At 33.1% G+C, this 57,671-nt stretch carries 47 protein-coding genes and 1 other RNA gene (2 of these 48 cut by a window edge); 26 read left to right on the forward strand and 22 right to left on the reverse strand.

Annotated features, from left to right (window positions below; genetic code table 11):
- Both ACODSB_RS08490 and ACODSB_RS08495 read left to right on the forward strand, forming a co-directional pair.
- Positions 1–874, forward strand: partial view of a fatty acid desaturase family protein gene (locus tag ACODSB_RS08490; RefSeq protein ID WP_488936728.1) — the 3' portion only. Its footprint begins 230 nt before the window's first position; the window shows 874 of its 1,104 coding nt (coding positions 231–1,104); the start codon falls outside the window, past its left edge; it ends in the stop codon at positions 872–874.
- Between the two features lie 315 nt (positions 875–1,189).
- Positions 1,190–3,466, forward strand: coding sequence for a lipocalin-like domain-containing protein (locus tag ACODSB_RS08495; protein WP_488936729.1), 2,277 nt, complete (start codon positions 1,190–1,192; stop codon positions 3,464–3,466).
- Positions 3,467–3,475: 9 nt separating this feature from the next.
- Here the strand turns inward: ACODSB_RS08495 and ACODSB_RS08500 are convergent, their stop codons facing one another.
- Entirely contained in the window at positions 3,476–5,227 is a 1,752-nt protein-coding gene (locus ACODSB_RS08500) for a CocE/NonD family hydrolase (protein WP_488936730.1), read from the reverse strand.
- A gap of 76 nt (positions 5,228–5,303) precedes the next feature.
- On the opposite strand from ACODSB_RS08500, the gene ACODSB_RS08505 reads away from it, so the two are divergent.
- Entirely contained in the window at positions 5,304–5,957 is a 654-nt protein-coding gene (locus ACODSB_RS08505) for a M15 family metallopeptidase (RefSeq protein ID WP_488936731.1), read from the forward strand.
- Here ACODSB_RS08505 and ACODSB_RS08510 read toward each other — a convergent pair whose 3' ends face one another.
- From ACODSB_RS08510 to tsaD, 8 genes are all read right to left on the reverse strand, one after another.
- Positions 5,958–6,524 carry a hypothetical protein gene (locus tag ACODSB_RS08510; protein WP_053470195.1) on the reverse strand — a complete coding sequence of 189 codons (567 nt, stop codon included), beginning with the start codon at positions 6,522–6,524 and terminating at the stop codon, positions 5,958–5,960. It lies immediately after the preceding gene.
- 7 nt (positions 6,525–6,531) lie between these two features.
- On the reverse strand, positions 6,532–7,713 hold the full coding sequence (locus ACODSB_RS08515; protein WP_488936732.1) for a THUMP-like domain-containing protein: 1,182 nt from the start codon (positions 7,711–7,713) through the stop codon (positions 6,532–6,534).
- A gap of 2 nt (positions 7,714–7,715) precedes the next feature.
- Positions 7,716–8,807, reverse strand: a complete 1,092-nt coding sequence (locus ACODSB_RS08520; RefSeq protein WP_180858689.1) for an AI-2E family transporter — start codon at positions 8,805–8,807, stop codon at positions 7,716–7,718.
- Positions 8,808–8,919: 112 nt separating this feature from the next.
- A complete protein-coding gene (locus tag ACODSB_RS08525; protein WP_488936733.1) occupies positions 8,920–9,882 on the reverse strand; it encodes a zinc metalloprotease in 963 nt (320 codons plus the stop codon).
- A 300-nt stretch (positions 9,883–10,182) separates the two neighbouring features.
- Positions 10,183–10,689, reverse strand: coding sequence for a TrmH family RNA methyltransferase (locus ACODSB_RS08530; protein WP_488936734.1), 507 nt, complete (start codon positions 10,687–10,689; stop codon positions 10,183–10,185).
- Between the two features lie 12 nt (positions 10,690–10,701).
- Complete coding sequence (locus ACODSB_RS08535) at positions 10,702–11,340, reverse strand: DUF4159 domain-containing protein (RefSeq protein ID WP_488936735.1); 639 nt, start codon at positions 11,338–11,340, stop codon at positions 10,702–10,704.
- 197 nt (positions 11,341–11,537) lie between these two features.
- Complete coding sequence (locus ACODSB_RS08540) at positions 11,538–12,251, reverse strand: 16S rRNA (uracil(1498)-N(3))-methyltransferase (protein WP_488936736.1); 714 nt, start codon at positions 12,249–12,251, stop codon at positions 11,538–11,540.
- Positions 12,252–12,253: 2 nt separating this feature from the next.
- Complete coding sequence (gene tsaD / locus ACODSB_RS08545) at positions 12,254–13,276, reverse strand: tRNA (adenosine(37)-N6)-threonylcarbamoyltransferase complex transferase subunit TsaD (RefSeq protein WP_053470189.1); 1,023 nt, start codon at positions 13,274–13,276, stop codon at positions 12,254–12,256.
- Between the two features lie 206 nt (positions 13,277–13,482).
- Here tsaD and ACODSB_RS08550 point away from each other — a divergent pair, with 206 nt between their 5' ends.
- From ACODSB_RS08550 to ACODSB_RS08570, 5 genes are all read left to right on the forward strand, one after another.
- The gene (locus ACODSB_RS08550) at positions 13,483–17,973 is read left to right on the forward strand and encodes a translocation/assembly module TamB domain-containing protein (protein ID WP_488936737.1); all 4,491 of its coding nucleotides are present in this window, start codon (positions 13,483–13,485) and stop codon (positions 17,971–17,973) included.
- A gap of 310 nt (positions 17,974–18,283) precedes the next feature.
- On the forward strand, positions 18,284–19,270 hold the full coding sequence (pfkA, locus tag ACODSB_RS08555) for a 6-phosphofructokinase (RefSeq protein WP_053470187.1): 987 nt from the start codon (positions 18,284–18,286) through the stop codon (positions 19,268–19,270).
- Positions 19,271–19,364: 94 nt separating this feature from the next.
- Positions 19,365–20,369 (forward strand): type I glyceraldehyde-3-phosphate dehydrogenase, encoded by a 1,005-nt coding sequence (gap, locus tag ACODSB_RS08560; protein WP_053470186.1) that lies wholly within the window; start codon positions 19,365–19,367, stop codon positions 20,367–20,369.
- A gap of 123 nt (positions 20,370–20,492) precedes the next feature.
- Positions 20,493–21,344: an N-acetylglucosamine kinase gene (locus ACODSB_RS08565; RefSeq protein WP_053470185.1), complete on the forward strand. Its 852-nt coding sequence runs from the start codon at positions 20,493–20,495 to the stop codon at positions 21,342–21,344.
- Positions 21,345–21,354: 10 nt separating this feature from the next.
- Positions 21,355–21,729 (forward strand): methylglyoxal synthase, encoded by a 375-nt coding sequence (locus ACODSB_RS08570; protein WP_053470300.1) that lies wholly within the window; start codon positions 21,355–21,357, stop codon positions 21,727–21,729.
- Here ACODSB_RS08570 and ACODSB_RS08575 read toward each other — a convergent pair.
- Positions 21,710–22,090, reverse strand: a complete 381-nt coding sequence (locus tag ACODSB_RS08575) for a RidA family protein (protein WP_056202992.1) — start codon at positions 22,088–22,090, stop codon at positions 21,710–21,712. The two genes, ACODSB_RS08570 and ACODSB_RS08575, sit on opposite strands and share 20 nt — an antisense overlap.
- 25 nt (positions 22,091–22,115) lie before the next feature.
- Positions 22,116–24,818: a putative LPS assembly protein LptD gene (locus ACODSB_RS08580; RefSeq protein ID WP_053470299.1), complete on the reverse strand. Its 2,703-nt coding sequence runs from the start codon at positions 24,816–24,818 to the stop codon at positions 22,116–22,118.
- 82 nt (positions 24,819–24,900) lie between these two features.
- Here ACODSB_RS08580 and ACODSB_RS08585 point away from each other — a divergent pair, with 82 nt between their 5' ends.
- The 7 genes from ACODSB_RS08585 to ACODSB_RS08615 all read left to right on the forward strand — a co-directional run bounded on the left by ACODSB_RS08585 (position 24,901) and on the right by ACODSB_RS08615 (position 32,470).
- A complete protein-coding gene (locus ACODSB_RS08585; protein WP_053470298.1) occupies positions 24,901–26,016 on the forward strand; it encodes an N-acetylmuramoyl-L-alanine amidase family protein in 1,116 nt (371 codons plus the stop codon).
- Positions 26,017–26,068: 52 nt separating this feature from the next.
- A complete protein-coding gene (locus ACODSB_RS08590; protein ID WP_053470183.1) occupies positions 26,069–27,031 on the forward strand; it encodes an MlaD family protein in 963 nt (320 codons plus the stop codon).
- Between the two features lie 5 nt (positions 27,032–27,036).
- Positions 27,037–28,368, forward strand: coding sequence for a 4Fe-4S dicluster domain-containing protein (locus ACODSB_RS08595; protein WP_488936738.1), 1,332 nt, complete (start codon positions 27,037–27,039; stop codon positions 28,366–28,368).
- 123 nt (positions 28,369–28,491) lie between these two features.
- A complete protein-coding gene (locus ACODSB_RS08600) occupies positions 28,492–29,283 on the forward strand; it encodes a (Fe-S)-binding protein (protein WP_053470181.1) in 792 nt (263 codons plus the stop codon).
- 117 nt (positions 29,284–29,400) lie between these two features.
- Entirely contained in the window at positions 29,401–29,883 is a 483-nt protein-coding gene (locus tag ACODSB_RS08605; RefSeq protein WP_035646965.1) for a hypothetical protein, read from the forward strand.
- A 999-nt stretch (positions 29,884–30,882) separates the two neighbouring features.
- Complete coding sequence (bshA, locus tag ACODSB_RS08610; protein WP_488936739.1) at positions 30,883–32,019, forward strand: N-acetyl-alpha-D-glucosaminyl L-malate synthase BshA; 1,137 nt, start codon at positions 30,883–30,885, stop codon at positions 32,017–32,019.
- A 28-nt stretch (positions 32,020–32,047) separates the two neighbouring features.
- Positions 32,048–32,470 (forward strand): protease complex subunit PrcB family protein, encoded by a 423-nt coding sequence (locus ACODSB_RS08615; protein WP_488936740.1) that lies wholly within the window; start codon positions 32,048–32,050, stop codon positions 32,468–32,470.
- Positions 32,471–32,750: 280 nt separating this feature from the next.
- Here the strand turns inward: ACODSB_RS08615 and ACODSB_RS08620 are convergent, their stop codons facing one another.
- Positions 32,751–33,248: a hypothetical protein gene (locus ACODSB_RS08620; RefSeq protein WP_053470177.1), complete on the reverse strand. Its 498-nt coding sequence runs from the start codon at positions 33,246–33,248 to the stop codon at positions 32,751–32,753.
- 157 nt (positions 33,249–33,405) lie between these two features.
- Positions 33,406–34,230 (reverse strand): UDP-2,3-diacylglucosamine diphosphatase, encoded by an 825-nt coding sequence (locus tag ACODSB_RS08625; RefSeq protein ID WP_053470176.1) that lies wholly within the window; start codon positions 34,228–34,230, stop codon positions 33,406–33,408.
- 188 nt (positions 34,231–34,418) lie between these two features.
- On the opposite strand from ACODSB_RS08625, the gene aroC reads away from it, so the two are divergent.
- Positions 34,419–35,477, forward strand: coding sequence for a chorismate synthase (aroC, locus tag ACODSB_RS08630; protein ID WP_488936741.1), 1,059 nt, complete (start codon positions 34,419–34,421; stop codon positions 35,475–35,477).
- A gap of 51 nt (positions 35,478–35,528) precedes the next feature.
- Positions 35,529–36,815, forward strand: a complete 1,287-nt coding sequence (locus ACODSB_RS08635) for a dicarboxylate/amino acid:cation symporter (RefSeq protein ID WP_488936742.1) — start codon at positions 35,529–35,531, stop codon at positions 36,813–36,815.
- A gap of 101 nt (positions 36,816–36,916) precedes the next feature.
- Here the strand turns inward: ACODSB_RS08635 and ACODSB_RS08640 are convergent, their stop codons facing one another.
- Both ACODSB_RS08640 and ACODSB_RS08645 read right to left on the reverse strand, forming a co-directional pair.
- Positions 36,917–37,042, reverse strand: coding sequence for a hypothetical protein (locus ACODSB_RS08640; protein WP_262890998.1), 126 nt, complete (start codon positions 37,040–37,042; stop codon positions 36,917–36,919).
- Positions 37,043–37,130: 88 nt separating this feature from the next.
- A complete protein-coding gene (locus ACODSB_RS08645; RefSeq protein ID WP_488936743.1) occupies positions 37,131–37,262 on the reverse strand; it encodes a hypothetical protein in 132 nt (43 codons plus the stop codon).
- A gap of 364 nt (positions 37,263–37,626) precedes the next feature.
- Between ACODSB_RS08645 and ACODSB_RS08650 the strand changes: the two genes are divergently transcribed.
- Entirely contained in the window at positions 37,627–39,813 is a 2,187-nt protein-coding gene (locus ACODSB_RS08650) for a response regulator (RefSeq protein WP_488936744.1), read from the forward strand.
- Here the strand turns inward: ACODSB_RS08650 and ACODSB_RS08655 are convergent.
- On the reverse strand, positions 39,810–41,057 hold the full coding sequence (locus tag ACODSB_RS08655; protein WP_180858655.1) for a DEAD/DEAH box helicase: 1,248 nt from the start codon (positions 41,055–41,057) through the stop codon (positions 39,810–39,812). The two genes, ACODSB_RS08650 and ACODSB_RS08655, sit on opposite strands and share 4 nt — an antisense overlap.
- A 124-nt stretch (positions 41,058–41,181) precedes the next feature.
- The gene (locus ACODSB_RS08660; RefSeq protein WP_180858653.1) at positions 41,182–42,228 is read right to left on the reverse strand and encodes a formimidoylglutamase; all 1,047 of its coding nucleotides are present in this window, start codon (positions 42,226–42,228) and stop codon (positions 41,182–41,184) included.
- Between the two features lie 97 nt (positions 42,229–42,325).
- Here ACODSB_RS08660 and ACODSB_RS08665 point away from each other — a divergent pair, with 97 nt between their 5' ends.
- Positions 42,326–43,207 carry a hypothetical protein gene (locus ACODSB_RS08665; RefSeq protein WP_053470170.1) on the forward strand — a complete coding sequence of 294 codons (882 nt, stop codon included), beginning with the start codon at positions 42,326–42,328 and terminating at the stop codon, positions 43,205–43,207.
- A 164-nt stretch (positions 43,208–43,371) separates the two neighbouring features.
- Here the strand turns inward: ACODSB_RS08665 and hutI are convergent, their stop codons facing one another.
- Together hutI and ACODSB_RS08675 are read right to left on the reverse strand one after the other, a co-directional pair.
- Positions 43,372–44,607: an imidazolonepropionase gene (hutI, locus tag ACODSB_RS08670; protein WP_488936745.1), complete on the reverse strand. Its 1,236-nt coding sequence runs from the start codon at positions 44,605–44,607 to the stop codon at positions 43,372–43,374.
- Between the two features lie 135 nt (positions 44,608–44,742).
- Positions 44,743–45,792 carry a glutaminyl-peptide cyclotransferase gene (locus ACODSB_RS08675; RefSeq protein ID WP_488936746.1) on the reverse strand — a complete coding sequence of 350 codons (1,050 nt, stop codon included), beginning with the start codon at positions 45,790–45,792 and terminating at the stop codon, positions 44,743–44,745.
- Between the two features lie 88 nt (positions 45,793–45,880).
- On the opposite strand from ACODSB_RS08675, the gene ffs reads away from it, so the two are divergent.
- From ffs to ACODSB_RS08695, 4 genes are all read left to right on the forward strand, one after another.
- Positions 45,881–45,978: signal recognition particle sRNA small type (gene ffs / locus ACODSB_RS08680), an RNA gene on the forward strand.
- A gap of 172 nt (positions 45,979–46,150) precedes the next feature.
- The gene (locus tag ACODSB_RS08685) at positions 46,151–46,954 is read left to right on the forward strand and encodes an SDR family oxidoreductase (RefSeq protein ID WP_488936747.1); all 804 of its coding nucleotides are present in this window, start codon (positions 46,151–46,153) and stop codon (positions 46,952–46,954) included.
- 172 nt (positions 46,955–47,126) lie between these two features.
- Positions 47,127–47,783, forward strand: a complete 657-nt coding sequence (fsa, locus tag ACODSB_RS08690) for a fructose-6-phosphate aldolase (protein WP_488936748.1) — start codon at positions 47,127–47,129, stop codon at positions 47,781–47,783.
- A 90-nt stretch (positions 47,784–47,873) separates the two neighbouring features.
- Entirely contained in the window at positions 47,874–48,371 is a 498-nt protein-coding gene (locus tag ACODSB_RS08695; protein ID WP_488936749.1) for a hypothetical protein, read from the forward strand.
- 119 nt (positions 48,372–48,490) lie between these two features.
- Here ACODSB_RS08695 and ACODSB_RS08700 read toward each other — a convergent pair whose 3' ends face one another.
- From ACODSB_RS08700 to ACODSB_RS08710, 3 genes are all read right to left on the reverse strand, one after another.
- Positions 48,491–49,927, reverse strand: coding sequence for an MFS transporter (locus ACODSB_RS08700; protein ID WP_488936750.1), 1,437 nt, complete (start codon positions 49,925–49,927; stop codon positions 48,491–48,493).
- Positions 49,928–50,096: 169 nt separating this feature from the next.
- Positions 50,097–50,798, reverse strand: coding sequence for a LytR/AlgR family response regulator transcription factor (locus ACODSB_RS08705; protein WP_053470164.1), 702 nt, complete (start codon positions 50,796–50,798; stop codon positions 50,097–50,099).
- Positions 50,788–51,840 carry a sensor histidine kinase gene (locus ACODSB_RS08710; protein WP_180858637.1) on the reverse strand — a complete coding sequence of 351 codons (1,053 nt, stop codon included), beginning with the start codon at positions 51,838–51,840 and terminating at the stop codon, positions 50,788–50,790. The genes ACODSB_RS08705 and ACODSB_RS08710 overlap by 11 nt, the downstream gene beginning before the upstream one ends.
- A gap of 270 nt (positions 51,841–52,110) precedes the next feature.
- Between ACODSB_RS08710 and ACODSB_RS08715 the strand changes: the two genes are divergently transcribed.
- The 3 genes from ACODSB_RS08715 to ACODSB_RS08725 all read left to right on the forward strand — a co-directional run.
- Positions 52,111–55,308, forward strand: coding sequence for a SusC/RagA family TonB-linked outer membrane protein (locus ACODSB_RS08715; protein ID WP_488936751.1), 3,198 nt, complete (start codon positions 52,111–52,113; stop codon positions 55,306–55,308).
- 11 nt (positions 55,309–55,319) lie between these two features.
- Positions 55,320–56,843 (forward strand): SusD/RagB family nutrient-binding outer membrane lipoprotein, encoded by a 1,524-nt coding sequence (locus ACODSB_RS08720; RefSeq protein ID WP_488936752.1) that lies wholly within the window; start codon positions 55,320–55,322, stop codon positions 56,841–56,843.
- Positions 56,844–56,914: 71 nt separating this feature from the next.
- Positions 56,915–57,671: the 5' portion of a glycosyl hydrolase family 18 protein gene (locus ACODSB_RS08725; RefSeq protein ID WP_488936753.1), read on the forward strand. The gene runs 269 nt beyond the window's last position; 757 of the gene's 1,026 nt are visible here — the first part of the coding sequence; it begins with the start codon at positions 56,915–56,917; its stop codon lies beyond the right edge, outside the window.

Consider the following 57,671-nt stretch of genomic DNA (forward strand, 5'->3'; position numbering starts at 1 on the left):
CATGATTGTGCTTTTTATAAATGCCTTTCATGATGCTGCACACGGAGCTTTATTTAAAAGAGCAAAACACAACGAATGGTTCTTGTATGTTTTAGAACTTTTTGGCAGTAATCACTGGCTCTGGATGCGCCGCCACATCAATCTGCATCATGCTTATCCAAACGTTCCCGATTGGGATATTGATATCAAACAAAGCGATATTATCAGGATTTTTCCAAACAGTCCTGTTCTTAAATATCATAAATACCAGCACATTTATATGTGGTTTATTTATCCGTTTTACAGTTTAAACTGGATTTATATTAGGGATTTTAAAGATTTTTTTGGAAAGAAAAACAATTACGTCAAAAAGATTGTAGACAACATTCCGCGAAAGCAGGTATTTATATTATTTGCGGCAAAAATTTTAAACTTGTTTTATATTCTTTTTATTCCGATGATTTTGCTCAATCAGCCTTGGTATTTAGTTTTGGCTGGTTGGTTTTCCATGCATTTATTCGGAAGCGTTTTGGGAGTTGTAGCACTAGTTTCTACACATGTTGATGAAGACGCCAATTTTCCCGGAACAGACGAAGATGGAAATCTCTCTGCAACCTGGGCCTTACATCAAATGATTGTAACCAAAGATTTTAGTACTAACAGCAAACTGGCTAATTTTTTATACGGAGGTTTTACGCATCATGTAGCACATCATCTTTTTCCGGGTGTCGGCCATACTTATTATCCCTACATTACGCCAATAATAATAAAATATGCTCAGGAATATGATCTTCCATATACTTCCTATCCTTTTTATCATGCCGTGCGCTCGCACTTCAGAATGCTGAAAAATAAAGGTGTTAAAGAGAATATTTTAATGACAGGAGAGATTTAAAATTTCGATTACTTCTTACTTACAGAAATCAATAATCAATTGATTTATATTTGTTTATTATTAATTTTCTGTTATTCAGTAAAATACACGTAAATCTACGGGTATAAAATCAATTTAAATACATTAACTTTATTCTTACAAAATCACACTTTAATAAAATAGCGTTGGTTTTTTATTGCAGCTTAGTAAAAGTAAGTAGCGTTGCCTGTTTTGAGTTGTGGTACAGCATTCAATTTTTAATACTGTTTTCGTTATCGATGAAAATTCGAAAAGCGGGATAGAATATTGTTTTTAATAACTAATATGTCCAGCATTATGAAAAAAGAAACCTATGCACAACAAACAAACCTCGAAGAAATTTCATCTCATTATCCTTCAACCTGGCCGGCTGATGGCCCAATCGATTTAAATATTCATGATCTTCCGCACCATGGATCTGTAATTGAATGGTGGTATCAAAATTGTCATCTTACTTCTAAAGAGGGTAGGAAAATGTCTTTATTCGCTTCTTTTTTTAGAGTGGGAGTAAAAGATGATATAACAGGAAATTTGAACTATGCACATTCTGTAATCTGGTCTTTATCAGATAAAACTGCTGGAAAATATTATATGGATTCTCTTTTAGATCCTGTTACTCCAACAGAAATATTGAAACTTATCAAAAAAAGTGACGAAAGAAATGAGGGAAACAAATCTATTCGTAATGCTTTAAAAGAAGTGTATGAAAAGGGAAACATAGCCTTGCCGGACAAACTTTTAAAACAACCTGCAAAAATTGGTCTAGAAAGTCTTTCACTTCAATATGATGAGAATTTTTTTAAAAAAGAAAAAGAAGGACTCTATCACTTAAAACTTGAAAATCAAATAAATGTTGTGAGCTGTAAACTTGATTTTATTCCATTAACAAAACCCATACGGCACGGAAACAATGGATTTGTAAGTGGTATAAGGAAGGAAAAGATGTTTTACTATTTTATTCCAAAATGCGAAGTAACCGGAGAAGTTCAAATTGGTAATACGGTTTATAAAGTAGAAGGCAGCGGCTGGTATGATCATGAATTTAGTAAACCGGCAGATGAGGCTTCCACATTTGGCGACAAACATGAAATGGACTGGAATTGGATAGCCTTACAGCTAGACAATGGATATCAGTTATCAGGATATGATCTTTTTGATAACACAAAAAATGGCGAGCATACAGATGGTACTATAATTATTATTGATCCTGATGGAAATAGAATAAATACACAGGATTATTCATTTATACCAGAACAATACTGGACAAGTTCAAGGACTTTTATATCTTATCCTGTTTCGTGGAGAATTGAAATACCAAAACTGAATATTTTTCTTTCTATTTCGGCAGATTTCCCGGAGCAGGAATTTATTACGATTCTTTCTGCACCGGCATTTTGGGAAGGCTGCGTAAATGCTGCAGGTAACTTTATGGGAAATGAGGTTTCCGGATCTGGTTACATTGAAAGGAATGGATTTGGAACCAAAACAAACATCGAAAGTTTTTTAAAAGCGGTAGGTGATACCACCCAGAAAACGGTAGAATCTTTGCTTCCTTTAAACCCTACAGATGAACAGTTTTACAGGTTGGTTAATAGTGCATTAGGTATTGATTTTTTTAGTACGGCAGATAAAGAGCAATTTGTTTCTTCTGTTATTAAACCCATTAGGGAAATTACGGATCGTAGTAAAAAAGCCTGGAGATCTTATGTGTTTCTTGCCTGCATAGATAGTGTAGGAGGAAACTCGCAGCCGTTTATCGACTGGATGGCAATGCCGGAATTGATACATTCCGGATCTTTAATTGTAGATGATATCCAAGACAAATCAGATACTCGTAGAGGAGGTACGGCCCTGCATCTTCTTTATGGTGAACCACTTGCTATAAATGCGGGCAGTATTTGTTATTTTATAGGGGAATTATTTACGCGCTACCCTCGACTTACAGATGATATTAGGCTTAAATCATATGAACTGTATTTTGAAATGATGCGTGTGGCACATGCAGGTCAGGCAATGGATATTAGCGGACTTCATTTTTTAATGCCTGATTCAGTAACTAGCGGAGACAGCTCTGTGCTTGAAAAAAGGATTTACACCATACACCGATTAAAAACAGCAGCACCCGCTTGTACATTGGCCAAAATGGGAGGATTAATAGGAGGTGGAAAACCAGAAGAAATAGAAGCACTCAGCAGTTTTTTAGAAGCAATTGGTGTTGCTTACCAAATAATGGATGATGTACTGAATCTGGAAGGATATGAAAATAATCTTAAAGATAAAGGAGAAGATATTACAGCAGGAAAAATAACCATGCCAGTGGCAAAAGCAATGGGATTAATGCCATTAAATCAACGCGAATATGTATGGGAAACCATTCAGACACTGCCAACGGATAGGGCGGTAATTGCATCTGTAATTCATTTATTGCAAGATTGTGGAGCCATTGAAGCGTGCAGGCAAGAAGCAGATGAACTTGTAGAAACTGCATGGAAAAAGCTTGATCAAATCCTGCCGGATTCCTTTTTTAAAGTAAGATTACGGGCTTTTGGCTGGTATGCCTTAAAAAAGGAATGATTTTTAAATTCATTTCAAGACCGGAATTTTCACAAAACTATCATTATACCATTTTATCTGCAAAGGCACTTTTGCATCCAGAATAGTTTCATCGCTTACTTCTTTTCCGGTTCCGTAATTTAACTGCGAAAAGGGATTTTTATTTACGTTAACAGAAACCAATAGACGGCTTCCTTTCCTTAGTTGTTTACTGACGAAATGAGTGTTGGTAAAGGAAATTGTTTCTATTTTATCAGGTTCTAAAAGCTGTCTTTTTTCAATATCTTTTGCATAACTCGCGCGGCCTATGTAATACGATAAATGAAAATATTCACCATTTGGAGTAACTTCATAAAGTGTTACGCCCAGATCCATATCTTTTTTGTTGATGCTGCATTTGATTTCTCCCAAAAATGATCCGTTTACAATTAAAGGTTCTTTTAACGGTTCACTTATAAAAAAATAGCCGTCATATTTGCTGACTTCTTTTTGAATAATTGGACTTGGATAATAATTGTTATTACTCGTTTGTCGGTCTGCAAAATCTACTTCCTGCGATAGAAATTCTTTTTTCTTAGGTTTTTGAGAATCCGCTAAATGGAAATCTCCGGATTTATTTGCTGTTAAATAAAAAGTCAGGAAATTATTGTGCATTTTTTCGAATGACGGAGCACTTTTCCATTCATTCGTTCCCATAACTTCGTAGTTGATTTTATCTTTTAGAATTTCAGGTTTAGTGCCATTCTTCAAAATAAAATCAAACCATTGATACGTAATTTTTTTAATATCGATTAAAGCATTGGAGTCGACTTTGTAATCATTTAAAATAGCTTCGCCACCTATTTGAGTTCCAAAATGCCCATAAGGGCCAATTACAAGATAAAAAGGCGTTTTCGGACTATACTTTTGAAGTTCTTTTAAATAATATAAACTCGAGTTTTGAGAATCATTATAATAACCATCAAAAGCTAAAACAGGAATATTAATCTGCGAAAAATCATTTTTATAAGGTGCCATTTTCTGCCAGTAATCATCAAATGATGGATGTTTTATCCATTTTTGAAACCATCTGTTAGGCTCGCCGTCAATACTGTCTAATGTTTTATATGCTGTTCCGGCTTCCCACCATCTAAATTTTAATCCTCTAAAACGAGGCCTGTTATTATTGGTAACCGTATCAAGATATTTATTGTTCCCAACATAAAAAGCCCATTCGTAATTGGGGTTAACAAAAACATTATTTTCCATTGGCAATCCCATTCCGGGTCTGTTGGCAACATAAGGAACAATTGTTTTAAGCGCCGGATGCATTTTTTTACAAGCCGCCCATTGCGTAAAACCGTTATAACTTCCGCCATACATTCCAACGCTTCCGTTACACCATTTTTGTTTGCTGATCCAGTCAATTGCGTCATAAGCATCGTTAGCTTCATTTTCATACGGATCAATTTCGTTAGGGCTGAAACGCTTTCCACGAGAATAAACAATTACACCTGTATAACCGTTATCCACAGATTCTTTTATGGTTTTAAGATCTCTGCCTTTATCACGAACATAAATCGTGTATTGAAGAATTACAGGTTTTGGATCGGTATCATTCTTTTTCCGGGCAACCATTGCAGATAATATGGCACCGTCTCGTGTTGTAATCGAAACACTGTCCTGAATATCGTAATCACTTTCGTTACCTGCTAATTTTGTAGCTTTTGTCTGTTGGGCAGAAAGCCCGCAGATTGTAAAAAATAAACTCAGAAATAAAAACAATGCTTTATTATTCATCATTTGTAAGTTTTTTAGTTAAACGAATTTAATTATAAATTTATATATTTACTTTAATAATGACTCAAATTATAACTTCATGTTACATTTTATCAAATCTTCATTTTTTTTAATATGTTTTTGCTGTGGAATTTCTGCGAAAGCACAAAATGAATCGTATGCAGAACCAGTGCAGCATACCATTGAAGATACAAGTTTTGTAAACCTAAAAGATTACAGCAAAGACTTTATTTATGACATGAAATATGCCACAAAAGATAATTTCCTGAAGGCAAAAGTATATGATTGTGCAGAATGTTTCCTGCGATTAAAAACCGTAAAAGCTTTAGTCGCGGCCAATAAAGATTTTATCAAAAAAGGGTATAAAATAAAGCTGTACGATTGTTACAGACCTTTATCGATTCAGCAGAAAATGTGGGCGATTGTTTCGAATCCGGAGTATGTGGCAGATCCAAAAAAAGGCTCCATCCACAATAGAGGAGGAGCCGTAGATATTTCGTTAGTCGATGCAAACGGAAAGGAAATTGAAATGGGAACTGTTTTTGACTTTTTTGGTCCCGAAGCCGGTCACAACTACACTAAATTTTCTAAAAAAGTTTTATCAAATCGAAAATTTCTTAAAAAAATAATGATCCAGAACGGTTTCAATTCGTTTGATTCAGAATGGTGGCATTATAATTTAAAAACCGGATTAAAAGACCCGGTTGCGAATCAAAAATGGAATTGCGAATAATTACTCAACGCATCTGATATTCTGCATGAAATACGTATTTGGCTGATACGTTTTGTTATTCATTTCAGAAACTAATTCTCTTTTTACAATATAATCTTCTGTATCTGTAAGATATTTAATTCGCATAATCAAAACTGGCGAAGTTTTTAAATCTTCATAATTATCTTTCATAAACATAAAGATTCCGGTATTTACACGATTGTCAAAACCTTTGTCGTCGCGAATTAAAGTTCCGCAATTTTCCTGATTAATATGCAGCAGCGTAACAATTTTTCCGTTTTCTAATTGCAAATAAACTTTAGAATTTTTATCAAAACAATTCGCTTTTATAAAGTCTTTGCTTTTTTGAATAAGCTGTAAATTTAAAGTTGGTAAACCGTCTGTCTGCGCAAGCGAAAAGAAAACATAACTAAAAGTACCGCCAAAGTTTTTCTCACTTATCAAATATTCATTAGTTACTTTATAAGTTCCAATCGAGTCCGTTACATTGGCACTGTATTCACAAGGTTTTTGGGCAAATGCAGTAAAGGTTAATAAAAAAAGAGTTAGAGTAATTAGTTGTTTCATTTTAGATTTAGATTATTTTTCTGCAAATTAAAACTATTTTGCTTTCATTTTTATCTGTTGTAAAAAAACAATAAATATTTCCTCCATTTTTTATTTTCCATTTCTTCCTAATGTTTTCTACAGTTTCAGGAAAGTTGCGGGTTGTAACGTTTGCCTGCTGATTTAAAAGCTCCGTTTTCATCTCATTTTTGCTGTATGAAATTACTTTCTCAATCTCAAAACGGCGTCCCGGAAAATCAATTAAATCATCAGAAGTATATAAATGGGAATGTTTATGCAGTTTATTGATTTGGAATATTGTGCTTACTTCATCAAATCCGCCTGATTTCATTATTGCGGAATTAGCTTCGTAAAGATATTTTTGTGGAAGATGATAAGTTGGAAATGGAATATCATCACCTAAAACAAATTCAAACGTTTCTATTTTATCTTTTAAAATATTGGCTGTTTTTAAAGTTATATTGCCTGAATAATTTTTATGAATTTCAAAAAGCAATTCCTTAACTTCATTTTCGAGTGCGATGATATGAATGTTTTTTACAAATTTCAATTCAGATAAACCTGCGGAAATATCCAATAAAGGTGCGGTTTTAATTAAAATAGAATCAGCCTTTTCAAAATAAAAATCTAAAGATTCGGGAACATTTGGCAGACAGGCCTTCAGCATAAAAACTTTGCCTTTTGCATCATTTCTTCTGGAAGGATCAATATAAATCCAATCGAATTTCTGATTTGAATTATTTAAAACATTGGCAGAATCCTCGGCATAAAAACTGCAGTTTTCAACACCTAATTGTTGGAAATTATGTTTTACAATTGCAGATAAATCTTCATTTATTTCACAATGTGTAATAGTTTTAAACTGTTTGGAAAAATAATAATCATCAACACCAAAACCTCCTGTAAGATCAATTAAACTTTCTCCCGAAATCAAAGAAGCTTTATAAGCCGCCGTTTTTTCAGAAGAAGTCTGTTCTACAGAAATTTTACTGGGATAAATAATATTTTCTGTAGCGAACCAGGTTGGTAATTTGTCTTTAGCTTTTGACTTCGCTTCAATTTGGTTTAAAATTAAAATCCATTCTACCTCAGGAAAAGGATTTTTTTGAAGCGCTAATTTTGTAATGGATTCACTGCTATTCAGCGTTATAAAATCTTGAATATTTTTACTTAAAATAGAAGTGTTCAAAGCTAAATTCTTTCGGTTAAAACAGATATAATTTTGTTATCCGGAAAAAATTCTTTTAAAATTACTTTTATCATGGTAAAAAGCGGAACTGCGATAATCATTCCCACAATTCCAAAGGTAATGCCGCTAATTAAAGTAATCAGGAATATTTCCAGCGGGTGCGAATTTACACTTTTTGATGAAATTATAGGCTGACTGATATTATTATCGATTGCCTGAACTACTAAAAATCCAATTACAACATAAATAGTAGTTGGTAAAATTTCCGATCTAAAATCCTGACCAATTAAGCTGATCATAGTTAAAAGCGCAGCTAAAATAGTTCCAATAATAGGCCCGATATATGGAATGATATTTAAAACAGCACATAAAAACGCAATTACAAAAGCGTTTTTGTTTCCAAAAATGACTAAAACAATCAGATAAAGAATAAATACAACCGTTAATTGAAGCAAAAGTCCAATAAAATAACGTGTTAACATATGGTTTATCTTGGTGATAGAATTTATGATTTTGTCTTCATTTGAATCTGGGAGTAATTTTCTAGCTGTAGATTTAAAATCATCCTGATCTTTAATAAAGAAAAAAGTAATGAAGAATACCGAAACTAATCCCATTCCCATATCAGCCATAAAGTTCAAAATTGAATTAATAAAACCGGTAAAATAACTGAAATTCAACATCGAAGTAACTTTTGAATCTCTCAATACTTTATTTAAATCAAAATGCTGAATATTAAAGTAGGTTTCAATACTTTGCTCTGTTTCCATAAATTGTGTCTGCAATTGATTGGTATCTAAAAGCGATAAATTATTGGCCTGAGAAATAATTAACGGAACAAACAAAAAGATAAAGCCAACCATTAATAAAATAAAAATTACAATGGCGGTCGTCGCGGCAAGCGAATCTTTGAATTTTAATTTATTCTTTAAAAACAAAACCAGCGGATTTGATATTAGGCATAATATCAAAGAAATACACAAGTAAACAATTACAGTTTGTATTTCGTACAGAAAGTATAAAACAATACCAATTATTAATATGGTAGCTAATGCTCTCAAGATTCCGTTAGAAATAGTTTTTGATGTTATCATATTTAAATTTTAGACTATAAAAATAGGAAAAACCTTTTAATATTCCCGCTTTAAAATAAAAAAGCGAGATGTTTCCATCTCGCTTTATAAGGTATTTTAAGACTGTCTAAAATTATGGCTGTCCAAAAGAATATCTTGCACCTCCGCTTACGAAGATAGCAGCAATTCTGTTTTTCTGTCCGTTAGAGAACATATACATTCCAGCATCATCAGTGTAATCCATGTAGTTCATTGTCATTTCTACCGGAGTACCAGAACAAGTACTGTAGTGTGGATAAGCAGGAATACCATAGTTTGCAGTGTTGTGAGTTGGTGTATCTGAAACTAAATCGCTTCCGCAAGTTGCATCTCCCCAAATGTGACGTAAGTTCATCCAGTGTCCAACTTCGTGAGTACCAGTTCTTCCTAAGTTGTAAGGAGCATTTGCAGAACCAGACAATCCGAAATATTTAGAATCAATTACAACTCCATCTGTAGAAGAAGCTCCTCCTGGAAATTGTGCGTAACCTAAAATTCCGCCTCCAATAGTACAAGCCCATAAATTAAGCTTTGTAGTAGGAGAAGTTGGTGCTAAACCACCTTGAGCCGTTTTTTTCATGGCATCATTAGTTCCCCAAGAAGTTTTAGTTGTAGATTTTCTAATAACCTGATCTAAAACAAATGAAATTCCAACATTAGCTTTAACACCTGCGAAAAGAGCTGGTACGCTGTTATAATCAGAGTTTTGTGCGTTGAAATCTTTGTTTAGAACATCAATTTGAGATTGAATTTGAGCATTTGAGATATTCTCTGCAGTTGTTCTGTACAAAACGTTTACTACAACAGGAATTTGAATTTTACCATTTACAAGTTTCCCTGTAAGTAAAGTTTTGTTTGTAAAAGCTTCAATTTCGTTCATTCTAATCGCTAATGTAGGGTCAGCTTTTAACTGAGCTTCTAAAACATCCTGAGTTGCACAAGAGCGAAGTGTTGCTTTTGCAGCAGCAGCTTCAGATCCGCTTGAGTCAGCAGTTTGATCGTTTTGACAAGAAAACAGCACTAGTGCTGTAAATGCAGTAATAATAACTTTTTTCATAATAACGGGGTTTTTTGTTATAAAATAATAGTTTTGGTTAACCAGATCGCAATTTTATAACAAAATCATTTTGTAGCCAAATTTTTATATGGAATTATTTTTGAGAAATTTCGCAATCCCTTGTATAGTCTAGTTCCTACAAAAAAGTTAAAATTATTTTTATGATGTAAATTCTTATTTACGAATATTTTAAGAGTAAAAAAACTATAATTATATTGAAATTTAACCTTTTACTAAAACGTTTATCTAAGTTTTAACGTTTTTCCTACGTATTTCTACGTTTTTTAGAAAAGTGCATTTTTATGTTAAAGACTGTAAAGAAGTGATTTCGTATAACGCAATACTGGCAGCCTGAACAACATTCATACTGGAATTTTTTCCAAACATATTAATGTGCACAATTTGATCGCAGATTTTTAAAAGTTCATCTGAAATGCCATCAATTTCACTTCCAATTATAAGTGCCGTTTTTTTGTTTGGAATCGCAATTTCTCTTAGAGGTTTGCTATTGCTTGTAATTTCTAACGCAATAACTTCGAAATTGTTTTGCTGTAAGTAAGTAATTAATTCTGAAGTTTCTTCGATAATTTGATGCGGTACATGAAGATGTGTACTGCGGGAAGTTTTGTTGATTTTTCTCGGCGTAAGCGGAATATCTTTTCCAAGAAAAATAATATTTTCGACACCAAAAGCCTCAGAAATTCTAAAGAGTGAACCTATGTTTTGCTGAAAATAAATATGATCGCAAACCAGAGTTATAGGAAATGTTTTTCGCTCAAATTGATTTTCTTCGTGAGTAAGCTGCACTTTTAAAAAAGTTTAATTGGTAAAAATATAATTGATAATGTTAGCGCCCATTTTTAAGGCTTTGTCACGAACATTTGCAGGATCATTATGAACTTCAGAATCTTCCCAGCCATCGCCTAAATCACATTCATAAGTATACAATAAAACCAATTTATTTTCTACAAAAATTCCAAACGCCTGCGGACGTGTTCCGTCATGTTCGTGAATTTTAGGTAATCCGTTTGGGAACGGAAATGGTTTTTGAAAAATCGCGTGATTTGCAGGAATTTCAACTAAATTATTATTCGGAAATATTTTTTTGATTTCTTTTCGAATATATTGATCCATACCGTAATTATCATCAATATGAAGAAAACCGCCTCCGTATAAATAATTTCTAAGATTGGTTATGTCAGAATCGCTGAAAACAACATTTCCGTGTCCGGTCATGTGTACAAACGGATACGAAAGCAAATCAGGATTACTTGGCTCAACTGTTGAAGGTTTTGCTTTTATTCTGGTATTTATAGTAGAATTGCAAAAACGAATTAAATTAGGCAACGATGTTGGGTTTGCATACCAATCGCCGCCGCCGCTGTATTTAAGCAAAGCAATTTCCTGAGAAAAGGATGAGATTGAAAAAAGTAATAATAAGTAAAATATTTTTTTCATGTAATTGTATGTTTTTTTTGTCGTTTCCTTTTTTGTTATGAGTTTTTTTTGTCATTTCGACGAAGGAGAAATCTCCGCAAGAAACTCCTCATAGAAATTCATCAATCTTTGTCGAGCTGCTTACGGAGATTTCTCCTTCGTCGAAATGACAATATTGAGTTTAATTTGATCTCTGAAACGACAAATTTAAATTATCTTTAATTCGGTACTTCATTAAAAAACACAACACTATGGCAAGCTACAACCGCAGCCGTTTCTGTACGCAAACGTGTATTTCCTAAAGTAACCGGCTGATATTTATTTTCAATGGCCAAAGCTATTTCTTTTTCAGAGAAATCACCTTCGGGACCAATTAATAAAGTTACATCTTCATTTGGCTTTAAAGTTTCCTTCAAAGATTTTTTGTCGGTTTCTTCACAATGAGCAATAAATTGTAAACCTTCGTTTTTTTGTTTGACGAATTCTTTAAACGAAATGGCATCGTTTAATTTTGGCAGAAACGTTTGATTTGATTGTTTCATTGCCGATAAAATAATCTTTTCAAAACGCTCTAAATTAATCACTTTTCTTTCAGAACGATCACAGATTATAGGCGTAATTTCCTGAATTCCAATTTCTGTAGCCTTTTCTAAAAACCATTCAAAACGATCGTTCATTTTGGTTGGGGCAACGGCTAAATGCAGACGAAATTTTGGTTCTGGAGATTTTGTTATCGAACGAACGGCAACAATACATTTGTTGTCTGACGCCAGCGTAATTTCAGTTTCAAACAATAAACCAAAACCGTTTGTAACATGCAGAATATCTGAATCTTTCTTTCGTAAAACTTTGATAATATGTTTGCTTTCTTCTTTATCAAAAGAAAAACTTTCGGTTGTTTCGTCAATATCCGGATTGTAAAATAACTGCATAATTAAAATTGAATTCGCGCTTTAGAAACTACCGCAGAAGTTTCAAAACGACTTGATAAATATTTTTGATAGCCCACAATTCCAATCATTGCGGCATTATCTGTAGTATATTCGAATTTCGGAATAAAAGTTTTCCAGCCGTATTTGGCTTCGCTTTCTTTCAAAGTAGTTCTGATTCCTGAATTTGCCGAAACTCCTCCGCCAATCGCAATTTGCTTAATTCCGGTTTCTTTGACAGCTAGTTTTAGTTTGTCCATCAAAATTTCTATAATCGTATGCTGAATAGAAGCACAAATATCATTTAGGTTTTCATCCACAAAATTTGGATTCTCCAGTTTATTCTTTTGTATAAAATATAGAATCGCTGTTTTCAATCCCGAAAAACTAAAATCTAATCCAGGTACTTTAGGTTTTGTAAACGTAAAAGCTTTCGGATTTCCTTCTTTTGCATATTTATCAATCAAAGGTCCTCCCGGATAGGGAAGTCCTAATATTTTTGCACTTTTGTCAAAAGCTTCTCCAACGGCATCATCAGTGGTTTCACCAATAATTTCCATATCAAAAAAGCTGTTTACTTTTACAATCTGCGTATGTCCTCCGCTTATAGTTAAAGCCAAAAAAGGAAACTCAGGTTTATCGTAGCCTTCTTCATCAATAAAATGGGCTAAAATATGGGCATGCATATGATTTACAGCGATTAACGGAATATTTAATGCTAGTGATAATGATTTGCTGAAAGAACTTCCTACTAATAAAGATCCCATTAAGCCCGGACCTTGTGTAAAGGCAATGGCAGTTAGCTGTTCTTTTTGTACATTTGCTTTACGAAGTGCTGCGTCGATAACAGGAACTATATTTTGCTGATGGGCTCTCGAAGCTAATTCAGGAACCACACCGCCATATTGATTGTGAATTAATTGATTAGCCACAACATTTGAGAGAACTTTATCGTTATGTAAAACTGCGGCAGCAGTATCATCGCATGAACTTTCGATGGCTAGAATAAAAACCTCTGAATTTTGCATATAAAGGCACGAATTTTGAATTATATTTGACAAATCAAATTTTGAATTGCTTTGATTTGAAGCAGAGCCCCAAAATTAAAGAATTTTTATCAAAACAGCCGACCTTTGTCTGTTCAAATTAAATTAAAACAAAATCTATAATAATACCAGTTATCAAAAGAGTTAAGAAAATAGTATCCAGAACCCTGATTGGCTTAATTTTACTTTTGCTGATACTTGCTATCACTCTTTCTCTGCCTGTCGTACAGACAAAAATTGCTGACTATATTACCGAAACTTTAAATACGGATTTTAAAACCAACATTAGTGTTGATAAAGTAGCCATTAATATTTTTGGCGGTGTAAAACTTAAAAAAGTCCTGATTTTAGATCATCATAAAAAAACGATGATTTATTCTGATATTATTTCTACCGATATTTTAAGCATCAAACGACTTGTCGACGGCGATTTACTTTTTGGCGACCTTCGTTTAACGGGTTTGATTTTTAATATCAAAACCTATAAAAACGAAGACGAAAACAATATTAATAAGTTTATTAAATTGTTTGAAACCAAAGAAGAAAAGAAACAATCAGGCAAACATTTTCTTTTTACGGCCAAAAATGCTTACATAGAAAAAGGAAACTTTTCTGTTGTAGATGAAAATAAAAGAACGCCTCAGTTTTTAGATTTTAAAAAACTAAACGCTTATATCAGCGATTTTAAATTATACGGACCTGATGTAACGACTATAATTCACAGGTTTTCATTTCAGGACCACCGCGGTTTGTATGTTTCTAATTTTACAGGGAAATTCAGTTATACCAAAAAAAGGATTCAGGTCGACAATTTAGCGATAAAAACCAAAAGATCTTCAATTTACGGAAAAGCAATTTTAAATTATAAACCTGGCGATTTTCTTGAATTTACAGATAAAGTTCAGTTTAATGTAGCGTTAGATTCGTCTTCAATTGCTTCAAACGATATTCGTTATTTTTATGACGGATTAGGTAAAAACCAGCATTTTAAAGTTAGGACTAAAATAAAAGGAACTTTAAATAACCTGAATTTAAACCATCTTAGACTTACGGATACAAACGGTTCGAAAATTTTTGGAACAATCAATTTTAGAAATCTTTTGGGAACAAAAGAACAGAAATTTTCTATGGACGGAAAGTTCGATAAATTGATTTCAAGTTATGATAATCTGGTGGTTTTGCTTCCGGGTGTTTTAGGCAAAAAACTGCCGAAAGAACTAAAAAAAATTGGGAAGTTTAATATTGTCGGAAAAGCAAAAGTCTCCACAACAGATTTAGAAACCGATTTTAAAATGGCAACTGATTTAGGAAACGGTAAAGTCAATCTTCATATGAATAATATGGATTTTATTGATAAAGCTTCTTATTCAGGAAATATAGTTTTAGATAATTTTAATGTCGGCGCTTTATTAGATCGAAAAGATATAGGAAGAACAACTTTAGATGTTGATGTTGACGGTGTTGGTTTTACAGAAAAATATCTGAACACGATTGTAAAAGGAGACATTGCAAAATTAGATTACAATAAATATACGTACAGTAATATTGTTGTAAATGGTAATTTCAAGCTTCCTTATTATAAAGGACAAATCTCTGTAAATGATCCAAATCTAAGCCTGACATTTGACGGTTTGGTTGATTTAAGTAAAAAAGAAAGCCGTTACGATTTTCACATCAATGTCGAAAACTCTGATTTGCGAAAACTGAAATTCATCAATGATTCTATTTCTAATTTTAAAGGTGATGCTGTTGTTCAGTTAACCGGAAATTCGATCGAGAATCTTCAGGGAAATATTTATATTAAAGATGCTGTATATCAAAACCCAAAAGCAACATATGCTTTTGATGAAGTTACGGTAAGCTCCAATTTTGATGCAGACAGACTTCGTACCATAACCATTAATTCATCGGATATTGTTGAAGGTAAAATTGTAGGTAAATTTCAATTTGCACAATTGGATAAACTGGTAATGAATTCTGTTGGAAGTCTATATACCAATTATAAACCATTTAAAGTTAAAAAAGGACAGTTTCTGCATTTTAACTTTCATGTATATAATAAGGTTGTCGAAATGCTGTATCCTGAAATGACAATTGATTCAAGTACAGTAGTTCGTGGAAAAATAGATTCAGATTTACAGGAATTTAAATTCGGGTTCCGATCAAAACAAATCAGCGCGGCCAAAAATACTTTCGATAATATCAGAATCAGCATTGACAATAAAAACCCGCTTTATAATGCTTTCATTGAGTTAGATAGTATCAAAACGCCGTATTATAAAATACGAGATTTCAATTTAATCAATGTAACATCAAAAGATACTTTGTTTGTACGTTCTGAGTTTAAAGGCGGCGACAAAGGTCAGGATTATTTCAATCTCGATTTGTATCATACTATTGATAAAAACAAAAATAATATAGTCGGCATCAAGAAATCTGAAATGAAGTTTAAAGACTATTTATGGTATTTAAATGAAGATGCGAAGAAAGACAATCAGATTGTTTTTGATCAGTATTTTAAAAACTTCACGATTGATAATATTGTATTGTCGCATGAAAACCAGAAAATTGATTTAAACGGTGTCATTAAAGGAAAAGATTATAAAGATATTGTCCTCAATTTTGAAGATGTTGATATCAATAAAATCACACCTTTTAATTCCAAATTTGTTTTCAACGGAAACTTAAACGGAAATATAAATTATAAGCAGAATAAAGATGTTTTTCAGCCCACGGCAAATATTGTAGTCGATCATCTTAATTTAAATAAAGTCGATCTGGGAACTTTGAATTTTGATATTTCCGGAGATCAGAGTTTTAGAAAGTTTACTATAAATTCTTCGATTGTAAATGGTTTTGCCGAGTCGTTTAGGGCAAACGGAACTATTGCTGTCGAAAATAAAGAGACATTTTTAGATTTAAATTTAAAACTCGAAGGATTTAATCTGGCAACATTAGGAACTGTTGGCGGAGATGTATTATCAAATGTACGAGGTTCTGTTTCTGGAAATGCCGCTGTTGTGGGGAATTTGAAAAAACCGGAAATCAACGGACGTTTGTATGTGGAGAAAGCCGGAATGACAATTCCGTACCTAAATGTTGATTATGCATTAAGCGACAGAACGGTTATTGACTTAACAGATGAAAAATTCCTGTTTAGAAACAATCAGTTAACTGATACAAAATTCGGAACAAAAGGATTGCTGAACGGAACAATTGAGCATCATAATTTTGGAGACTGGAAATTAGATTTAACCATAACTTCAAAACGATTATTGGCGCTTGATACAAAGGACAGCGAAGATGCTGCGTATTTTGGAACAGCATTTATAAACGGAACGGCTAGTATAAAAGGCCCAACAGAAAGTTTATTTATTAAGGTTGATGCCAAATCTGAAAAAGGAACAGAAGTTAAAATCCCGATTAGTAACGTACAAAATTCGAGTGAAAGCAACTGGATTCATTTTGTAACGCCAAAAGAGAAATACAATTTATCTAAAGGTATTGTTGAGAAAACCCGAAATTATAACGGACTTGAATTAGAGTTTGATTTTGATATTACGCCAGATGCGGAGGTTGAAGTAATTCTCGACCGAAATTCCGGTCACGGTATGAAAGGAAAAGGATACGGATCGTTATTATTTAAAATCAATACGCTGGGTAAATTTAATATGTGGGGAGATTTCCAGGCATACGAAGGAACATATAACTTTAAATACGGTGGTTTAATTGATAAAAAGTTTGCGGTTAAAAAAGGCGGTTCGATTATTTGGGAAGGAAACCCAATGAAAGCCCAGCTGAATTTAGAAGCCGTTTACAAAACATCAGCAAATCCTGCGGTATTATTAGATAATTCTTCTTTCAATAAAAAAGTTCCGGTAGAAGTCGTAATTGGTTTAAGAGGAGATTTAACAAGTCCTGAACCTAATTTTGATATTCAGTTTCCATCCGTAAGTAACGTTTTAAAATCGGAAATACAATATAAGTTAGATGATAAAGATGTGCGCCAGACGCAAGCTTTGTATTTATTATCGACTGGTTCATTTATGAGTCAGGACGGATTTAATCAAAGTGATTTATCTGGAACATTTGCAGAAACAGCGGCGAGTTTATTAGGAGGCATTATTAAATCAGACAATGACCTTATTAATATAGATTTGAATTTTATATCGGCAGACAGAAGAATAGGGCAGGAAGCAGACGGACAGTTTGTAGCCAATATTTCATCACAGATTAATGAACGAATTTCGATAAATGGAAAAGTAGGGGTTCCTGTTGGCGGAGTAAACGAATCTGCTATTGTTGGAGATATTGAAATTTTGTATAGAGTAAACGAAGACGGATCAATGAACCTTCGTTTGTTCAATAAAGAAAATGACATTAATTATATAGGACAAGGAATTGGTTATACACAGGGAGTTGGTATTTCGTATGAAGTCGATTTTGATACTTTCAGCGAACTGGTCAATAAGCTGTTTAAAAGCCATAAACTGGAAAAAGCGATAAAAAATTCAGATGATTTTCAGGATTCTAATTTAAATCCGGATTTTGTTAATTTCAACAACAATAAAAAAGAAGCTGAAAAGAATAAAAAGAAATCAGAAAAGGAAAAAGAAGAGGAAAGTAAACCAAAACCTCAAAACAATAATGAAGGTCTGATTCCTGACAACGATTTCTAACACATTGTTAAAAAAGAGTATAAAAAAACCATTCGCCGCAACGAATGGTTTTTTTATGACTAACTTTAGCGTTTTTAGTAATTTTTTGCTAAAGTGCTGTTCTTTATATTTTTATAACACTTCATTTAGGTATTGTTATTTTTAAAGAATTAATTAAAAAATGGGGTATTTATTATTTTAAATGAAATTTTTGGTATCAAAAAACTTATTAACGAAAACGTTTGAATTTAACATATTTTACTAATTTATTATAAACATAACCCGAAAAGTGCTGAATGTTTGCTAAATTTACAACTTTAATACTTAAATAATGTCAAAAACAATAAAAAAAGTAGGTGTTCTTACCTCAGGAGGAGACTCACCAGGAATGAATGCTGCAATACGATCTGTTGTTCGAACATGTGCTTATCATAATATAGAATGCATAGGAATTTATAGAGGGTATCAAGGAATGATAGAAGGCGATTTTAAAGAAATGGGCCCTCGAAGCGTGAATAATATTGTAAATAAAGGAGGAACGATCTTAAAATCAGCTCGTTCTGTTGATTTTAGAACACCGGAAGGAAGAAAAAAAGCGCACGAAAATCTTTTAAAAGCCGGAATTGATGCTTTAGTAGTTATTGGCGGAGACGGAAGTTTTACCGGAGGTTTAATCTTTAACTCAGAATACAATTTCCCGGTAATGGGAATTCCAGGTACAATCGATAATGATATTTATGGTACAAGTTTTACTTTAGGTTACGATACTGCTTTAAATACTGTTGTTGACTGTATTGATAAAATTAGAGATACTGCAAGTTCACATAACCGTTTATTCTTTGTAGAGGTTATGGGTAGAGATGCAGGTCACATCGCACTTAATGCCGGAATTGGTGCAGGTGCAGAAGAAATCCTTATTCCTGAAGAAGATTTAGGTCTTGACAGATTATTAGACTCTCTTCAAAAAAGTAAAGCTTCAGGAAAATCATCAAGTATAGTTGTTATTGCCGAAGGTGATAAAATTGGTAAAAACGTATTCGAATTAAAAGATTACGTTGAAGCTAATTTACCGGAGTACGATGTACGTGTTTCTGTTTTAGGGCACATGCAGCGTGGTGGTTCACCATCTTGTTTTGACCGTGTTTTAGCAAGCCGTCTTGGTGTAAAAGCAGTAGAATCTTTAATTGAAGGAAAATCAAATTATATGGTTGGTCTTAAGGAAGATAAAGTTATTTTAACTCCGCTTGAGCAGGCAATTAAAGGTAAATCTGAAATTGATAGAGAATTATTGAGAGTGTCAGACATCATGTCGACATAATTATATATAATAAAGTTTAAAAGAGAAGAAGTTTATTGTGAGGAAATTAGACTTTGAATTAGTATAATAAAAACAAAAGCAAAAATTTAGTAAAATGTCAAAAGTAAAATTAGGAATAAACGGATTTGGACGTATCGGAAGAATCGTTTTTAGAGAGTCTTTCAATAGAGATAATGTAGAAGTAGTAGCGATCAACGATTTATTAGATGTAGATCACTTAGCTTACTTATTAAAATATGATTCAGTTCACGGTCGTTTCAACGGAACTGTAGAAGTAAAAGAAGGAAAATTGTATGTAAACGGAAGAAATATCCGTATCACTGCAGAAAGAAATCCTGCTGACTTAAAATGGAATGAAGTTGATGTTGATGTAGTAGCAGAATGTACTGGTATCTTCACAACTATCGAAACTGCAAATGAGCACATTAAAGGTGGTGCTAAAAAAGTTATCATTTCTGCTCCATCTGCAGATGCTCCAATGTTTGTAATGGGAGTTAACCACGAAACTGCAAAAGCTTCTGATTTAGTAGTTTCTAACGCTTCTTGTACAACAAACTGTTTAGCTCCATTAGCTAAAGTTATCCACGATAATTTTGAAATCGTTGAAGGTTTAATGACTACTGTTCACGCAACTACTTCAACTCAAATGACTGCTGACGGACCTTCTAGAAAAGACTGGAGAGGTGGACGTGCAGCTGCAATTAATATCATTCCTTCTTCAACAGGAGCTGCAAAAGCGGTTGGAAAAGTAATTCCATCTTTAAATGGAAAATTAACTGGAATGTCTTTCCGTGTACCTACTGCTGACGTTTCTGTAGTTGATTTAACTGTAAAAGTTGCTAAAGAAACTTCTTATGAAGAAATTATGGCAGTTTTGAAAAAATCTTCTGAAACTGATTTAAAAGGTATCTTAGGATTTACAGAAGATGCAGTTGTATCTCAAGATTTCATTTCTGACAAAAGAACTTCAATCATTGATTCTACTGCAGGAATTGGTTTAAATTCAACTTTCTTCAAATTAGTATCTTGGTATGATAATGAGTACGGATACTCAAGCAAATTGATCGATTTATCTGTACATATTGCAGGTTTAAAATAATATTATATATTTTTACAAAATCCCGTTATCACCAAGTAACGGGATTTTCTTATTTTGTTCTGTCTTTAATTAATGTAAAAAACACACTTATTTAAAGAAAAACTAATTCAAAAAACAAAAAAAATGAAATTAATAGTTGATAGTGGATCTACTAAAGCCGATTGGATTGCAATTGATGATAATGGAAAAGTATTATTCACGACACAAACCTTAGGATTAAATCCTGAAATTCTTGACGGACCTGAAATCATTTCAAGATTGAATGACCGTTTTGATATTTTACAAAATAAAAAAAATGCAACACATTTGTTCTTTTACGGAGCAGGTTGTGGAACAGACAGAATGAAAGAATGGTTAAAACAAATCTTTCAGGAGTATTTTACTAACGCAATTGTTGACGTTCAGGAAGATACTTACGCGGCTGTTTATGCTACAACTCCAAAAGGAGAAGAAGCAATCGTATCGATCTTAGGAACTGGTTCAAACTGCAGTTATTTTGATGGAAAAGTATTGCACCAAAAAGTTCAGTCATTAGGATATATCGTAATGGATGACTGCAGCGGAAACGTTTTTGGAAAAGAATTAATTAGAAAATACTATTTTAATAAAATGCCTAAGGAATTAGCGGTTGAACTTGAAAAAGAGTACGACGTTGATCCTGACTTTATTAAAAACAAATTATATAAAGAACCAAACCCAAATGCTTATTTGGCAACTTTTGCTAAGTTTTTAATTAAACATAAAGACACAGAATTCTGCAGAAAAATTATTTTCAAAGGAATGAAATCTTTCGTTAAAAACTACATCAAACAGTTTGATAACTGTAAAGAAGTTCCTGTGCATTTTGTAGGTTCTATTGCTTTTTATCTGAAAGATGAATTACAAGAAACTTTCGATAAATACGAGCTTAAATTAGGAAACGTGTTAAGAAGACCAATTGACGGTTTAATTGCTTACCATGTTGCTAACCAATAGTTCTGGATTTATGGAAATTGCAATTATTGCGCATGACGGTAAAAAAGCAGATTTGATTGATTTTTTGATTAAGAATGAAGCAGTTCTTCATAATGAAAAAATCAGACTTATTGGTACCGGAACAACTGGAGGAAAAGCGGAAGCAGCGGGATTTAAAACCCAAAGAATGCTTTCCGGACCTTTAGGCGGTGATGCGCAGATTGCAGGCAGAGTAGCGGAAGGAATTACACAAATGGTTTTCTTTTTTAAAGACCCATTATCAAGTCATCCGCATGAAGCTGATATTAATATGCTAATTCGTGTTTGCGATGTGCATAATGTGCCGCTGGCAACAAATGAAGCAACGGCACAATTATTATTAGATGCTATTGCACTGCAATTATAGAGATCTCAACATTTACATTTTTTGGCAGACATGCCACTTGAACCGTTTCACGTGCTGGAGCGGTTTTTTCGTTAAAATAAGAACCGTAAATAGTGTTAATAGCACCAAAATTGTTCATATCCATAATGAAGATTGTTGCTTTTACGACATTTTCAAAAGTCATATCAGCCGCTTCTAAAATAGCAGCAATATTCTCCATTACTTGTTTAGTTTCATCATTGATGTTATCAGTAACAAGTTCTCCCGAAGCCGGATTTATAGCAATTTGACCAGAAGCATAAAGTGTATTTCCTGATAATACGGCTTGATTATATGGTCCAATAGGAGCCGGAGCCTTTTCTGTAAAGATTATTTTTTTCATGATAAATTTATTTTAAGTCGACGAATTATCGATTAGAAGTACTGCGTTTGTTCCATTTAATGTCACTCAGCATACCAGATTTAATTCCAATGAAGAAGTTCCAGTTAGCATTTGGTCCCATCGGATTCCAGTTAAAAGCCATTCTCCAGCTTAACAAATCTCTTTCAAAACGGAATTGAGTAAAAGTAACCCCTTTTTGAACAAAATCATAACCGGTAGAAACTCCGCCTTTCCATTTAGGCGTAATATCCATATTGGCAGAAATCATAATAGAGTTTCCGGATATTTTATTTTCTCTGGCCGTATTAGAATAAGTAAGCGAATACGCCATTGTCATATCCCAAGGAATTTTTGAACTAAAAAACTCACTTACAACATCTTCGTCGCGTTCCGGTTCATTAGCAAACTGACTATTTCGGCTGTCATTTAAGTCCGTATTTGTTCCAAATAAGTCGTCATTACGACCACCATTTCGCTGACTTTGCGTATTTTTTTCTTTTCCGGTTCCCTTATTCGAGAAAGAATAATTCATGGTAAGGTTGGCACTTGTCATTCTAAACAAACTTCCGCCATTGTCAATATTATACTTGTTTATAACATTTCCTGCATTGTCAATCGCATAAGGATTTAAAACAGCCCCAAAATTGACATTCATTTTATTGTCAAAAAACTGCGTTCCTCCGCTTACTACAATTGGCTGCCAGGCTAAAGCCTTTTTTCCGTCAGCACTAAAATTATAACTTGTATTGAAGTTTAAATTGTTCAACAGCATTATCTTCTTAGGTTCAGTTTTCGTGCTGTCCTTGTCTCTTACTTTGGCTTCAAAAGTGTTACTTAATGAAAAACCTACAATGTTTGAATTGCTTTGCCCAGGCGCGCCGTAAATACCATTTGCAAATCGCGAATATTCATCGGTCGAAATTTTACCAGAGGCATCAACCGTATAATGCTCATAATATTGATCAAAACTTGGCGTATACGAATACGTAAGACTCGGCCTCATAACGTGACGAATAGACTGAATCCTTTTATCTTCTCCAAAATTGAATGTACCGTAAATAGTAGTTCCTAAATTGGTGCTTAAATTGTATGTTCTGTATGAATCAAAACCATTTACTGTTTTATCGGCAACTTGTCCTTTACTATCATCAAAACCTTTTTTAATAGTTTTTGTTACCCAGGTTTCCTGATAGTTTGTTGATGCTCCGGCACTAAAATATTTGAATACTTTAAAGTTAGTACTTATCGGAATAGAGTGCTGCATACCAATTTGTGCGTCTCTGAACATTTGAGGCTTAAAAAACAAGGAATCATAAGTAGTGATGTTGTTTTTACCTGTTACATTGTATTGTAAGTTGATGTTTTTAATAAACCCTTTTTTAACCCCGTCTTTTCCAACAAAAGGATAAATACGGTCAATACTTCCCTGAAGGTTAGGAAGACTCATCTGGATTTGCTCCGTTTGTGTATTTTGCTGATGCGTAGCAGACAACGAAATACGAGAACCCGGAATGGTATTAAAAGTTTTGTTATATGAAATAGACGAACTTAATGTATTGTTCAAATTTGACCCAACGTTAGCCTGATTAATAGACTGTTTAAAGTACTTACTACTACCCATGTTCACAGATGCACTAAAACTTGAGTTAGGATTTGATTTTGTGTCTTTTGAATGCGACCACTGAATATTGTAAATATTTTGTTTGGAATAATCAGGATATCCTCTTTCGCTGCTAATTAAATTCTCAAATCGAATATTAACATTTCCTCTATATTTATATCGGGTTGCATACGCCGATTCAAAACGCATGGCGTAACTACCATTGGTATAATAATCCCCCAAAACCGTCAAGTCATAATTATCGCTTAAAGCAAAATAATAACCACCATTTTGTAAAGAGAAACCTCTGGTATTCGAATCGTTATAACTTGGAATAATAATACCTGAAACGCTTTTTTCCTGACTCAACGGGAAATAACCATAAGGCAAAGCCAGCGGAGTAGGAACATCGGCAATAACCATTTGTGTTAAACCAGTAACAATTTTTTTTCCGGGAACAAATTTTATTTTGCTTGTTCTAAAGTAGTATTCCGGATTGTCAATATCCTGCGCCGTTGTAATACGGGCACCTTTTAGATAATAAACAGAGTCATTTTCTTTTTTAGTAACCGCAGCTTTAATATTTAATTCACCTTGTTTGGTTCTTGAATTATAAATTAATGCTTTTTTTGTTTTAAAATTAAAGCGGATAGAATCGGGCTGAACCTCACTCGAACCTTGTTTAAAGTTCGGGTACTGCACTAAAACTCCGGCAGAATCTTTAATTCTTCCGGCATAAACTTCATCCTTTTCATAATTCAAAACAATTATACCGGATTTTAGTTCAACATCTTTGTAGTATAATTCAGCTTCGTTGTATAAAGTAATCAGTTTTTTCTTCTGATCGATTTTTGCGTAATCTTTTGCCTTGTATCTAACCTTGCCATCCAGGAAAGTCTTGGTTGGTCTGACAGTATCTAATTTTATAGTGTCATTTTGAGTTATTTGAGGCTTATCTGTTTGTTTTGCAGCTGGTAAAGGCTTTTTTTTAGATTTTATCTCTTGCGAATATAAATTACCACATCCCATTGTTAGGAAAAATGATATTAAAACGATATTAAATAAGTTTGTCTGCAAAGGTTTAAATGCTATTTTTGTAAAATTATGGCTTGTTTTTTGACATGTCAAACTTACATATAATTTTTTGGCAAAAATAATCAATTGTAAAAATTATAACAGCTGCGTTTTATTAAAATTAACTTTAAGATTTATGAATAGATTAAATAAAATTAAGGTAATCTTTACCTTTTTTCTAACAATAGCGTCATTTTGCACATATAGCCAGTCAAATGTTTTTAAAGTAACACTTGATGCCGGACACGGAGATCACGACTTTGGTGCCGTTTACAGCGGGCGGATTGAAAAAAATATTGCTTTGGCTATTGTACTGAAAGTAGGGAAAATTTTAGAGCTTAATCCAAACATTAATGTAATCTATACTCGTAAAACAGATGTCTTTATTGATTTGGTCGAAAGAGCCAATATTGCAAATAGAGCCAATTCTAATATTTTTGTTTCTATACATTGTAATGCCAATAAAAATACCGCAGCAGATGGTACCGAAACGTATGTAATGGGTTTGAGTAAAGTTGCATCAAATCTTGAAGCGGCGAAAAAAGAGAACTCGGTAATTACTTTAGAGAAAGATTACAAACGTAAATACGATGGTTTCGATCCAAATTCTCCAGAACAAATGGTTGGAATTACTTTAATGCAGGAAGAATATTTGGATAATAGTATTTCGTTAGCAAGTAAAATTGAAGACAATTTTGAAAGACTTGGAAAAAAAATCAGACAAGGTGGTGTAAAACAAGCACCATTTATGGTACTTCATAAAGCGTATATGCCAAGAGTTTTAGTTGAAACCGGATTCGTATCTAACCCAACAGAAGGAAATATTTTAAATTCTGAAGAAGGACAGGATGATATCGCAAAAGCAATTGCAGAAGCTATTTTGAGTTACAAAAGAGAATATTTTGGTTCAGGAACTTCAGAAGCAGTTGAAGCTAAACCTGTAAGAGATACTTCGACTCCAAAGAAAGTGGTGCAGACACCTGCGCCTGCAGCCCCAAAAGGAACATTCTTTAAAGTACAGCTTATTGCAAGTATTAAAAAAACACCTTTAGAACCTAAAAATTTTAAAGGGCTAAAAAATGTAACAATGATCTACGAAAACAATATTTATAAATATTTCTATCAGGAAACTTCGGATTATGAAGCTGCGAAAAAATATCTGGAAGAAGCTAAGAATAAAGGATATGGCGCAGCATATTTAATAGCAACTAAAGACGGGGAAAAAATCAATATTCAGGATGCGATTAAATAATCGTCACAAGTTCGAAATATTATACTAATTTTGTAACAAAACACTTAGAATTTTGAAACTAACAAGAGAAATTAAAACGGCTGTATTAGTCATAGCGTCTATTTTATTATTTATCTGGGGCTACAGTTTTTTAAAAGGAAAAGACCTTTTTACCAATTATAAAACATATTATGCTGAATATGACAATGTTGAAGAATTGGCACAATCAGCGCCCGTTACTATAAACGGACTAGTAGTAGGTAAGGTAACTAAAATTACAATCAGTGAAACAACAGGGAAATTATTAGTTGAACTTCAATTAAAAACAGATTTTCCAATTTCTAAAACAAGTAAAGCATCTTTATATTCCGGAAGCTTAATTGGAGGAAAGCAAATTGCCATCATTCCAAATTTAGCAGATAAAGAACTGGCAGAAGACGGACAGACACTGGAGTCTGTTGTTAAGCTGGGATTAACGGAATCTTTAGGTGGTAAAATTGAGCCAATTACAATTAAATTGGATAAAATGCTCTTAAATATTGATAATCTTGTTACGGGATTAAACAATGTTTTAGATCAAAAAACACAGCAGGATTTAAAGAAAACTTTAGCAGAATTGAGTCAGACAATGGAGCAGTTTCACAGAGCTTCGGGAAGTATCAACAATATCTTAGATACAAACAAAGGCCAGATAAACGGAGTGGTGACAAACTTTAATAAAATGTCAAGCAACTTCAATAAAATATCTGATTCTTTAAATAAAGCCGATCTTGGAAAAACAGTTCGTAACCTAAACCAGACTTTAGCAAAAGTAGATGGTATCATGGCCAATTTAAATTCTGGAAAAGGTACAGCAGGGAAATTGTTAAACGACGATGCGCTTTACAACAACCTTTCAAAAACTTCAAAAGAGCTTGAATTGTTATTACAAGATGTTCGACTTTATCCAACACGTTACGTAAACGTTTCTCTTTTTGGGAAGAAAAACAAACCTTATGTAGCACCGGCAGAAACAAATTCAACTGATAAAAAATAATTGTAATGAGTTATTTAGATAATATTTTATTCGCCATACTTCTTGTCGTAGGTTTTGGTTTTTTTGCAGCGAGCGTAAAAAAAATCATCCGCAACATTAATTTAGGAGTTGACGTAGATAGAAAAGATAATCCTAAAGCTCGTTGGAAAAACATGGCTTTGATTGCTCTTGGGCAGTCAAAAATGGTGAGACGCCCTGTTGCCGGAATACTCCATATCCTGGTATATGTAGGTTTTGTAATTATTAATATTGAACTATTAGAAATTATAATCGATGGATTAGCCGGAACTCATAGAATTTTCGCCCCTTATTTAGGCGTAGTTTATGATGTTTTAATTGCTTCTTTTGAGATATTAGCCATACTTGTAATTTTTGCTGTTACCGTTTTCTGGATCAGAAGAAATTTTATCAGACTGAAACGTTTTATACATTCTGATTTAACAGGATTCCCTAAAAGCGATGCAAACTACATTTTGTATTTTGAGACTGTTTTAATGATCTTGTTTTTATTAATGAACGCTTCTGACCTGCATTTGCAAAATGTTCCGGGAGCCGTTTTTCATAAAGCAGGAACTTTTCCGGTAAGTCAGTTTATTGCTCCAATTTTTAATGGACTTTCAAACGAACTGGTTGTACTATTGTTTGAAGCTTTTTGGTGGCTGCATATTGTGGGTATTTTGATTTTTATGAACTACTTGTATTTCTCAAAACACTTACACATACTTTTAGCATTCCCAAATACATACTTTGCAAATTTAAAACCAGAAGGCCAGTTTGATAACTTAGCATCAGTTACAAAAGAAGTGAAGCTGATGATGGATCCAAACGCAGATCCTTTTGCAGCGGCTCCGGTTGATGAAAATGCAGCTCCGTCTAAATTTGGTGCAAGCGATGTTCAGGACTTAAACTGGGTGCAGCTTTTAAACGCTTATACGTGTACAGAATGTGGTCGTTGTACATCTTCATGTCCGGCGAATCAAACAGGGAAAAAATTGTCTCCACGTAAAATTATGATGGACACAAGAGATCGTTTAACCGAAGTTGGAAAAAATATAGATGCCAATAAAGGTGTTTTTGTTCCGGATAATAAAACATTATTAAACGATTACATCACACCAGAAGAATTATGGGCTTGTACATCATGTAACGCTTGTGTAGAAGAATGTCCCGTAAATATTAGTCCGTTGTCTATTATTATGGATATGCGTCGTTATTTAGTGATGGAACAGAGTGCTGCGCCAATGTCACTGAATGCAATGATGACCAATATCGAAAATAATGGTGCACCATGGCAGTACAGCCAGCAGGACCGATTGAATTGGAAAAACGAGAATTAGAAAAGAGTTTAATCGGTTATTTGTTTAACCGTTTAAGTGATTAAAAATAGTAAGGTTTTTAGTAAGGTTATCATAGAGAGCGATTAACCAAATAACAATTAACCGATTTAACAACAAAAGAAGATGTCAGAAAGTTTAGTAGTGCCAACAATGGCAGAAATGCTAGCCCAGGGAACACAGCCAGAAGTTTTATTTTGGGTAGGTTGCGCAGGGAGTTTTGATGATAGAGCAAAAAAAATCACAAAGGCATTTGTACGTATTTTAAATCGTACCAATGTTTCTTTTGCAGTATTAGGTACAGAAGAGAGTTGTACTGGAGACCCTGCAAAAAGAGCCGGAAATGAATTTTTGTTTCAAATGCAGGCCATGATGAATATCGAGGTTTTAAATGCATATGAAGCAAAAAAAATCGTTACCGCTTGTCCGCATTGTTTTAATACCTTAAAAAATGAATATCCTGAATTAGGTGGAAACTATGAAGTTATTCATCATACTGAATTCCTAAAGTCATTAATTGATGACGGAAGACTTACGGTTGAAGGCGGGCAGTTTAAAGGAAAGAAAATTACTTTCCACGATCCTTGTTATTTAGGAAGAGCCAATAAAGTATACGAAGCACCAAGAGATTTAATCCAGAAATTAGACGTTGAATTAGTAGAAATGAAACGTTCTAAAGCAAACGGATTATGCTGTGGAGCAGGTGGAGCGCAGATGTTTAAAGATGCTGAACCTGGAAACAAAGAAGTAAATGTGCTGCGTACAGAAGATGCTTTAGAAGTTCAGCCGGATATTATCGCTGCCGGATGTCCTTTCTGTAACACGATGTTAACGGATGGAATTAAACATGCTCATAAAGAGGGTGAGGTTAAAGTAATGGACGTTGCGGAGTTAATTGCGAATGCGCAGGATTTATAAAAGATTCTGAGTTGCTAAGGTTCTCAGATACTAAGTTTTTAACTTGAAACATGAAACCTTAAACCTGAAACAATTCAAGAAATCTAAAATCAACAATCTAAAATCTAAAATTAAAAAATGTATATACCTTTTGAAAATTTACCTGGTGAATCAAGAGTTTGGATTTACCAATCGAACAGAAAATTTTCTGAGGAAGAGTTTTCTGAAATCGAAACAGATTTAAAAGCTTTTGTAGAGCAATGGGCCGCACACGGAACTAGTCTTGAAGCGTCATTTTTGCTTAAATACAATCGTTTTATAATATTAGCCGTAAATCAGGATGTTCAGGCTGCTACAGGTTGTTCTATTGATAGTTCGGTAGAATTTATTCAAGGTTTAGAGAAAAAGTATAATGTCGATTTGTTAGACAAAATGAATGTTACTTTTAAACTTGGAGAACATATTGCACACAAACCATTAATTGATTTCAAGAAAATGGTAAAAGATAAATCAGTTTCTGAGAATACTATTGTTTTCAATAATCTGGTAAACAATATCGAAGAATTCAACGAATCCTGGGAAGTTCCTGCTGCCGACAGCTGGCACAGCAGATTTTTCTAAGAGAAATTTATAATATATTTGAAAAGGCATGAAATTTTAGATTTTGTGCCTTTTTTTGTTTTAATTGTTTCAAGTTTCAGGTTTCACCAAAGTTTGTCATTCCGAGGAGATTGTTAAACCCGACAGGTTTTTAAAACCTGTCGGGTTTCGTTGCGTAATATTTGTGAGTTTTTTTGTTTTTTTACGTAAAGTTTGTCATTCCGAGGAACGAGGAATCGCACTAGAGAATCTACAAAGATTGACGATTATGTTTGCGAAGATGGATTAAAATCCATCCCTACAATATAATTTGTTCCTACGGAACGCTGCATATAAAATTCCGAAGGAATGATTTATTTTGGAGTAATGGATTTTAATTCGTTGAAGACATAGTAAAACCAATTATCATTCCGAGTAACTAGGAATGACAAGAATATCTAATTTTAATAATTTAATATTAAACATGAGGAAAGTTTTGAGTATTTGTAGCGTTTTGTATTTTATTTGGACTTCAATAATACTAACCTTAATTTTTAATGGAAAAATAGTTTTCGGACAAGGAATTGGAGACATGTTTTATGTAATATTATTAGTCATTTTGCAAATTATATTCGGGTATATTTTTTTTCTAAACATTAAAAAGAAAGTTACTTTACCTTTAATAGTGACAATTTTATTAATCGTATGTGTCTTGCTGTTTACCTTGAAAATGACAATTTATAGAGGAATAGAGTATCCTTGGAACGGTAGTGTTTTTTTTGAATAGAAATTATTTAAATTATTTTCTTATAAAAACAAAACCCTCTAATATAGCCCCAATGGAAGCGGTATCCTTTTTCTGGCTTTTTAGACAGAAAAAGATATAGCAAACAGCGGGACTACTGGTCTTTTTTGCAGATATTGTACTGCTTCTAAAAATATTTATCAACCAGATTTAATCTAATTTTGTCGAAAATCTAACAATTTAAAAGCCTAATTAAAGGTGATTTTTGAGTACTTTCGTAGAATTAAATTTAATACATGAAAATAGCAATAGTTTGTTATCCAACATTTGGCGGTAGTGGTGTAGTTGCTACAGAACTAGGTCTCGAATTAGCCAGACGCGGACACGAAATACATTTTATAACTTACAGTCAGCCAGTAAGATTAGCGCTTTTAAATCCTAATGTTCATTATCACGAAGTAAACGTTCCTGAATATCCTTTGTTCCATTATCAGCCTTATGAATTGGCTTTGTCAAGCAAATTGGTCGATATGGTGAAATTATATAAAATAGAAGTTTTACATGTGCATTACGCTATTCCGCATGCTTATGCGGGTTATATGGCGAAACAAATGCTAAAGAATGAAGGAATTAATCTTCCGATGATTACAACGCTTCACGGAACAGATATTACGCTTGTTGGAAACCATCCGTTTTACAAGCCAGCGGTAACTTTTAGTATCAATAAATCAGATTATGTGACTTCGGTTTCGCAGAGTTTGAAGGATGATACGTTGAAATTATTCAAAATCAAGAATAAAATTAAGGTAATCCCGAATTTTATTGAATTGGATAAAGTTAGAAAAGATCCAACGGAACCTTGCCACAGATATGTTATGGCAAAGGAAAACGAGCGAATCGTAACACATATCAGTAATTTTAGAAAGGTAAAACGTATTCCGGATATTATCAAGATTTTCTATAATATTCAGAAAGTAATGCCTGCTAAATTAATGATGGTGGGTGATGGTCCTGAAAAAGAAAGAGCAGAGGTTTTATGTATGGAACTGGGAATCTACGACAAAGTAATTTTCTTTGGGAACAGTAATGAAATCGATAAGATTTTATGCATGACTGATTTGTTTTTACTTCCGTCAGAAACTGAAAGTTTTGGTTTAGCAGCATTAGAAGCAATGGCTTGCGGAGTTCCTGTAATTTCAAGTAATTCTGGAGGTTTACCGGAAGTTAACTTTGATGGTGTTTCAGGATATTTAAGTGATGTTGGAAATGTCGATGAAATGGCGGCAAATGCAATCAAAATCTTAAAAGACGATGAAACTTTGAATGAATTTAAAATCAATGCATTGGAAGTTGCCAGAAAATTTGATATCAAAAACATTCTGCCTAAATATGAAGCTTTGTATCAAAGAGCAATTGACGATTATAAAGAATAGAAACATTAATTTTAAAAATTTGAACGTAATGAAAAAAGTAATTTCGGTTTTAGTAATTTTTGTTTTGATTTCCTGCGGAGCTAAAAAAACGACAAGTTCAACGGCTTTATATGAAGTTTTAACTGAACAGTCTGACGGCGGGGGAAATATTAAATTTTTCGAAATTCTGACAGAACCTAACGAGATCAAAATGCTTCAAAATGATCCGCTTTTAGCTGCTAAAATGAAGCAGACTGATATTGCCAATTCTAATTATGTTATTCTCAACATGGGTGAAAAAAACACAGGAGGATATTCTATTGGAATTGAAAAGGTTGAAGAAACGGATAAGAACATTATCATTACCGTAAAAGAAAAAAATCCTGCTCCGGATGCAATGGTAACGCAGGCTATAACTTATCCTTACACGGTTGTAAAAATACATTCTAAAAAGGAGATTGTTATTAAGTAATAGTTATTAGTTACAGGTCAAATGTAAGGCTAAGCGTAGTCGAAGCCCTTTTTGCTTTGTAAGCCTTCGACTTCGCTCAGGGTGACAATTGTTTGATTATTGTTAATAGTTAAATAATAAAAGTTAGAGATCAAATGTCATGCTGAGCGAAGTCGAAGCCTCTTTTACCTCTAAAGCCCTTCGACTACGCTCAGGGTGACATTAGCTTTAATCAAAACATAAAAAAAACCTGTCGCATTACAACGACAGGTTTCTTCTTACAATTATTTTTTATTTTTAATTAGAATCTGAATTTGACACCTAAACCAACGTCAAATCCAAAATTGTCATCGTCATAGTATCCAGAACCAATTTCAGGTCTTGCATCTAATGACAGTGTGATAGGCACTTCTTTAAATCTATATTCGATACCAATATCTCCGGCTGCAAAAACATAAGTTCCGCTGTCGTTATATCTGTAATTATTGTTGTAATAATCGTGATCCCAGGCAGCAATTCCTCCACCTACACCAGCGTACCAGTTAAAACCTCCATCGATGTTCCAAACCCATTGGTAAAGAGCAACACCTTTAATAGCGTCTACATCACTGCTGTTTCTCCAGCCTAAATCAAACTCAAGTCTGTTTTTTTGGTTCAATCCCAGCTGATATGATACTTCACCTCCAAATCCGTTATTGTCCCCTAAACGTAATCCTAAAGCGTGTTTTGAAATTTCTTGCGATTGAGCCGTAAATGCTAATCCCAAAAGCATAATGGCAGATAAAATAATCTTTTTCATAAAATGGTTAATTAATTTTTTTCAAATGTATAATCGTTCTCAATTTAAGAACGTATAACATTTTTAGAAATTGTTATATAATTCACATTTTGTAAATTTAAATTACACAAATTAAAATTAATTAACCTTCGTCAGTAGTTGTAAATACAGGTTTGTTTTATTTTTTTAGAATAATATTAGATAACATTTGAGAGGTTAAAATATCTTCCATTTCAAAAAGATTTTCTTCTTCTGTAAAGTTTGTATGAGTGTATGAATATAATTTCCAACGCTTTTTATGATACTCAAGAGCCGTTAGGTTTTCGACCCAGTCGCCGGAATTTAAGTATAAAGTAGAACCGTGTTTGTTTTCTTTAGTAAGGATTTTGGGTTCATGAATATGCCCACAGATTACATAATCGTAATTTTTTTCGATCGCCAGGTCTGTAGCAGTAGTTTCAAAATCCGAAATGAATTTTACAGCTTTTTTTACGCTTGCTTTTATTTTTTTAGAAAAAGAGTAAGGTTCGCGTCCTAATTTTGCCAGACACCAGTTAGCAAAACGATTCATCAAAATTAAATAATCATAACCTAATCCGCCTAGTTTTGCAATCCATTTAGAATGCTGTACAGAAGCATCAAAAACATCTCCGTGAAAAATCCAGGCTTTTTTGTCGTCTAATTCTAAAACTAATTTATCGACCAAAGAAAAATTTCCCATGTTCATGTCGCTGAATTTTCGAAGAATCTCGTCATGATTTCCGGTAATGTAATACACTTTTGTACCTTTAGAAGCCATACCGATAATGCGCTGAATGACTCTTAAATGCGCTTTAGGAAAATAAGATTTTCTAAACTGCCATGCATCAATTATATCACCATTTAAAACTAAAGTTTTAGGTTTAATGCTTGATAAATAGTTGTTTAGTTCTTTAGCGTGACTTCCGTAAGTTCCCAAATGGACATCAGAAATAATGACCAGTTCGACATTTCGTTTTTTCAATTTTTCTTAATTTGAAGTTCCACAAATAAAAGAAAATCCTACTCCATTTATTTTATCAAAAGGTTACTAATTCAAAGGCAATTTTAATAAATTGTGATTTTTAAAGTGTTTAATCTTTAATTAATATTACCAATTTTTAATTTTTTAATTTAATTCATAAAACTTACATTTGCTCAAAACAATTTACAATGGCAGGAAATAGCTACGGCACCCTATATAAAGTTACAACATTTGGAGAATCTCATGGTGAAGCTTTAGGCGGAATTATAGACGGTTGTCCATCAGGAATACAACTTGATTTTGAAGCGATTGAAGTTGAAATGTCTCGCAGAAAACCGGGGCAGTCGGCTATCGTAACACAAAGAAAAGAACCAGATGCGGTTCAGTTTTTATCTGGAATATTTGAAGGAAAAACGACCGGAACTCCAATTGGTTTTATTATCCCAAATACCAATCAAAAATCAGACGATTACTCACATATTAAAGATAATTACAGACCAAGTCATGCTGATTATGTATATGACCAAAAATATGGTTTTCGTGATTACCGCGGCGGCGGAAGAAGTTCTGCGCGTGAAACAGCGAGCAGAGTAGTAGCAGGAGCAATTGCAAAACAAATGCTTCCTCAAATTAAAATTAATGCTTACGTTTCTTCTGTTGGACCAATTCATTTAGATACGCCTTATCAGGAATTAGATTTCTCTAAAATAGAAAACAATCCGGTTCGCTGTCCAGATGAAAAATCGGCAGCGATTATGGAAGAATATATTCGTGATATCCGCAAGCAGGGAGATACTGTTGGAGGTGTAGTTTCATGTGTAATTCAAAACGTTCCGGTTGGTTTAGGCGAGCCTGTTTTTGATAAATTGCATGCTGAATTAGGAAAAGCAATGCTTTCCATCAACGCTGTAAAAGGTTTTGAATACGGAAGTGGTTTTTCTGGTTCTGAAATGAAAGGAAGCGAACACAACGATTTATATAATCCTGACGGAACTACAAAAACAAATCTTTCTGGTGGAATCCAGGGCGGAATAAGCAACGGAATGGATATTTATTTCAGAGTAGCTTTTAAGCCTGTTGCGACTATCATGCAGACTCAGGATTCTCTTGATAATAAAGGAAATATTACACCAATGACCGGAAAAGGACGTCATGATCCGTGTGTGGTGCCTCGTGCAGTACCAATCGTTGAGGCGATGGCTGCGATTGTTTTGGCTGATTTTTATTTAATCAACAAAACATATTAATAAAAGTAAGACAGTGAGGGTCTTATATTTTAATAATTTAAAAGTAAATTAATGCAAATTACAGAAACTAAAAAGAAATCATTTTTTTCGGGATTAACTGGGCAAATTATAATTGCAATGGTGCTTGGGGCAGCTTTGGGAATTATTATCCATAATTCAATTTCACAAGAAGCAGCAGTATCGTTTAGCAATAAAATAAAAATGCTGGCTACGATTTTCATCAGATTAGTGCAAATGATTATTGCGCCTTTAGTTTTTACCACTTTAGTAGTAGGAATTGCAAAGTTAGGTGATATCAAAACTGTTGGAAGAATTGGAGGAAAAGCACTTGGATGGTTTTTTACAGCTTCTTTTATATCCTTATTAATCGGATTATTTTTTGTAAATATTTTAGAACCGGGTGTAGGTTTAAAACTAGACCACGTTGATATGGCTGCAGCCAGCGAGGTTACAGCTAAAACAAAAATATTATCTGTTGAAAATTTTGTTGAGCATATTGTTCCTAAAAGTATTTTTGAGGCAATGGCAACCAATGAAATTTTGCAGATTGTAATATTTTCTATCTTTTTTGGATTAGCAGCTGCTTCTTTAGGAAGTACAGTAAAGCCAATTATAAATGCTTTTGATAAAGCTTCGCATATTGTTTTAAAAATGGTGAATTATGTAATGAACTTTGCTCCAATTGGGGTTTTTGGTGCCATTGCAGGAGTTTTTGCAATTAGAGATGCAGAAGAATTAATTATTACTTATTTTAAATTCTTCGGATCATTTTTAGTAGGTATTGGAACTTTATGGGTGGTTTTGGTTGTAGTAGGTTATATTTTCTTAAAAGGAAGAATGACCGAATTATTAAAACGTATTACAGGGCCATTAGCAATTGCTTTTGGAACTACGAGCAGCGAGGCTGTTTTTCCTAAATTAACAGAAGAATTAGAAGATTTTGGGGTTAAAAATAAAATTGTAGCCTTCATGTTACCGCTTGGATATTCGTTTAACCTTGACGGAAGTATGATGTACATGACTTTTGCCAGTATCTTTATCGCTCAGTTTTATGGCGTTCATTTAGATTTAGGGACACAAATGGCTATGCTTTTGGTTTTAATGTTAACCAGTAAAGGTATTGCGGGCGTACCAAGAGCAAGTTTGGTAATTGTTGCGGCTACTTGCGGAATGTTTAAAATTCCGGTTGAAGGTATTGCTTTGATTTTACCAATTGACCATTTCTGTGATATGTTTAGAAGTGCAACAAATGTACTTGGAAACGCATTGGCAACTTCTGTTGTTGGAAAATGGGAAGATGGTAAGGAACAGAATTTAGATATTACAGAAGAGAATTAATTATATTCTTTCAAACATATAAAAACCGTAACAGATTTTGTTTGTTACGGTTTCTTTATTTATAATAGTTTGTGGTTGAAAAAATCAGCCCATAAATTTATTTAAGCAGCTACTTTTCCTTTTCTGTCAGCTTCATCAGGAGCTGGTGTGTCACCGCCTGAAATAGTTTTTTGTTGTGCTTTAGTCAATTTTTCAGTTTCTGCAAATTTTAAAAAGTTATCTAACATAGTTTTTTAGGTTTAGTTGCTCCAATCTTCTAAAACACTTGGGGCATGTGTTTTTAATTTTTATTATTTGAATAAATCAACTAATAAATTATTTTGCTGCAACTTTACCTTTTCTAGATTCCTCCGACTCTGGAGCTTCTGTATCACCACCAGTGATTGCTTTTTGTTGTGTTTTAGTCAATTTTTCAGTTTCTGCAAATTTTAAAAAGTTTTCTAACATAGTTTTTTAATTTTTAGTTGCTCCAATCTTCTAAAAACACTTGGGGCTTATGTTTTTTAATTTAGTTAAAAATAGTATAATTTTTCATTATTATGATGTTTTTATTAAATGTTTTTCAATAAAAAGAACTTTGAAATGATAATAGATCTTGTTTTGTAGTGTTTTAAAGCTTTGAAAGAGTTTTATCGAGGATAATAAAGTTTAAAAGGTATAAACTTTAAGCTTCCTAAATGTTTAAATGCCTTTTTTTATATTTTATAAGTGTAAAATAGTAAAATGATTATTGAATCTTTAGGTTATTAAGATAATACTTTTATTGTGTATTATGATAATAATGTATATTTGAATAAACATATCCCAAATTATGCTTCATTATAGATTTTGTTTTTTAATTTTTACTTTTTTAAACATACTTTGTCTTGAGTCGCCAGCTCAAAACCATGCTGTATCTCTTACAAAAATTAAAGAACTAACTCAGGAAGCTTGTGATTATTTAGATGAAACTAATTACGAAAAATCCTTAAAAAAATCCGGAATTGCCCTTCAGTATGCATTTGATATAAAAAATGATACGCTGATTTCGAGGAACTACAACATTATCGGAATTAATTTTCACGATTTGGGCGAAATTAATAAAGCTGTATTTTTTTATAAGAAAGCATTATTCTATGCAGAACGATCTAATATTGTTAGTCTAAGAATGATGATAACCAGTAATTTGGGCAACTTGTATTTTTTTGAAAAAAAAATGTACAGCGACGGAATTACGTATTATAAAGAGTCATTAAAATTTGGAAGGCAGCAAAAATATTTGAAAGAAGTTGCCATAACCAATCTTAATATTGTCTGGTCCTATTTTAAGATTGGAAACTATAAAGAAGGACTGCCATATTTGCAATATATCAATGAACATCAAAATGATTTAAAAGGAAAGGCAAATGACATTGCTTTAAATTTCTTAAACGGAATGTATTGGGCCAGCGAAAATCAAAATGATAAAGCCAATACCTATTTTGTAAAAGCAATTTCCTATAGCAAGTCTAAAGATGAGAAACCAGATTTAGCTTATGCACATTTAGAATATTCAAAATTTCTGAGCAAAATAGGAAAACACAAAGAAGCATATAATAATCTCGTTATATATAATAAAATTACAGGCGAACTCTATAGCCAGGAAAAGCTTAAAAAAGCTTCTATAGCCGGTTTAAACTTAGAACTGGATGAATACAAAAGACAGATTGAGAAAATTGAAAATGAAAAAACATCACAATTACAAAGTCTCAAAAAATCACGAATTATTGTAATCCTGTTCATTCTTATTTCATTTATTCTGCTTTTTTTAATTGTAACCTTAATTAAGAATATCGGACTTAAGAAGAAACACAATTTAGAGCTTCTAAAGGCAAAAGAAATGGCAGAAGAAGCCTCTGTACTCAAAACTCAATTTATTTCTACTATAAGCCACGAATTGCGTACTCCGTTGTATGGTGTTGTCGGGATAACCAATATGCTTTTAGAAGAACACAAAGAATTATCCCAAAGCGAACACTTAAGCGCTTTAAAATTTTCTGCCAGATATTTATTGTCTCTTGTAAATGACATTCTGCAAATCAATAAAATTGAAGAGAATAAAGTCGTTCTGGAAAGTTTGACTTTTAATATTTCAGATGAGATAACCGTGATTAAAAATTCACTTTCTTTTTTATCTCAAAAAAACAACAATAAAATTAATGTTGAAATTGATCACGCAATTCCCGAATACTTAATTGGAGATAAACTACGGTTGGCACAAATTTTAATGAACCTCGTGAGTAACGCTTTAAAATTTACTAAAGATGGAGAAGTTGAAATTAGAGTTAAACTGGAAAGAATAGAAGGAAAATTTTATTATTTAGGTTTTCTGATAAAAGATAATGGTGTTGGGATTGCTGCTGTCGATCAAAATAAAATATTCGAAAAATTTGTTCAGGTAGGAAGAAAAGAAGAAGATTACCAGGGAACTGGATTGGGTTTAAGCATCGTAAAACGCTTATTAGGTCTTTTTGGAAGTTCGATTACTTTAGAAAGCGATCTTGGTGCAGGAACTTCATTTTCATTTTCTATTCCTTTTGAACACGATCCTCTTAAAACAAAGAAAATTATTGAAAATATAGAAGTCGATTTAACTTCAAGCGATATCTACAAAATTCTTATTGTCGAAGATAATCTCATTAATCAATTGGTAACCAAGAAAATTATCGAAAAAAATAATTTTATCTGCAAAGTTGTTGATGATGGTTTTGCTGCTCTTTCCATATTAGAAAAAGAAGAATTTGATCTTATTTTGATGGATATCAATATGCCGTTAATGAATGGATTTGAAACCACAAAAAGAATTCGGCAGCTTGGTATAAAAACTCCGGTTGTAGCGCTTACTGCTTTTGATAAAGATGAAATTACAGATGAAGCAGTTTCATCAGGAATGAATGATATTATCGTGAAACCTTTTGAGCCAGTTAAACTGTTTAAGATTTTAAATTATCTCATAAATGAATCAAAAAACGCTGGTTAATACCAGCGTTTTTTATTTTGTTTTGAAGCACTCGATTTTCTCGATTTGTGAGCACCGCCGCTTCGGTTTGAATTTTTAGGTTTTTCGCCGGCTTCAGGACTTCCTGCGTGCCATGGATAAGGATGATCTGTAATGATTTTTACATCTACTTTTATTAATTTCTTAATATCCTTCCAGTAAGGCTCTTCATCTTTACCGCAAAATGAAATCGCAATTCCGCCATTTCCTGCACGTCCCGTACGGCCAATTCTATGCACATATGTTTCCGGAATATTAGGTAAATCAAAGTTGATGACATACGGCAATTGGTCAATATCAATTCCTCTTGCTGCAATATCTGTAGCAACCAGAACACCAACTTCTTTGTTTTTAAAAGCATCCAAAACACGTTGTCTCGCATTTTGTGATTTATCTCCGTGAATCGCTTCTGCTGGAATATCTTTTTTACGAAGTGCTTTTACAACATTATCAGCACCATGTTTTGTTCTTGAAAAAACAAGCACATTTGATAAATTTTCATTTTTAATCAAATGGTATAATAAGTTTCTTTTTTCTGTTTTGTCAACAAAATAAATACGCTGTTCCACATTTTCAGCAGTTGATGAAACCGGAGAAACTTCCACTTTTTCAGGATCCTGCAAAAACATTTCGGCCAATTCACGAATCGCAAGAGGCATAGTTGCAGAGAAAAGTAAAGTTTGTCTGTTTTTAGGCGTCAGTTTTACAATCTTTTTTACATCGTTTATAAAACCCATATCCAGCATTTGATCAGCCTCATCTAAAACTAAAGTGTGTAAATGATTTAAATCAAGAAAACCCTGTTTTTGTAAATCTAATAAACGACCCGGAGTCGCAACTAGAATATCAATACCATTTTTTAAGGTATCAACCTGCGGATTTTGAGAAACTCCGCCAAAAATAGTCAGCTGTGTTAAATTGGTATATTTTGCATAAGTGTCAAAACTCTGTCCAATTTGAACCGCTAATTCACGAGTAGGAGTTACGATAAGGGCACGAATTACTTTGGCTTTTTTTGATGAGCCTACAATTCTATGCAGTTGATGTATAATTGGAATAGCAAATGCGGCAGTTTTTCCCGTACCAGTTTGAGCACAGCCAATTAAATCCCTTCCGGCTAAAACAATCGGAATCGATTTTTCCTGAATTGGAGTGGGGTTTAGGTAGCCTTCTTCAAATACGGCTTTTTGTATACTTTTTGAAAGTGATAAATCTTCGAATAACATATCTTACTAATTAAGAACTTTAGTTTTAAGTACTAAATTCTGTGCAAAGATAGGTTTATTCGGTTAACCGTTGATTTGAATCTGCTATTATTTGGGAAATATGTGGCTGCAGACCACTTGCTCTTCAGTTAATTTTATCTTTTTCGTTATTCGCTTTTATAAAATCAGTTACCAAATAGCCAATTAATTTTCCAATTAAATTATTATTAGGAGAATCGGCAAGATCTGGCGCACCTTCACAAATATGCAAATAAGTCGCATTTCTATGCTGTGCAAAAAACGAAATAAACTGTCTTAGTTCTTCTACCGAAAAACCGCTTATAGTCATAGCGCTGCTGGCGATATTAGGAATTGCGTCTAAATCAATTTCAATTCCAAATGAATCTGTTTTGATAAATTCAAGTGCCAAAGCCATTTCTCTTTCAAAATCTTTTTCTTTACGAATATTTACGCTGTCGTAAGTATTATAGCGAACACGATCTTCGAGTTTTTTAATAATATCTAAAACGCTTTTTGAAGTATAATTTTCGTGAAGTCCAAAAATGAAATACTTTTTAAGAAAACCTTCTTCATAAGCATAAGAAAATCCATTTCCGCTGTGACGGCCTTCTAAAATTCTAAAATCAGAATGGGCATCAAAATTAATCGCATTAATAGGTTTTCCTTTGGCTAAAGCCGAACCTTTAATATTTCCGTAAGCGTTGTTATGACCGCCGCCAATAATAATTGGAGTTTTTCCCGCTTTAATTATAGTAAATATGATATGCGAAACCTCTTTGTCAATTTTTTCTACTAACTGACTTAGTTTAGAACGATCGTCGATATCATTAAAATCTAATTTTTCGACATCACGCATTTCTTCAGAAACATCTAAATGTCCTAAAATAATAATCTGACTTCCTTTAGAAAATCTGTTATGCTGAATATTTGCAATACTTTTAATAGCACTTTCCCAGGCAGATGCCGCACCGGGTCTTCCGTAATTCGCTCTTACACCAATATCTTCAGGAATTCCTAACAACACATACTTCGCCTCCGATTCTTGCAAAAACTTGATTTTATCTGCTCCTTTAGGAAGCACAATCATTTTTTCTCCGAATTTTATTTCACCACTACGATGATTTGTGACTTTTGCCAAATCATTGACAGTAAAAGGAACTAATTTCTCCATGAAAAAAATTTATTTTCCAAAAATAATATAATTGTTACAACTTACGTTATTAAGATATATTAATTCTTAAATTTGTTATTAAAGAAAATTATTCAATATGGAAAACCCAACGAACAACAACAATTCAAGTCTAAAAGCGGTTATAGCGGTTTTAGCAGTCCTACTAATTGGTAGCTTAGTGTATATTTTTAAACTTTCTTCTGATACTGAAGTAGTTAAAACAGAATTGACAACGTCAATGACAGAAAAAGAATCTGTTATGAAAGATTTACAGGAATTAAAAGCAACTTATGATGCTGCAATTGCTGAAAATACGTCAATGTCTGATGAGTTAATTCAGGAAAGAGATAAAGTTGTCGCTTTAATGGCAGATTTAAATAAATCTAAAGGTGACGTTTCTAAATACAGATCTCAAGTTCAGGCAATGCAGGGCAAAATGAAAACTCTTGTTGCTGAAAATGACGAATTGAAAAAACAAAATGGTGTTTTAACAGTTCAAAGAGATAGTACAATTACAGTATTAGGGGAGTCTAAAAAATATAACGAAGTACTTGTAGGTCAAAATGAAGAGCTTGCAAAAACAGTTGAAAGAGGTTCCAAATTATCTATTACGAACACTAAAACTGCAGCTTATAAATTAAGAAGCTCTGGAAAACAAATTGAAACAGACAAAGCAAGCCGTGCTGATGTTTTAAAAATAAGTTTTACAATTGCTGAAAACCAAATTGCAAAATCTGGAGATAAAACATATTATGTTCAGGTTATTGATGCAAAAAACAACGTTTTAGGCGAGAAAAAAACTGAAAGTTTCGGTGACAACTCTTTAACATACAGCTTTAAAACTACTGTAAAGTATGAAAACAAAACTGTAAACGTTACGGAAGATTTACCAGGAAAAGATTTTGCTAAAGGAACTTACTTTATCAATGTTTTTGATAATGATGAATTAGTTTCTAAAACTAGTTTCAGCTTGAGATAAATTCTCATCGTCGTTTAAGTAAAAATACCACTTAAGATATTAAAGGTCTGTGATTTTCTTCACAGACCTTTTTTTATGTCTTAAGTTTTCTTGTGTTTGGTTGAAAGCATGCTTAGCAATGCGTTTCCCGTGGTTGAAACCACGGGCTATATTGAAAAATCTATTTATATAATTTCACCTTCAAGAATAACATCTTCAATCAAATTGCTTCCAAAAGCATAAGGAATTTGGTAGTAAGATGAAATTGGTTTTGTTACAATTAAATTGGCTTTTTTGCCTTTTGTAATGGTTCCATGCGTATCAGAAAGTCCCATTGCATAAGCACCGTTTATTGTAGCGGCATTTATGGCCTCTTCCGGAGTCATTTTCATTTTAATGCATGCTGTTGCCACAACAAAATTCATGTTTCCGGATGGAGTAGAACCAGGGTTAAAATCTGTTGCTAATGCCAAAGGTAAACCGGCTTTTATCATTTCACGAGCCGGCGTATACGGAATGCTTAAAAAATAAGAACAAGACGGTAAAGCAACCGGCATCGTTTCTGTGCCTTTTAAAGCTTCAATATCTTCCGGATTCATTATTTCCAGATGATCGACAGAAAGTGCGCTAAATTTAACACCAGCCTGAATTCCGCCAATAGAATTAAACTGGTTAACGTGAATTTTTGGCTTTAAGCCGAATTCAATTCCGGCCTGCATAATTTTTTCGGTTTCTTCAACAGAGAAATAACCGCTTTCGCAGAAAACATCCACGTAATCTGCCAGTTTATTTTGAGCAATTTCAGGAAGCATTTTAGTTATAATTTCATCAATATAACCTGCTTTGTTTTCTTTATAATGTGTTGGAAAAGCGTGTGCGCCAAGAAAAGTTGCTTTTATGGAAATAGGATGATTTTCTGCCAGTTTTTTAATTACACGAAGCATTTTTAATTCACCTTCAATAGTTAATCCGTAACCGGATTTTATTTCGACAGCTCCAGTTCCTAAGCGCATAACTTCTTCAAGACGAAGTTTGGACTGTTCGTAAATTTCTTCTTCAGAAGTTTCGTTTAATTTTTTAGCCGAATTTAAAATACCGCCGCCGCGATTGGCGATTTCTTCATAAGTGAATCCGTTAATGCGGTCTACAAATTCTTGTTCGCGGTTTCCTGCATATACAATATGAGTATGGCTGTCACACCAAGACGGAAGAACAATGCGACCTTCCGCATTAATAACTTTATCAACTTTGATTTCGGGTAAATTTTCCATCGAACCAAAATCAGCAATTAGATTGTCTTTTATAATTAAGAAAGCATTTTTAATCGTAGGAAGTTCTGCCATCTCAGCTCCCGAAACTTTAGAAACAGAAGTTTCACGGACTTGAAGCAGTTCTTTTATATTTTTAATTAAAATAATCATTATATAGATTTAGTATTTTGAGAATGTTATAAAACACAAATTTCACAAATTATCACGAACTAATCCGTGAAATCTGTGAAATTCGTGTTTTATTATTGGAATTTGGAATTTAAAAATTTGAATTTTGTCTCACTGTTATTCTGAAACTGTGATTTCAAACATTTTCTCCCAGTATTTACCTGTCACAAAAATGGTTTTAGTTTGAGGATTATATGCGATTCCGTTTAAAACTTCTGCTTTTGGAGCTTTAATAAATTTACGTAAATCAGAAAGGTTTAATATTCCTTCAACTGCGCCAGATGCTGGGTTTACCACTGCAATTGCATCTTTCTGCCAAACGTTTACATAAAATTTTCCATCAATTAATTCTAATTCGTTAATAGCTTTAATTTTTGAAGAACCAGAATACACATTGATATAATCAATTAATTTTTGCGTATTTGGATCCATTTTCCAGATTTTTTCAGTTCCGTCAGAGTGATAAATATATTTATCATCATGCGTCATTCCCCAGCCTTCAATATCTTTATCGTAGGTGAATTTTTTTTCAAGTTTTAATGTGTTTGCATCATAAATAAAACCTGTTTTTTCCTGCCAGCTTAATTGAAATAATTTCCCATTGATAAAAGTGATTCCTTCTCCAAAATATTCTTTTGGCAGGTCAACCTGCTTGATTACTTTTCCGGTTTTGTAATCAACAGATCTAAAGTATGAATCTTCTTTTTGACCTGTACTTTCAAATAAAACACCATCATGAAATTCTAAACCTTCAGTAAAAGCTTCTGGATCGTGTGGATAAGTATTTACTATTTTAAATTTTAATGCTTTCGGCTGAACGTCTGAAACAACTTCAATTCTTTTTGTTGCATCAGATGAATCACTACCAAAATAAGCAGTAGCTTTTAAGTACTGATAACCTAATTTTTGATTTTTTAACTCAAATTTAAAATTCTCAGCTCCTTTTGTACTTCCCACTTTTTTGTCGTTAACAAAGTATACAATGCTGTCGATTTCTTTCGAATTTGGGTTTAAAATTCCGATTGAAACCGCTTCTTTTGGCAGAAAATGCGCTGGAAAAGCAGAATCATCGATAGTAAATAAAGAATTTTCACCTTTTTTTGTGCCGTTACATCCAATTAATGTAATTCCTAATAAAATGACAGTTAGGAAGTTATAATTTTTCATAGTTTAAAATTTGAATAAGCCAATATACAACGATATTTTTATAGCAGCAAAGCTCTTGCAAAAATATAAAAAGATTGTATATTTGCACCGGCAAGTCCTACACGACCAGCTCCTGCAGACTCCCCCAGGATGGGAACATAGCAAGGGTACGTGGTTGAGCGGTGCGATGTAGGTCGCTTGCCACTTTTTATTTTTTAGAATTTGTATAAAAGTAGTCTTCCTTCGGGAGGATTTTTTTATTTTTGGACCTTTCGTAATGTTAGAAGTTAAATGTTAGAAGTAAAAAGATTTTTCTGCATCAAACTCATAACTCATAATTTATAACTCATAACTCATAATTTATAACTCATAACTCAAAATGAATAAAGTCGTTTTAATTACAGGAGGATCATCGGGAATAGGTAAATCTATTGGAGAATTTTTACATGCAAAAGGTTTCGTTGTTTACGGAACAAGCAGAAATCCTGAAAAAGTTTTAAATTCAGTTTTTCCATTAGTTGCTTTAGATGTTCGAAATGCTGATTCAATTAAAACAGCTGTTGCGAAAATCATGGAAACTTCCGGAAGATTAGATATTGTAATTAATAATGCCGGAGTTGGAATTACAGGACCTTTGGAAGAAATTCCGATGGAAGAAATCAAAAACAATTTTGAAACAAATTTCTTTGGTCCAATTGAAGTGATGAAAGCTGTTTTGCCACAAATGCGTGAGCAGAAATCAGGTTTGATCATTAATATCACGTCTATTGCCGCTTATATGGGATTGCCTTACAGAAGTGTTTATTCGGCTTCAAAAGGAGCTTTAGAATTAATTACCGAAGCTTTAAGAATGGAAGTAAAGCAGTTTGGAATTGAAATTACCAATGTTGCTCCGGGTGATTTTGCGACAAATATTGCTTCTGGACGTTATCATGCTCCAGTTTTAAAAGGTTCTGCTTACGAAAAAGTATATGGAGATACACTTGCAACAATGAATGAACATGTTGACGCGGGAAGTAATCCAAATGAAATGGCTGAAGCGATTTTTAAAATCATACAAAAAGACAAACCAAAAATTCATTATAAAGTGGGTGTTTTTATGCAAAAGTTTTCAATTGTCCTGAAACGTGCGCTTCCGGATAAAGTATATGAAAAAATGCTAATGAATCATTATAAGCTCTAAAACACAAATATTTTTTTATTTATAACATATAATTTCAAATTGGTTTTGATTTTGAAATCGTTATTGATATTGATTTTGTAATTTTGCAGCTGCATTTGCTTAAGATTCCTGATTTAAAAATTTTAAGCAGACCACGAAAAACAAATCAACACAATTTAAACTTAAATAAATTATGAAATTTTTTATTGACACAGCTAACCTAGATCAAATTAAAGAAGCACAAGCTTTAGGTGTTTTGGATGGTGTAACGACAAATCCGTCATTAATGGCGAAAGAAGGAATTACAGGAAAAAATAACATTTTAAAGCATTATGTTGACATCTGCAATCTTGTAGAAGGTGATGTAAGTGCAGAAGTAAACGCTCTTGATTATGATGGAATGATCAAAGAAGGTGAAGAGTTAGCTGAATTACATGATCAAATCGTTGTAAAACTGCCTATGACTAAAGAAGGAGTTATGGCTGCAAAATATTTTTCTGATAAAGGAATTAAAACTAACGTAACTCTTGTTTTCTCTGTAGGACAAGCTCTTTTAGCAGCTAAAGCCGGAGCTACTTATGTTTCTCCGTTCGTAGGTCGTTTAGATGATGTCTCAACTGACGGATTAAACTTAGTTCAGGAAATTAGAGAAGTTTATGATAATTACGGTTACGAAACTCAAATCTTAGCTGCATCTGTACGTCACACGATGCATATTGTAAATTGTGCTAAAATTGGTGCTGATGTTATGACTGGACCTCTTTCTGCAATTTACGGATTGTTGAAACACCCGTTAACTGATATCGGTTTAGCTCAGTTTGTTGCTGACTTCGAAAAAGGAAACAATTAATCCTTAGATACTTATAAAAATTAAATCGCCTTTTTTCTAACGAGAAAAGGCGATTTTTTTTACTTTTATATGAAACTTAAATTGTTGATTATGAAAGTAATATTGATAATTATATCTTTTTTTGCCACTAGTGTTTCAATAAATGCACAGACAGCTGAAATATTAAAGAGTGTAAATGATGCCGGGGATGTAGCGACATTTGAATTAGATTGTTCTGTAGCATTTCAGCCTTTAGCAAAAGGGCTTCGGTATAATATTACCAGGCATGAATTTAAAGGTCCTGAAATGAAAAATTCGTATCGACTGCTTCTTGTCATGGACGGATTTTATTCTAAAACCTTAAATAAAGAAATGACAATTTCTGCTGTTTTAGGTAACGGAACTGTTATCGAAGCAAAGAAAATTATTGAAGATGATGGTTTTTTTGACGGGGCCTGTACTTTAAAAATTAAAGATCCGCAAGGTCTCGCATCACAGAATATTGAAAAGGTTATTGTTCATGCAGATAAGGATGTTGTTTATCAAATATCAGAAGAAAATAGAGCCATTTTTAAGAAGAACCTGAGTAATGTTATTAATGCGAAGTAGATAGGTGCAAAGGTTCAGAGCTGCAAAGGAACAAAGGTTATTCTTTTGTGAATAAAAAAATCCAAATTCCAATTTTATAATAGGAATTTGGATTTTTTTATATGGGTATTTCTGAAATTTTAGTGACCTCCAGATAATTTTTTGTCGAAATTGATTCCTTGTTTTCTAAGGATTCCGCTTACGCTCCAAGCATAGAATGCAAGGTAAGCGAAACATACGATACCAACAATGTAACTTGCCTGGATACCAATGAATTCAGATACAAAACCTTGTAACCAGCTGATAACTCCACCACCCATAATCATCATGATTAAGAAGCTGCTTCCCTGACTTGTGTTTTTTCCTAATCCGCTTACAGCAAGTGTAAAGATACATGGCCATAGAGTACTACAGAATAAACCAACACTTGTGAAAGCATAAACACTTACAATTCCACTTGTAGCCATTCCGATAGCGATCGCAACAATACCTAAAGAAGAGAAGATTAATAACATTCTTGCAGGGTTTCCTTTACTTGCAATATCAGCAGCAATTAATACTAAAATGATTAATCCGTAAATATAAAATGGAGTTAAGTCGTGCTTCGCAATTGCATTTACCGCTAAGAATACACCAAAAGCTAAATAAGGAGCTACGAAACGTAAAATTTGCTGTAAGCTTGCCTTATCTGTAAAAGCTTCAATTGCACCTGTCCAACGTCCGATCATTAAACTCGCCCAGTATAAAGATATATATGGAGCAACTTCCTGAGTTAAGAATCCTAATTTGCTTTCCATGTATGCTGGTAAATTACTAGCTGTAGAAACTTCTACACCAACATAAAGGAAGATCGCAATCATACCCATTATTAATTGAGGGTATTGTAAAGCTGATTTTTTTGCATTAACACCATCAGCAGCAATTTCTTCTTCGATAAGAGCTGGTTTGTCTGGTAAAGATGAAAATTTAAGTAATATAGCAACTAATAAGAAAGCAAGTCCTAAAATTAAATAAGGAATTTTTACACTTTCGATACTTAAAGTAGATGATCCTGTACTTGATCCGAAGATCGCAAAACTTACGATTAGTGGCCCAATTGTAGTTCCTAAGTTGTTGATTCCACCAGCTAATGTTAAACGCTGAGAACCTGTAGATATTGGTCCTAAAGCAATTGCTAACGGATTAGCAACAGTTTGCTGTAATGAAAATCCTAAAGCTACTATGAATAAACCTGAAAGCATTAAAGGAAATGAACCTGTATTTGCTGCAGGGTAAAATAATAATGTTCCGACTGCAGAAATAAGTAACCCTAATGATAGACCGTTTTTGTAGCCAATTTTGTTAACTAAATCTTCTTTGATTAAAACTGAAATTCCCATGTATATTAAGGATCCTACTGTATAAGCAATATAGAATGCTAACGAAACTAACTGACTTTCTCCTTGAGATAAATTAAAAGCCGTTTTAAATACAGGAATTAAGATATCGTTACTGGCAGCAACAAAACCCCAAAAGAAGAACACGATAACTAGTGGGATAAACTGTCCCCATTTGGTTTGAACATTTTCTGAACTCATAATTGTAATAAGGTTAATTTTTTAATAAAATTGTTTTTTGAAGACCGTAAATATATTTGTTACATGAATCAAAAAAAAATTATTGATCGAAAATAATGTTAAATTTAAACGAACAACCTTATTTATTCAACAATGTGTTAATTTATATAGAGTTAGAAATGTTAAAGTTTTATTCGAGAATCCTGTTTTTTACGTCTTTACTATAATTTCTTCCTATTGGAATGGTATAAGACTGAATTTGAATACGGTTTCCTTCAATAGATTTGACCTTATTTAACGCAATAACATAGGATTTATGGATGCGTAAGAAGCGATCTGCAGGTAATTCTTCAGATAACGAAGTCAAAGATTTATGCGTAATATAGGTTTTATCGGGTGTTACAACCTTTATATATTCTTTCATTCCTTCAATAAAAAGAATTTCTTCAATATTAATTTTCATCATTTTTTTATCAACCTTAATAAAAATATGAGAATCGCCTTTGGCAACATCAATTTTAATATTGTTTTTTAAATTGAATTCGGTTGTAATTTTATTGATGCATTTGATAAATCTGGGAAGCGGAATAGGTTTTACTAAATAATCTAAAACATCAAGATCATAACTTTCTGCAGCAAATTCTCTAAAAGCGGTTGTGATGATAACTTTGGTTTTGTTTTCAATTAAGCTTATAAGCTCAAAACCAGTCATCATGGGCATATTAATGTCTAAAAAAACGGCATCTACAGAAGTGCTGTTTATGAAATCCAGAGCTTCTAAAGAATTATTGAATGTGCCGATAACTTCAAAATCTGTAAAATTGTTAAAATAATTTTGCAGCACTTTGATTGCTAAAGGTTCATCATCAATCAGTACACATTTAATTTTCATTATGGATAGGTATTTGCAAACGAATTATATAGTAATTCAGTTTTATTTTGTCTTTTAAACTGAAATTATTCTTGTAAATTAATTTTAGTCTTTTCTTTGTGTTAACTAAACCAATTCCACCTTTTGACTTAACATTTTGTGAAATTACAAAATTATTTAAGATTTCAAAGTCTAACATTTTATTGTCAATAACTTTACAATTGATTTTAATTTTAAAGTTATTATTATTGACTCCGCCATGTTTGAAAGCATTTTCGACCAATGAAATAAATATTAATGGAGGAACTACAATATCTTCAATGTTTGATTCTAAATTTACGGTAACTTCCACATTATCAAAACGAAGTTTTTCGATTTCAATATAATTTTGAATATAATCGATCTCTTTTATCAACGGTACAAACTTGGTTCCTTTAACATCATACAGCACATATTCCATTAAATTAGAAAGCTTAATAATGACATCCGGAACTTTATCTGAAGATTCTAAAGATAAGGCATAAAGATTATTTAATGTATTAAAAAAGAAATGTGGCTGAATTTGATTTTCTAAATATTTCAGCTTGATTTTAAACTGATTTTCTCTCAGCGATCTGTTTCTTTCTCTTTCGCGAAGCCATGTTAAAGTAAGGTATACTGATGATGCCATTGCCAAAACGTACAATTCACCAATACAAACAGCTACAATATGGTTGATTTCAAAAGGATGGTATTCTCTGTTGGCTTCCGGCCAGATATTTTCGGATATAATATAATAGGTAAGCGCAGTTTTTAATAAATAAATCCCAAAAAGGCTTACAAGAAGTGCCAGTGTATAGGTTATATATTTTTGTTTAAGGACATATTTAGGTACTAAAACAAAAAGATTGAAATATACTAATGGTATATGCAGCGAAAACTCAATTAAGTTCGATTTAAACGAATACGGATAGTCGTTAAAGTAAGCACCCCATCGTAAAAAGTTGAGAGTGAAATAAGAACCCCAAAACCAAATATGATTTTGAAGTTTTATGTCAAATTTTAGTTTTCGAATTTCGTTCAACTTTTTTTAACGTTTTGTTATTATTTGTAAAGCTTTGTAATTACTGTGCAACTTTACACAATTACTGGCTAAATCGCAATTCTTTTGAATAAAATTTTGTAAAAAAAGCCAATTAATATTTTATTTAAATAGGATAACGTTTTCGTACAGCATAATGTTGAATGATTTATGTCGTTTGTTTAACAAATTTGACTGTTTGTATAAAATATTTTTTTTAACAGTACCTTAACAATAAATTTATCGCTTAACTAATCAAAAACCATGATAAAAATGAAACAAATTATGTTAATCTTTATGATTGTCTTTACGGCGCAATTGTCTGTTGCGCAGGTAAAAACGGTCAAAGGTTTGGTAAGCGACCAAAATGGTCTGCCGCTGCCGGGTGTAAGTATTCTTATTCAAGGTACAAAAACGGCAAGTCAAACTGATTATGACGGTGTGTATACGATTCAGGCATCTGCAGGAGATGTTCTGGTATTTTCGTATATCGGTATTAAAACTAAAACTGTAACAGTTGGGTCTTCTTCAACTGTAGATGTTGTGCTAACTCAAGACGCACAAAATTTAAATGAAGTTGTTGTTACAGCATTAGGGATTAAGAGACAGAAAAAAGAATTGGGTTATGCCGTTCAGGATGTAAAAGGAGAGCAGTTAAACAAGGCCATTACAACCAATGTAACTACAGCTTTATCTGGAAGAATTGCCGGTGTAGACGTTTCTATACCAGCTACAGGTGTTGGAGGAAGTACGAGAGTTATTATTAGAGGTATCTCAAGTATTGGTGAAAGTAACCAGCCTCTTTATATTGTAGACGGAGTTCCAATCGATAATTCAGGTTTGAATAATGATAGTGCTGCAACAAGCAAATGGTTTGACGGACGTGATAACGGAGATGGTATTTCAAGTATTAACCCAAATAACATTGAAAGTTTAACAGTACTTAAAGGAGCAGCAGCAGCAGCTTTGTATGGTTCACGAGCTTTGAATGGTGTAATTTTAATTACAACTAAAAAGGGAAGTAAAGGAAAACTTCGTGTAGAATTAACTAGTGGAGTAAATTTTGACCGAGTAAATGCGAAATATTCAGATTATCAAAGTGAATATGGAACTGGATCAAATGGTGCATTGCCAGATCCAACAAAAGCCCCAACTGAAATTTATGGATATACTACAAATGCGTGGGGACCTAAATTTTCTGAGTCAGTAGGGCAGCAGGTAAAAATATTTGATGGTTCTATGAAACCTTATGCTAAAGTTGATAACAATATTCAGGATTTCTTTAAAACTGGATTTACGACAACAAACGGAATTGCTATTTCTGGAGGTAATGACAGCGGATATGTTCGTTTTGGTTTCAATAACCTAAAAAATAGCGACGTAATTCCAAATTCAGGATTAGAAAGAAATGATGCAACATTAAATGCAACTTTAAAAGCAGAAAAATTTACTTTAGATGCTAACGTAAATTATATTGCTGAAAATACTAATAACAGACCAGCTCTTGGAGATTCTCCTAATAACGTAGGATATTCATTAAGCGGATTGGCTCCAAACATTGATCAGGCCTGGCTGAAAAATTATAAAAATAATGATACAGGTCAGATTTACCCTTGGAACAGTAATGTTTATTTATTGAACCCGTATTTTGTAACAGAAGAAAATCATAATACATCTGTTAAAAATCGTTTTATAGGAAACGTTACAGGAACGTATCAGCTGAAAAAATGGATTGCCTTAACTTTTAGAACAGGTCTTGATACTTATGCCTTTAGTTCAAAAGATTTTATGGCTGCAGGAAGTACTTGGCCGGGAAGAGATGAAGGATATCTAGGTTTAAATAATATTAATGTATCAGAAATGAATACCGATATTATTGCGACTTTGAGCGATATTAAATTAGCTAAAGATTTAACTTTTTCTGGAATTTTAGGTACAGCAAGAAGAGATTTTAGAAGAGAACAAAACTCAAGATTTGGAACAAAAATTATTGAACCGGGTACAGAATACATCAGTAATTTTGTTAATAAAACTGAAAATGCTCCGGTTGAAACTAAAACAAGAACAAACTCAGTTTACGGTTCTGCAAAATTAGATTATAAAGGATATTTATATGCTGAGTTTACTGGAAGAAATGACTGGTTTAGCGTAATTTATAGTGGTGATGAAAGTGCTTTTTATCCTGCAGGTTCGTTAGGATTTGTATTCTCAGATGCACTTAATATTCAAAATGATACTTTTTCGTATGGTAAATTTAGAGCATCATGGGCACAGGTTTCAAATTCACCGGGAGCTTATAAAAATGCATTAAACTATACTACATTTTCTTCATATGATGGTCAAAGTGTTGTAAATATTAAAAATACTGCTGCACCAAATCCTAATTTAACGTATCAGTCAAAAACTGGAGTTGAGTTCGGACTTGAAACTGCTTTCTTCAAAAACAGATTAAAAGCAGATATTACAGTATATCGTGAAGATACATCAGATCAAACACTTGATTTACCTTCATCTGCAACATCTGGTTATGAATTTATTTCTGTAAATGCAGGAAAATTACGTAACGAAGGTATCGAGGTATTTTTATCTGGTACTCCAATAAAAACAAACAATTTTGAATGGGGAATTGATTTGAACTTCTCAAAAAATAAAAACTCGATTCTTTCATTGCATCCAGACATTAGTACTTATACAATTTCAGAAGCTCGTTGGGCTGGAGCAGCTGTTGTTGCTCAGGTTGGCGGTCAATACGGAACTATTATGGGTAGAGATTTCTTAAGAAATGAAAATGGAGAAAAAGTAGTAGCTGCAAATGGTTTACCATTGTTTACAGATGAAAAAGTAGCATTAGGAAAAGGACTTCCTGACTGGGCTGCAGGTTTAACTAACAGATTTACTTATAAAGGTATTACATTACAGTTCTTGATCGATATGAAATTTGGTATGGATGTATACTCTATGACAAATTCATTAGCGGCAACAAAAGGACTTTTGGATGTAACTACAGACGGAAGAGATGCGTATAATCATGCAAGAGCAGAAGCTATTGCTAATGATCCTAACTTTAGCCAGTCTACATGGGTTCCTACAGCAGGTTATGTTGCAGAAGGAGTTGTAAACACAGGAACAGCTGCTAACCCGGTTTATGTTAAAAATACAAAACCTATTAATCCTCAGGATTACTGGAATACAGTTTTCAACAATACACCAGCGCCATTTGTTTACGATGCATCTTACGTGAAATTGAGAGAAATTAGTTTAGGATATACAATACCATCAAGTGTTTTTGGCGGAGCTAAAATAAGTTCAATTTATGTTTCGGCATTTGCAAGAAACTTGTTGACTTTTAATAAAGATCTTCCAAATATTGACCCAGAATCAATGTATACTTCTGGAAACGGACAAGGTTTTGAATATGGTTCATTACCATTTAGACAATCGTACGGTTTTAATATTAAAGTTGCATTCTAAAAAAAGAAATTATGAAATTTAAACAAACAATTATAGCCGTACTCGCATTGTTTACTGCAGTAGGCTGTACCGAAAATTTTGACGAACTGGAAAAAGATCCGGTTGCGTTGTCTGCAAATCCAGCTGGGCAGCTTACGTTTACCCAATTGTGTATGTCGGGTGACGGATTTTACCAATGGAGAACCAATTTAATTTATTCAGGAGGTTTTGTACAGCATTATGCGGGTGCATGGAACGTAACTGAGTTTGGAAGCAAATTTAAAAAAGATGATGGTTATGCAACTGCTCTTTGGAGAAATGGTTACCAAAACGAATTAAAAAATGTTGTTGATATTCTTGAAAAAACAAGTGGAGATCAATCTGCTGTAAATATGAATGCTGTAGCTAAAATTATGAGAGTAATGGTAGCACAACGTATTACTGATATTTATGGAGATATTCCTTATTCTGAAGCAGGTTTAGGTTTCTCAAAAGGAATTGTAACACCTAGATATGATACACAGGAAGAAATTTATATGTCATTCTTTCATGATTTAGAAGAAGCTCATAATCAATTAAATGCTAACGGCGGTGCTGTAAAAGGTGATTTGTTCTATGGCGGAGATATTACTAAATGGAAAAAATTAGCTAATACACTAAGATTACGTTTAGGAATGAGAATTTCTGAAATTAAACCGGCAGAAGCAGAAAAACAAGTAAAAGCTGCTTTAGCGGCAGGAGTTTTTACAAGCAATGCTGATAACTGTATTATGAAGCATTTAGATGCTACTTTTAATGATGATCCGGCATCGATTGATTTTAGAGGAAATGGATTGGCTTATGCACTTGTAGGTAATGAAAATGGAGATCACTTTAGTACTTTAGTAATTGACTTTTTAAGAGACAACGGAGATCCAAGATTACCAATGTATGCAACTCCTAAAACAACGAGCAGTCTTGCTTGGGGAGCACCATTGCAGCCAGGTGAAACACCTTATGAAGGAGTAAAACCAGGATTGTTTCAGTGGGAAGTTCCAATGGGAGCAAGCTCAACTTCTGGAATTCAATCTTACTTTAAGCAAAAAACAACACCATTTTTACATGTAAGTTATTCAGAATCTCAATTGTTACTTGCTGAAGCAGCATTTAGAGGCTGGGTTGCAGGTTCTGCAGCAGACTATTATAAAAAAGGAGTTGAAGCAGGTATTAAGCAATTAGAGATTTATGGAGCAACGCCTGCAACGCAAGCAGCAATCGATACCTATCTAAATGCTAAACCATTAGTTGCCGGACAAGAGTTAAAACAAATTTCAACGCAGCTTTGGATCACTTATATCTTTAATAGTATTGAAGCATATTCAAACTGGAGAAGAACAGGATTCCCGGTATTGATTCCGATAACAAACCCTGATTCAGAAACAAACGGAGTTACACCAAAACGTTTATATTATCCTAATGATGAGATGCAGAAAAATGAGAAAAATTATAAAGAAGCATTATCAAGAATGGGAGGAACAAATGATTGGCTGAATAAAGTTTGGTGGGATGCCAACTAAATAAAATCCTAAAAATATAAAGTTATGCCTAATAAGGTCATATTTTCATTCTAATTAAATTTAAAAAAATTATGATAAAAAATAAAGCCTTATTAGGCATCCTTTTTTATATAAGCTCGCTTTTTTCAGTGTATAGCTGTACCAACGAAAAAGAGCATAATACAGAAGAAACAAAAACTAAAACAGCAAGAGTTGTTGGATATTTATCAACAGATAGTTTCAGTAAAATTTCTTCCATTCAGTTTTGTAAACTAACGCATTTAAATATTGCATTTGCAAATCCGGATAAAGATGGAAACATAGTATTTGCAGGAGATATTGATGCAGTCGTTAAATACGCAAAATCAGTAAACCCAAATATTATTGTAAGTATTTCATTGGCAGGCGGCGTTATTTCTGAAGAACAGGCCAAAAACTGGTCGTCATTAATTGATAAATCTGAAAACCGTCCGGCATTTATCCAAAATATTCTAAAATTTGTAAAAGACCATAATTTAGATGGAGTCGATGTTGATCTCGAATGGGATGCAGTAACATCTGGTTACAGCGGTTTTGTCGTTGAATTAAAAAAGAGCTTAGCAGATGATAAAAAACTTTTAACTGCAGCTTTACCCAATAGTGTACGATTTGTAAATATAAATTCGGCAGCCTTAAACGCTTTTGATTTTATAAATATAATGGCGTACGATAGTACAGGACCGTGGACTCCAACTAAAGTAGAACAACACAGTTCTTATGAGTTTGCAAGAAGCGGAATTGAATTTTGGCATAAACAACAAAATGTTCCAAGTGAAAAACTTACACTTGGAGTTCCTTTTTACGGATATA

This window comes from Flavobacterium sp. FG68 (assembly GCF_057808895.1).

Coding starts and splice junctions, on each gene's coding strand:
- ACODSB_RS08495 (WP_488936729.1), top strand. CDS start 1,190: ATGAAAAAAGAAACCTATGCACAACAAACAAACCTCGAAGAAATTTCA.
- ACODSB_RS08500 (WP_488936730.1), bottom strand. CDS start 5,227: ATGATGAATAATAAAGCATTGTTTTTATTTCTGAGTTTATTTTTTACA.
- ACODSB_RS08505 (WP_488936731.1), top strand. CDS start 5,304: ATGTTACATTTTATCAAATCTTCATTTTTTTTAATATGTTTTTGCTGT.
- ACODSB_RS08510 (WP_053470195.1), bottom strand. CDS start 6,524: ATGAAACAACTAATTACTCTAACTCTTTTTTTATTAACCTTTACTGCA.
- ACODSB_RS08520 (WP_180858689.1), bottom strand. CDS start 8,807: ATGATAACATCAAAAACTATTTCTAACGGAATCTTGAGAGCATTAGCT.
- ACODSB_RS08525 (WP_488936733.1), bottom strand. CDS start 9,882: ATGAAAAAAGTTATTATTACTGCATTTACAGCACTAGTGCTGTTTTCT.
- ACODSB_RS08535 (WP_488936735.1), bottom strand. CDS start 11,340: ATGAAAAAAATATTTTACTTATTATTACTTTTTTCAATCTCATCCTTT.
- ACODSB_RS08540 (WP_488936736.1), bottom strand. CDS start 12,251: ATGCAGTTATTTTACAATCCGGATATTGACGAAACAACCGAAAGTTTT.
- tsaD (WP_053470189.1), bottom strand. CDS start 13,276: ATGCAAAATTCAGAGGTTTTTATTCTAGCCATCGAAAGTTCATGCGAT.
- pfkA (WP_053470187.1), top strand. CDS start 18,284: ATGTCAAAAACAATAAAAAAAGTAGGTGTTCTTACCTCAGGAGGAGAC.
- gap (WP_053470186.1), top strand. CDS start 19,365: ATGTCAAAAGTAAAATTAGGAATAAACGGATTTGGACGTATCGGAAGA.
- ACODSB_RS08565 (WP_053470185.1), top strand. CDS start 20,493: ATGAAATTAATAGTTGATAGTGGATCTACTAAAGCCGATTGGATTGCA.
- ACODSB_RS08570 (WP_053470300.1), top strand. CDS start 21,355: ATGGAAATTGCAATTATTGCGCATGACGGTAAAAAAGCAGATTTGATT.
- ACODSB_RS08575 (WP_056202992.1), bottom strand. CDS start 22,090: ATGAAAAAAATAATCTTTACAGAAAAGGCTCCGGCTCCTATTGGACCA.
- ACODSB_RS08585 (WP_053470298.1), top strand. CDS start 24,901: ATGAATAGATTAAATAAAATTAAGGTAATCTTTACCTTTTTTCTAACA.
- ACODSB_RS08595 (WP_488936738.1), top strand. CDS start 27,037: ATGAGTTATTTAGATAATATTTTATTCGCCATACTTCTTGTCGTAGGT.
- ACODSB_RS08600 (WP_053470181.1), top strand. CDS start 28,492: ATGTCAGAAAGTTTAGTAGTGCCAACAATGGCAGAAATGCTAGCCCAG.
- ACODSB_RS08605 (WP_035646965.1), top strand. CDS start 29,401: ATGTATATACCTTTTGAAAATTTACCTGGTGAATCAAGAGTTTGGATT.
- bshA (WP_488936739.1), top strand. CDS start 30,883: ATGAAAATAGCAATAGTTTGTTATCCAACATTTGGCGGTAGTGGTGTA.
- ACODSB_RS08615 (WP_488936740.1), top strand. CDS start 32,048: ATGAAAAAAGTAATTTCGGTTTTAGTAATTTTTGTTTTGATTTCCTGC.
- ACODSB_RS08620 (WP_053470177.1), bottom strand. CDS start 33,248: ATGAAAAAGATTATTTTATCTGCCATTATGCTTTTGGGATTAGCATTT.
- aroC (WP_488936741.1), top strand. CDS start 34,419: ATGGCAGGAAATAGCTACGGCACCCTATATAAAGTTACAACATTTGGA.
- ACODSB_RS08635 (WP_488936742.1), top strand. CDS start 35,529: ATGCAAATTACAGAAACTAAAAAGAAATCATTTTTTTCGGGATTAACT.
- ACODSB_RS08640 (WP_262890998.1), bottom strand. CDS start 37,042: ATGTTAGATAACTTTTTAAAATTTGCAGAAACTGAAAAATTGACTAAA.
- ACODSB_RS08645 (WP_488936743.1), bottom strand. CDS start 37,262: ATGTTAGAAAACTTTTTAAAATTTGCAGAAACTGAAAAATTGACTAAA.
- ACODSB_RS08650 (WP_488936744.1), top strand. CDS start 37,627: ATGCTTCATTATAGATTTTGTTTTTTAATTTTTACTTTTTTAAACATA.
- ACODSB_RS08655 (WP_180858655.1), bottom strand. CDS start 41,057: ATGTTATTCGAAGATTTATCACTTTCAAAAAGTATACAAAAAGCCGTA.
- ACODSB_RS08660 (WP_180858653.1), bottom strand. CDS start 42,228: ATGGAGAAATTAGTTCCTTTTACTGTCAATGATTTGGCAAAAGTCACA.
- ACODSB_RS08665 (WP_053470170.1), top strand. CDS start 42,326: ATGGAAAACCCAACGAACAACAACAATTCAAGTCTAAAAGCGGTTATA.
- hutI (WP_488936745.1), bottom strand. CDS start 44,607: ATGATTATTTTAATTAAAAATATAAAAGAACTGCTTCAAGTCCGTGAA.
- ACODSB_RS08675 (WP_488936746.1), bottom strand. CDS start 45,792: ATGAAAAATTATAACTTCCTAACTGTCATTTTATTAGGAATTACATTA.
- ACODSB_RS08685 (WP_488936747.1), top strand. CDS start 46,151: ATGAATAAAGTCGTTTTAATTACAGGAGGATCATCGGGAATAGGTAAA.
- fsa (WP_488936748.1), top strand. CDS start 47,127: ATGAAATTTTTTATTGACACAGCTAACCTAGATCAAATTAAAGAAGCA.
- ACODSB_RS08695 (WP_488936749.1), top strand. CDS start 47,874: ATGAAAGTAATATTGATAATTATATCTTTTTTTGCCACTAGTGTTTCA.
- ACODSB_RS08700 (WP_488936750.1), bottom strand. CDS start 49,927: ATGAGTTCAGAAAATGTTCAAACCAAATGGGGACAGTTTATCCCACTA.
- ACODSB_RS08705 (WP_053470164.1), bottom strand. CDS start 50,798: ATGAAAATTAAATGTGTACTGATTGATGATGAACCTTTAGCAATCAAA.
- ACODSB_RS08715 (WP_488936751.1), top strand. CDS start 52,111: ATGAAACAAATTATGTTAATCTTTATGATTGTCTTTACGGCGCAATTG.
- ACODSB_RS08720 (WP_488936752.1), top strand. CDS start 55,320: ATGAAATTTAAACAAACAATTATAGCCGTACTCGCATTGTTTACTGCA.